Here is a 56,501-nt window from a genome sequence, read left to right as displayed (position 1 = left end):
GACCAACATCTGCGGCTCGGACCTGCACCTGTACGACCCGTTGGCACCGTTCATGGGCGTGGGGGACGTGCTCGGCCACGAGGCGATGGGCCAGGTCGTCGAGGTCGGCGCGGAGACCGGCGACCTGAAGGTGGGCGACCGGGTGTCCATCCCGTTCCAGATCTCCTGCGGGCACTGCTGGATGTGCCAGCAGCACCTGTACACGCAGTGCGAGACCACCCAGGTGCGCGACCAGGGGATGGGCGCGGCGCTCTTCGGCTTCTCCAAGCTCTACGGCGAGGTGCCGGGCGGGCAGGCGGAGTACCTGCGGGTGCCGCAGGCGCAGTTCACCCACATCAAGCTGCCCGAGGGGCCGGCCGACGACCGGTTCGCCTACCTCTCGGACATCCTGCCCACCGCCTGGCAGGGCGTGGAGTACGCCGGGGTGCCCGACGGCGGCACGCTCGTGGTCCTGGGGCTGGGCCCGATCGGTGACTTCGCCTGCCGGATCGGCCAGCACAAGGGCTACCGGGTGATCGGCGTGGACCTGGTGCCCGAGCGGCTGGCCCGGGTCGCCGCCCGCGGCATCGAGGTCCTGGACCTGCGCGAGCACTCCGACGACCTGGGCGACGCGATCCGGGACATGACCGACGGGCGTGGGCCGGACTCCGTGCTCGACGCGGTCGGCATGGAGGCCCACGGTTCGCCGGCGACCGGGTTCGTGCAGAAGGCGGCCGGGTTGCTGCCGCGGGCCGTCGCCGCCCCGGTGATGAAGGAGGCCGGCGTCGACCGGCTCAACGCCCTGTACTCGGCGATCGACATCGTCCGGCGCGGCGGGACCATCTCGATCTCCGGTGTCTACGGCGGTGCGGCCGACCCGATGCCGATGATCACGCTGTTCGACAAGCAGATCCAGCTGCGGATGGGCCAGGCGAACATCAAGCGCTGGGTCCCGGACATCATGCCGCTGCTCACCGACGCCGACCCGCTCGGCGTGGACACCTTCGCCACCCACCGGCTGCCGATGTCCCAGGCACCGGAGGCCTACAAGGCGTTCCAGGAGAAGGCCGACGGCTACGTGAAGGTCCAGCTCAAGCCTGAGCTGTGAACCCGCCCGGTGGTCGGTCCCGCGGGGCCGGCCACCGGCCGTCGGGTCACCCGTGCGAGTCGTCCCGGCCGACGAACGCTCGGTGCCCGCTCTCCCCGGACCGATGAGGTGGCATGGAGTGGACGCGCAGCGCGCCTGAGGTGGCGACCGCCCGCGTCATCGGACCGGTCATCGGGGCGCTGTACCTGGCCGGGGGGCTCGCCGTCCTCGCGGTCGTCGCGTTCGGCGGCGGGGCGCGGCCGGTCTCGCCTGCGCTGGTGGCGATCGGCCCGGTCGCCATGCTGGCCGGCGCCGCGGTGGCCCGCTGGGGCCACCACCTGCCTCGGTCGGTGTTCCACCTGCTGGTGTTCCTGGGCACCACGCTGATCAGCGTCGTCGTGTACGCCGCGCCCGATCCGGCGTCGGCCATGGCCCTGGCCAGCACCTACTCCTTCGTCGCGGTGGCGGCGTTCTTCCTCTTCGCGCTGCCGGCGGCCGCGGCACATCTGGTCCTCGCGCTCGCCGCCTGCACCGTCGTCCTGCCGATGCGCGGGGTGTCGGCCGGGCCGGTCGTCGCGCTCGCCGTCGTCATGGCGGCGATCGGGCTGGTGGTCGCCACGCTGGCCCGGCGCGCCTCCGCCGCCAGCCTGGACGGGCTCACCGGCCTGGCCAACCGGCGCGGCTTCGACGACGCGCTCGAGGAGACGGTGCGCGTCGCCGTGCGCAGCGGCGCCGACCTGTCCGTGGCACTGGTCGACATCGACCACTTCAAGTCCATCAACGACCAGCACGGGCACGCCGCCGGCGACGACCTGCTCCGGACGGTGGCCGACGAGTGGCTGCCCCGGGTGCCCCGCGGGTCCGTGCTCGCCCGGCACGGCGGGGACGAGTTCGCGCTGCTGCTGCCCGCCCACGCCGGCCCGGCCGCGCTGGCGGTGGTCGAGCAGTTGCGGCTCGCCTGCGCGGGCGTACCGCTGTCGATCGGCGTCGCCGAGCACGAGCCGGGCGAGCTGACCTCCCAGTTCATGCGCCGCGCCGACAGCGCCCTGTACCGGGCGAAGGCGGCCGGTCGTGCGCGCAGCGTCCTCGCCGAGGACCGCTGAGCGACTCGGGTCAGCGGCGGGCGGCGAGCACCGACTCGTAGACCTCGGCGGTCTGCTGGGCGATCGCCGGCCAGCCGAACTCCGCCAGCACCCGCTCCCGGCCGGCTGCGCCCATCGCGGCCGCGCGGCCGGGGTCGGCGAGCAGCTCGGCCATCCGCGCCGCCAGCCCGGCGGCGAAGGCGGTCGGGTCCTCGGCGTCGTAGGGCACCAGCAGGCCGGTGCGGCCGTCGTCGACCACCTCCGGGATGCCGCCCACGGCGCTGGCCACGACCGCGGTGCCGCAGGCCGCGGCCTCCAGGTTCACGATGCCCAGCGGCTCGTACACCGACGGGACGACGAAGACCGTCGCCCCGGTGATCAGCGGCACCAGCTGCTCGCGGGGCAGCATCTGCTCGATCCACACCACCCCGCTGCGGCGGGTCTGCAGCTCGGCCACGGCGTCGGCCACCTGCGCCCGCTCGGCCGGGGTGTCGGGCGCGCCGGCGCAGAGCACCAGGCCGGCCTCGGGGGGCAGCTGTTCGGCCGCGGCCAGCAGGTGCATCAGCCCCTTCTGCCGGGTGATCCGGCCGACGAACAGCGCGTACGGCCGGTCGGGGTCGACCCCCACCGAGCGGACGACGTCCGGCGCCTCGATCGGCCGGTAGGCCTGGGCGTCGACCCCGTTGCCGACCACGACGACCTTCGCCGGGTCCAGGTCGGGGTAGACGTCGAGGACGTCGGCGCGCATGCCCCGGCTGACCGCGATCACCGCGTCGGCGGAGGCGTAGGCGGTGCGCTCCACCCAGGAGGAGAGCCGGTAGCCCCCGCCCAGCTGGTCGGCCTTCCACGGCCGGCGGGGCTCCAGGGAGTGCGCGGTCACCACGTGTGCGGAGCCGTGCACCAGCGAGGCCAGGTGGCCGGCGTGGTTGGCGTACCAGGTGTGCGAGTGCACCAGCTCGGCGTCGGCCAGCGCGGCGGCGATCTCCACGTCGACCCCGACGGCCTGCAGTGCGCCGTTGGCGGCCTGCAGCCCGGACGGCACCCCGTGGCCGGTCGCGTCGGCGCGGGGCCCGCCGAAACAGTGGACGTCCAACTCCGGCCCCTGCTCGAGTCCACGCAGGGCGGCGACGAGGTGCTCGACGTGCACCCCGGCCCCTCCGTAGACGTCCGGCGGCCATTCCCGGGTGATCACTCCGACGCGCACGGACTCACCCTAGGTGGTTGGAGCGGACGGCAGATGGGGCGAACGCCGCGTGCACCCGTTACGGTCCGTCCATGCGTGGCGGCCCTCGAGTTCTCGGCATCGTGCTGGCAGGTGGTGAGGGCAAGCGCCTCGCCCCGCTGACCCAGGACCGGGCGAAGCCCGCGGTCCCCTTCGGGGGCAACTACCGGCTCATCGACTTCGTGCTGTCCAGCCTGGTCAACGCCGACATCCGGCGGATCGCGGTGCTCACCCAGTACAAGAGCCACTCGCTGGACCGGCACATCACCACCGTCTGGCGGATGTCGACGCTGCTGGGCAGCTACATCACCCCGGTGCCGGCGCAGCAGCGGCTCGGCCCGCGCTGGTACACCGGCAGCGCCGACGCGATCTACCAGAGCCTGAACCTGATCTACGACGACCGGCCCGAGATCGTCGTCGTCTTCGGCGCCGACCACGTGTACCGGATGGACCCGTCGCAGATGATCGACCAGCACCTGGCCACCGGCGCCGGCGTGACCGTCGCGGGCCTGCGGGTGCCCCGCAAGGAGGCGACCGCCTTCGGCGTCATCGACGCCGACGAGAACGGCAAGGTGCGCCAGTTCCTGGAGAAGCCGGCCGACCCGCCGGGGATGCCGGGCAGCCCGGACGAGACCTTCGCCTCGATGGGCAACTACGTCTTCACCACCGACGCGCTGCTCGAGGCGCTGCGGGTCGACGCCGCCGACGAGAACTCGGTGCACGACATGGGCGGGTCGATCATGCCGATGATGGCCGACGCCGGTGACGCCTACGTCTACGACTTCAGCAGCAACGTCGTGCCCGGGGAGACCGAGCGCGACCACGGCTACTGGCGGGACGTGGGGACGCTGGACGCCTACTACGACTCGCACATGGACCTGGTCTCGGTCAGCCCGATCTTCAACCTCTACAACGACCGCTGGCCCATCTACACCCTGCCGCCGATGCTGCCGCCGGCCAAGTTCGTGCTCGGCGGCCGGGCCGAGGAGTCGATGGTCAGCGCCGGGGTGATCATCGACGGCGGCTCCGTGCACGGCTCGGTGGTCGCACCGAACGTGCGCCTGGAGCGCGGTTCGCGGGTCGAGGCCAGCGTGCTGATGGACGGCGTCCACATCGGTGAGGGCGCCGTCGTGCGCCGCGCCATCCTGGACAAGAACGTCGTCGTCCCGCCCGGTGCGCAGATCGGTGTCGACCCCGAGCGGGACCGGGAGCGGTACCACGTGAGCGCGAGCGGCATCACCGTCCTGGGCAAGGGCTCCCGCGCCATCCTGTAGCCGACGGTGCCGTCACCGCTGATCGTGACGCTGCTGCTGGACGACGACGCCCAGCAGCGGTTCGACCGGCTGCGGGCGGCGCACTTCCCGCCGGAGCGCAACCACCTCGACGCACACGTGACGCTGTTCCACGCGCTGCCCGGCGACCACGTCGGTGAGGTGCGGGACGGCCTGCGGGGGACAGCCACCCGGTCACCGTTCGACGTCGCAGTCTCAGGCGTGCGGTTCCTCGGTCGCGGCGTCGCCCTGGACCTGGCGTCGTCGGATCTCACTGCGCTGCGCAAGGACCTGGCCGACGCGTTCGACCCGTGGCTGACCCGGCAGGACCGGCAGTGGTCCCGCCCGCACGTGACGGTGCAGAACAAGGTCGCCCCGGAGGTGGCCCGCGCGCTGCACGCCGAGCTGACCGCGTTGTTCGTGCCGGAGACGGTCACCGCCCGCGGGCTCGGCCTCTGGCGCTACCTCGGCGGGCCGTGGGCGGCGGAGGCGGAGTTCCCGTTCGCCCGGTGACGGCTGGTCCTCCTGCAGGGGCCTGTGCTGGTGGGCGACAGCGGCGATCTCCGTCACGTCGGGTACCTGAGCTCGCCTTCCCGGTGGCGCCGGAGCAGTGATCGGGCGACGGCGGCCGGGTCGTCGTCGGCAGTGGAGATGACGTGCCGTGGGTTCAGGGGCGCCGCGGCGAAGTCGGCGTGCATGTGCGCCGTTGCCGTCGGGTCGGTGAAGCCGTGGCCGATGCGGCCGGACACCCGGTCGAGGCACTCTGCCAGGGGTGGTAGCAGCGCGGCGTAGTGCAGCCCCGGCAGGCCGGTCGCCGCGTGGAACGCCGGCAGGAACCCGGGGTCCAGGAACCCGTCGTAGACGGCGGTGCAGCCTCCCCGCGCGAAGGTCCCACAGGCCGCCGCGGCCGCCCTCACGACCAGCTCGTTCTGCTCGCGTGCCTCCGGCAGCCACGGTTCGACGTACCCGCGGGTCCAGAAGCCGAAGAAGTCGTCCCCCGGCACGAGGACAGCGGTCTCGAAGGCGGCCGCGACGAGCTGAGCGACGGTCGACTTCCCCGCGCCGGGTGGACCGGTCACCACGATCAGGGAGGCCATACCGGCATCCTGCTGGGTCCCTGAGGCCGGTGCGCGGCTGTCAGGTGCGCTTGGTGGCGACCAGCAGGCCGGTGCCGATGGGGAGCACGGCGCAGGTCAGCGTCTCGTCCTCGCGCAGGGTCCGGGCGATCTCCCGCCACGCGACGGTCTGCGCGTCCCGGGCCGCGTGGTCGGCGATCTTGTCCTCGGCGAGCAGGCCGTGGCAGATGAGCGACCCGCTGTGCCGGATGAGCCCGAGCAGCCCGGCCAGGTTGCTGGCGTACTCCAGCGGCGGGCCGGCGCAGCTGACCAGGTCGTAGGCGCCGGGGGACAGCCGCGGCAGCACCTCGCCGGGCGTGCCGAAGATCAGCCGGGTCCGGCCGCTGGGGACGCCGGCCTCGGTGAAGGCCTGCCGGGCCGCGCGCAGCTCGGCCGGGTCGGCGTCCAGGGCGGTGAGGACGCCGTCGGGGCGCATCCCCTGCAACAGCCAGAGCCCGGCGACGCCGCCACCGCTGCCGATGGACACCACCGAGCGGGCGTCGCAGGCGGCGGCCAGGACGGAGAGGGTCGCGCCCACCGCCGGCTCGACCGGGACCTGGGTCCCGAACGCCTCGGCGGAGGTCATGGCCCGCTGGCGGGCGGCCACCTGGGCGGGGGTCTCGGCGGCGAAGCCATCGGCATAGGCCGCCGCGCCCGTCGGGGAGCCGCCGGTCGGGGGCGGTCCGGCAACGCTGGTCACCGGGCGAGGGTAGTGGCGAGGGCGGGGTCCCCGCCCGCCCGGGTGGGGGACGGGACGACGTCCGGTCGACTGCCTGGCAACTGGCTGTGTGTCTGCGCTGTACGGGAACACCGACTGCGCGCCCGGCCGTTGGACCGGACGTGCGTCTCTCGCGTACCACCAGCCAGCGCTCCGTCGAGCGGTCCACCCCCGCTGGGGAGGTGTCGTCCTCGGCCGTCTGCGATCCTGGGGCCGTGACCGAGCCCACCGCGACCGGGTCGGCGGCCCCCGCCGGCCCCGAACCCGCGGCCTCCGCGGCCGAGGGCTGGGTGGCGCCCACCTGGGAGCAGGTCGTCCGCGACCACTCGGCGCGCGTCTACCGGTTGGCCTACCGCCTCTCCGGCAACCAGCAGGACGCCGAGGACCTCACCCAGGAGACCTTCGTCCGGGTGTTCCGCTCGCTCGCCGACTTCTCCCCGGGCACGTTCGAGGGCTGGCTGCACCGGATCACCACGAACCTGTTCCTGGACATGGTGCGTCGCCGGCAGCGGATCCGCTTCGACGCCCTCCCGGAGGACACCGAGCGGCTGCCCGGCTCCGCGCCGTCCCCGGAGCAGGTCTACGCCGACACCCACCTCGACCCGCAGATCCAGGCCGCCCTCGACGCGCTCTCCCCGGAGTTCCGGGTCGCCGTCGTGCTGTGCGACATCGAGGGCCTCACCTACGAGGAGATCTCGGCGACCCTCGGCATCAAGCTCGGCACCGTCCGCAGCCGCATCCACCGCGGTCGCGTGCAGCTGCGGGAGGCGCTGGCCCACCTCGCCCCCGGCCGCCCCGTCCCCGCCGTGGAGGTGTCGTGAGCATCCCGGAGAGCCACCTCGCCCAGGAGGCGATCGCCGCCCTCGTCGACGGGGAGCTCTCCGGTGGCGCGGCGAACCGGGCGGCCCGGCACCTGACCGGCTGCGCACAGTGCCGGATGGCGGTCGCCGCCCAGCGCGAGGCGAAGGACGCGCTGCGGTACGGGGTCGACGTCGCGGTCCCCGGTGACCTCATCTCCCGGCTGCAGGCCATCCCGTTCACGGCCGCCGGCCCCGGCGCCGGGCTCGGCTCGTTGAGCGCCGGTTCCGACGGGCTCGCGGCCAGCGGCGCGGGTGGCTCCTGGGCGATCCCGCTCGCGCCCGCCGAGGCCCCGCCCCGGTCCGACGGCGGTGCCCGCTGGCTGCGGCGGGGGATGACCGGGGCGCTGGCCGGTCTCGGTCTGGGCGTCGCCGTGCTCGCCGTCAACCTGCCCACCGCCGACATGCCCGACCGGGAGCCGGTGGCCGACGCCGTCCGCTACGCGCCGACCGAGCGCACCGACATCGTCCCGCCCGTGGTGCGCACGTTCACCGTCGGTTCCACCACCGGCCTGCCCGCCGGCGGGACGCCCTGAGCGGGACGCCCGGCACCGAGCCGTCCGACGCCGGCTCCCGTCGCGCCGACGCCGACCACGCCGTCGGCCGGCCCGACGAGCAGCCGACCGCGTACGCCCGGCCCGCGGGGACGACGGGCGCCTTCGCGCCCACCGACGCCCGGCTGCAGCCCAGCACCCCGCCGGCCCCGGCTCCCCAGCCGGAGCAGCAGGCGGCCTTCGGTCGGCCCGCCGCGGTCGACGGGTCGTTCGGCGGTGACCGCCCGGTGCCGGCGCCCCGGCCAGTGCCCCCACCGCCCCCGGAGGCAGTGCTGCGGGCGTTCGCCCCCCGGGACGGCGCCACCGGTCTGGGTGAGCCCCCGGGCGGTCGCCCGGTGCGGCGGCGCACCGCCGTGGCCCCGTTCTGGAAGGCCGACGCGACCGCGGACCCGTGGCGCGACCCGCACGCCCCCGCTGCGCTGGGTGCACCCGCGCAGTACCCGCAGGAGCCACCGCAGCCCGGCCCGGTGCTGCCGGAGCCGCAGCCTCGCGGCGGCAAGGTCCGGCTGCGCGACCTCTCCGTCCGGCTGACCGTGCTGGGCCTGCTGAGCCTGCTCCTGGTCGGCATGGTCGGCGGTACGACCGCCTGGTACCTGGGCCGGACGGCCGACGAGGCGCCGTTGCTGGCCGAGGGCACCCAGCTCTCCGAGGTGTCCCCGGGGACCAGCCGGGAGCCCGGGTCGATCGCCGACATCGCCGGCCGGATCATGCCCGCCGTGGTCTCCATCGAGGTCCGGCTGGCCAGCGCAGGCGCCACCGGGTCCGGGGTCGTGGTGGACGCCGAGGGCGGCTACATCGTCACCAACAACCACGTGATCTCCGGTGCCGCCGACGTCGAGGGCGCGGAGATCCGGGCGGTCTTCAGCGACGGCAGCGGCTCGACCGCCCGCATCGTCGGCCGCGACCCGGCCAGCGACCTCGCCGTCCTCAAGGTGGAGAAGCCCGGGCTGGTCGCGGCGTCCCTCGGCAGCGTCGGCGACCTCGTCGTCGGTGACCCCGTGGTGGCGATCGGTTCGCCGCTGGGCCTGGCCGGCACGGTCACCAGCGGCATCGTCAGCGCGCTGGACCGCCCGGTGCGGCTGACCGGCGAGGGCAGCGACACCAACGCCGTGATCAGCGCCGTGCAGACCGACGCACCGATCAACCCAGGCAACTCCGGTGGCGCACTGGTCGACGCCACCGGCGCGGTCATCGGGATCAACACCGCGATCGCCTCGGTGGCGGGCGCCGGCACCACCGGCGGCTCGATCGGCCTCGGCTTCGCGATCCCGATCGACACCGTGCGCGACATCTCCGAGGAGCTGATCACCACCGGGACGGCGGTGCACGCCTCGCTCGGGGTGAACGCCCGCACGGTCACCGACGGCACCCGCGACGGGGCGCTGGTGCTCAACGTCGAGCCCGGCAGTGGTGCCGCCGAGGCCGGGGTGCAGGAGCAGGACGTGGTCATCGCGGTCGACGGTGAGCCGGTCGTCAGCTCGGAGGAGCTGGCCGTCTTGGTCGACGCCCGCGAGCCGGGTGACACGGTGACCCTCGAGCTGGTGCGCGGTGGCAGTTCCCGCGAGGTCGACGTCACCCTCGGCGTCGCCTGACACCTGCTGTTGGGCTGCGGGTCGTCCGGCAGCAAGCCGGTCCACCTACGCTGGACACGGACCGCGTTCCGCGGCGGGCGCGAGGAGGAACGGTGTTCGACTCGATCGGCTGGGGCGAGATCGTCGTCCTGGCGCTGGCGGCGCTGTTCATCTTCGGCCCCGACCGCCTGCCCACGCTGGCGAAGGACGCCGCGAACGGGCTGAAGAAGGCGCGGGAGGCGGTCACCGGGGTGCGCGGGCAGCTGCACGACACCCTGGGTGACGATTTCGACCACCTGCGCGACATCGACCTGCGGCAGTACCACCCGAAGACGTTCATCCGGTCGCAGCTGATGGGCGACGACGACGCCCCGGCGCGGACGGGGAGCACCGCCGCCAGTCCAGCTGCTGCGGGTGCGACCGCAGCCGGCTGGTCCCCGGCGGGGCAGACGGCCCGCACGCGGGACGCGAGCACCCCGCCGCCGTTCGACGTCGACGCGACCTAGGCCGCGTCACCGGAGTCCTGCAACTCACCAGGGAGGAGCCGGTGGATGGCTCACGACGCTGAGCTCGCGGCCCGCGTCCGCACGGCCCTCTCGGAGAGGGACGTCCGTGAGGTGACGATGTTCGGCGGCCTCGCGTTCATGGTCGACGAGAAGATGGTCGCCTGCGTCTCGGGCGGCGGGGGAGCCCTGCTCGTGCGCGTGTCCCGCAGCCGCGATGCCGAGTACCTGGCGGTGCGCGGCGCCCGCCGGGCAGAGATGGGGAAGGGCCGGTCGATGGGCGAGGGGTGGATCGCCGTCGACGAGGAGGCGCTCACGGAGGACGAGGACCTGCAGTTCTGGGTCGACGCCGTCCTGGAGCACCACGCCGAGTCAGCGGGGCGCTGACCGGACACGTCCACCGATGCGCGAGAGGCCGGTCACCCCGCGTGGGGGGACCGGCCTCTGTCGTGCGGGGGTGGCTACCGCTTGACCGGGGTCAGCCCCAGCGACATGCCGGACAGGCCGCGCTGGCGGACGGCCAGGGCGTCGGCGATCGCGGACAGCGACTGCGCCGCCGGTGCGTCGGGCTGGGCGAGCACGATCGGTGCCCCGGCGTCGCCGGCCTCACGAAGCCGGGTGTCCAGCGGGATCTGGCCCAGCAGCGGCACCCGAGCACCGAGGGTCTTGGTGAGCGCGTCGGAGACGGCCTGGCCGCCGCCGGAGCCGAAGACGTCCATCCGGGAGCCGTCGGGCAGCTCCAGCCAGGACATGTTCTCCACGACACCGACGACCTGCTGGTGGGTCTGGGTGGCGATCGCGCCGGCCCGCTCGGCCACCTCGGCTGCGGCGAGCTGCGGCGTCGTCACGACCAGGATCTCGGCGTTGGGCACCAGCTGGGCCACCGAGATCGCCACGTCACCGGTGCCGGGCGGGAGGTCCATGAGCAGCACGTCCAGGTCGCCCCACCACACGTCGGCGAGGAACTGCTGGAGCGCCCGGTGCAGCATCGGCCCGCGCCAGACCACCGGGGTGTTGCCCGGGGTGAACATGCCGATGGAGATGACCTTCACGCCGTAGGACTGCGGCGGCATGATCATGTTGTCGACCTGGGTGGGCTTGTCGTCCACGCCGAGCATCCGGGGCACCGAGTGGCCGTAGATGTCGGCGTCCACGACGCCCACCGACAGGCCCTTCTTGGCCAGCGCGGCGGCGAGGTTGACGGTGACGCTGGACTTGCCGACCCCGCCCTTGCCCGAGGCGACCGCGTAGACGCGGGTCAGCGAGCCGGGCTGGGCGAAGGGGATGACCGGCTCGGCGGTGTCGCTGCCGCGGACGGTCTTGCGCAGCTCGGTGCGCTGCTCGTCGCTCATGACGTCCAGGCCGACCGCCACGGAGGTGACACCGGGGACCGCGGAGACGGCCTGGGTGACGCGGTTGGTGATGGTCTCGCGCATCGGGCAGCCGGCGACGGTCAGGTAGACCTCGATGCGCACTGCGCCCGGGTCGCCGCCGACGCCGATCTGCACGTCCTTGACCATGCCCAGCTCGGGCAGCGGACGGTTGATCTCGGGGTCCTGGACGGTCGCCAGCGCCGCGTTCACGGCGTCCAGCTCCGGGGATCCGGTCAGCGTGTCGGACATGCGCGTTGTGTCTCCTTCGACGGGGAGCCTGCGGATTCCGGGCCCCTGCGGGGGCCCGCGCGCCGGCGAGCCCCACTGTACGGCGGCTGATCGACCTGCCCCGGGCCAGCGGGTGTGAACCGGCCGACCTCCGACCTGCGGGGGACGACGACCGGTGGTGGCTGATGGCCGCCCGGCGCGCCCGGCACGACCCGCCGGTGCCCGAGGGTCACCAGATGACAGCGCTGCGGTGCCTGGTCATGATGAGGCGCCCAGTGGCGCAGCTCACAGTCGAGCAGTCGGGAGACGTCCTCATGACCCAGTTCCAGCACCGCTCCACCCGGCTCTGCGCGGTCACCGCCGCTGCGACCCTGCTGGTCGGCGGGTGGGCCGGCACGGCCGGTGCCACGGACGACCGGCACGGACCCGAGGGCCCGGTCGCCCCGGGGTTCCAGGAGGTCCAGCAGTCGCCGTCGCTGCCGGCGGTGCCCGCCCGGGACATCGAGTGGACGGTCGCCGACCCGGCCTTCGACTACGACCCCGCCACCGGGCAGCCGGGTGAGGCGTTCACCCCGCTGCTGGACGCGGAGGGCCAGCCGCGGACCCGGGTCCTGACCGGCGTGGAGAAGGGCGCCGGCTACCGGATCGAGGTGCCCACCGAGGGCTGGAACGGGGACGTGGTGTTCTGGGAGCACGGCTACCGCGGCACCGGGACGGTGCTCTGGGTGGACAGCCCCTCCTTCGAGCTGCGCCAGGCCTACGTCGACGCGGGCTACGCCTGGGCGGCGTCGTCCTACTCCGCCAACCGGTACGACATCCGGGCCGGGGTCACCTCGACGGAACGGCTGGCCCGGCTCTTCGACCGGCTCGTCGCCCCGGCCGACGACCGCTACCTGCAAGGGGTGTCCATGGGCGGCCACATCATCGGTGCCCTGGTGGAGCGGGAGCGGGTGGACTGGGCCGGTGCCGCGCCGATGTGCGGCGTGATGGGCGACCTGGCCCAGTTCGACATCCGGCTGGACTACAACCTGGTGGCGCAGACGCTGGCCGAGGTCGACGCCTACCCGGTGACCTCGACCGAGGACTACCAGGCTGCGATCGCGGAGATCAAGGCGACCCTGGGGCTGCCCACCTCGCCCACCGGGCCCAACCCCGAGCTGACCGAGCGGGGGGAGACCTTCCGGGACGTCGTGATCGACCTGACCGGCGGCCCCAGGCCGGCCGACGAGGCCGCCTTCACCTACTGGGAGGGGCTGACCTTCAACCTGGGCCGGTTCGCCGACGACCCGACCGGGACGCTGGGCGGGCTCACCGCGGGCTCGGTGGCCGAGAACGCCGACCGGCTGTACCCGACCACCTTCACCTTCCCGGACGGCTCGACGCTGAACTCCCGGATCGAGCGGGTCGAGGCGGCGCCGGGCACCCGCAAGGAGACCGGGAAGGCGCCGATCATCCAGCTGGACGCCGACTTCTCCGTCCCGGTCCTGTCGGTGCACACCATCGGTGACATGTTCGTGCCGTTCGAGCACCAGCGGATCTACGCCGCCGAGGCCGCGATCCAGGGCACCGGCGGGCTGCTGGTGCAGCGGACGGTCCGGTCGGTCGGGCACTGCGAGTTCAGCCCGGAGGAGGCGGCACAGACCTTCACCGACCTGGTGACCTGGGTCGAGTCCCTCGAGGAGGGCGGCCCGGTGGTGCGGCCGGCAGGGGAGGACGTGCTGAACCGGAACGCGGTGGCCGAGGCGGACCTGGGGTGTGCGTTCACGGTGCCGCAGACCGGCGGCACCCGGGACCTCTTCCCGGCCTGCCCGGTGGCCGAGGAGCAGGCGGGCGCCGGCTCCTGACCGCCGCGCTCCGGCCGGCAGCCGACGACGCCCTCGGCGGGGATGGACTCCGGTCCCCGCCGAGGGCGTCATCGTCAGCAGGCCGCGGTCACACGGCCCACCTGCTGGTCACCCGTCCGCCGGGAGCACCTCGGAGCGGTAGAAGGGCTGCGGCCGCTCCTCCACCACCTCGAAGTTGAGCGTCTCGACGAACTCCCGGCCACTCGGGTCGACCGCCCGCACCGTCGCGGTGTGCGCGCCGACCGGCAGGTCCGCCGGCAGCGGCAGCCGCCACAGGTGGCTGGACTGGTCGGCCCACAGGTCCTGCTCGATCGGCTGGGTCGGGCCGGGACCGAACTTCTCGCCCCGGTAGGCCTCCCAGCCCTGCGCCCGCTCGTTGCCCGACGTGCTCGCCAGGGAGTAGCGCCCCACCTGCATCTGACGCACCAGCGCGTAGGGGTCACCGAACTCGGCGCCCTCCAGCACGCCCTCACCGGTGGCCGACTGGGTGCGATCGGCTGTCACCGGCTCCTGCTCGCCGATCTGCACGGTCACCTCGGTGGCCGTCTGCCCGTTCCACACGTTGGCCGTCAGATAGCTGTCCGTGGCCAGGTCGGCCGGGGTCAGCAGGTTGAGGTCCCCCAGGTCGTTGACGTTGACCGGCGGCACCGCCATCGGATCCGGCGCCTCGAGCTCGGACTGGCCGGTACGCCAGGCTGCCAGCGTGTCGTACCAGCTCCGGAAGAAGGGCGAGTTCACCGACAGCGTCATCTGCTCGTCCTCGGGACGTCCGGTGGCGCGGTAGGTCTCCTGGTAGGAGTTGCCGTCCAGTTCGAGGTTCATGTAGCCGGGAGGGCCTCCCTCGCGCTGGATGGCCTCCGGGATGATGCCGCTGTTGCTGCCCGCGGTGCTCAGGTCGCCGGTCCACCAGGAGCCGGACGCGGCGCCGACGGTCAGGTGGCGGAAGGGCGCGGCGTCGAGGTCCAGCAGCTGCGTCCAGCCCGCGTAGCTGTCCCCGGCCGAGAGGTTCTCGACGACCTGGGTGTGCCCGGAGACCGACAGGGCCTCGCGACCCTCCAGGAGCTCGTAGAGCCTCTTCACGTCGTCGGTCTGGTGCTTGATGAACTCCTGGTCCAGGTACGAGATCAGCGGGATGTGCGTCGCGATGACGACGAGCTTGTCCTTCGACACGTGGGCCAGGTCGTTGGCCAGCCAGGTCAGCTGCTCCTCGCCGATCAGCCCGGTGTAGGTGGGGTGCTCGGCGTCGTTGCAGAACTCGTGGTCGCCATCCGCGTTGTCCTCGGCGACGCACGGGTACTTGACGTTGTCGAGACCGACGAAGTGCGTGTCCCCGATGTCGTAGGAGTAGTACTCCGGGCCGATCTCCCGCTTGTAGGTGTCGAAGGAGTGCTCGTCCTCCGTGGCGTCGTAGTCGATGTCGTGGTTGCCGGGGACCGCGCGCACCGGCATGCCGGCCAGGCTCATGACCTCCTTGATCCGCGGGTAGAGGCCCAGGTCGTCCCCGGCGACGTCGCCGACGATGAGCGCACCGCACTCGCCCAGGTCGTCCCGCTGCTCGAGGTCGTTGACGACACCGTCCCGCAGGAAGCCGATCTCCTGGTTGCTGTAGGTCTGGGTGTCACCGATGACGGCGCAGTCGATGGGGTCGTCGCCGGTGTCCGCGGACTCGACGAGCGGGAAGTTGATGGCCTCCGGCAGCGGCCCGGTGGGCGGCAGCCCGTCGAAGCGCAGTGGCGGGGAGCCCTCCGGCAGGTGGTGGTAGAAGAACTGCGGGAAGTTCTGCTCGTCCAGCGGGACCTCCCAGCCGGCCGGCTTGGTGACGAAGACGGTCATCCCGTCGTAGGCGGGCAGCTCGTAGTCGCCGTCGTCGTCGGTCTCGACCACCTCCCGCCCGTTGGAGACCAGGACACCGGCGACACCGGCCTCCCGGTCGCCGCGAGTGCTGTCCCGGTCCGCGTCCTCGTAGACGGTGCCCCGGATGACCTGCGGCTCGTCGCTGCCCGCGCGGACGACCTCGACCTGTCCGACGTAGGGGGCTGTCTCCTCCCCCCCGTCACCGGTCGCGGTGTCGCTCGCCGCCGCGGTGGTCATCGCCCCGATGAGCAGCGTCGCACCCACCGTCAACGCGAGGCCGCCGGCCAGCAACGGGACGGCCTTCGTGTGTGCCTTCCGTACCAACACCATGAACCTCCTGCAGACGGGCTGATGGGGTGCCCGGCGACAGCTCTCGCCGCGCCCGGCCAGACTCCGCCGCCGGTGGTTACCAGCAGGGGTACGGCAGGCGAGGATCACGCGCACGTGCGGGGACGACGGGGCCCCGCGGGCGTGTCGCCGCCTCGGGCGCTCCCGTGCCGGCTCGTGGTCGGGCACGGCCCAGATGGACGGCTGCCGGACACCGTGCGTTCGCCGTCCGATCACGCAGGTGGGACTCCACCCGCGGTGTGATGGGTGAATGCGTCGATGGCCGTCTCGCGCGCGTGCCTCCCGCTGCCTCACGTGGGTGCTGGCGTGCCTGATCTGCACCAGCGGGCTCGTGGTCACCGCCGGGCCGGCGCTGGCCCATCCACTCGGCGACTTCACGGTCAACACCCACATCGGCGTTCGGGTGGAGCCCGCCGCAGTCGTCCTCGACGTCGTCGTGGACATCGCCGAGGTCCCGACCCTGCGGGCCTTCCCCGGGCTCGACGCGGCCTCGGCTGCCGCCGGGGACGCAGTGTCGGAGGCAGACCAGCGCGCCTACCGGGAACGCATGTGCCCGGCGCTGCGCGACGCGGTGGACCTCCAGGTCGGCGGGGCGCAGGTGGAGCTGGCGGACGACGGCAGCTCGTTGAGCTTCCCGCCGGGCAGCGCTGGGCTGGCCACTGCCCGGCTGGAGTGCACCCTCCGGAGCGTCCAGGAGCTGGACACCGTCGGGCAGGAGGTGGTGCTGATCGACCGCATGGCGGTGCAGCCGGTCGGCTGGCGCGAGATCACCGCCGTGGGTGACGGCGTCGAGCTGGCTGCGAGCGACGTGCCGGACCGCAGCGTCTCCGACGTGCTGCGGAACTACCCTGAGGACCTGCTGGACGACCCGCTGGACCAGCGCGGGGCGACGCTGAGCGTCGTGGCGGGCAGCGGGATCGTCACCGGTCCAGTGGCTGGGCCAGGCGGCGGACCGGGACCGGAGCCGTTGCGGGGGCTGGACCCCATGACGACGGCGTTCATGGACCTGGTCTCCGCCACGCAGCTCAGCGTCGGGTACGGCGCGCTCGCCATCGTCCTGGCGCTCCTCCTCGGGTCGCTGCACGCCGTGGCCCCGGGGCACGGCAAGACCCTGATGGCGGCCTACCTCGTGGGCCGGGAGGGCTCGCTGCGACAGGCGGCAGTGATCGGTGCCTCCGTCACGGTGACGCACACCGCCGGCGTGCTGGTCCTCGGGGTGCTGCTCTCGGTCGCCGCGGTGACCGCGCCCGAGCGGGTCTATCCCTGGCTGAGCCTGGCCAGCGGCCTGCTGCTCGTCATGATCGGGCTCGCGCTGCTGCGCGGGGCCTGGCGCCGCCGGTCATCCGGCACGGACGACGGTCATGCCCATGCCCATGCCCACGGCCACGGCCACGGCCATAACCACGGGCACGGGGGAGACCTGGCGACCGCGAGTGCGACCCGGGAGGGAGCGGCAGCACCTGGGCCGGTCGCCGTCGCGACCTCGGCCGGCGCGGTGGCGCGGCCCGGGGACCGCGGGTCCTCCAGCGCCCAGTCGGGCGAGGGGGTGCGCGGGGGTCACCGCAGCCTGCTGGCCGTGGGCTTCGCCGGTGGCCTGGTGCCCAGCCCGTCGGCGCTGGTGGTCCTGCTGGGGGGCATCGCGCTGGGCCGGGCCTGGTTCGGGGTGCTCCTCGTCCTGGCCTACGGGATCGGGATGGCGCTGGCGCTGATGGGTGCCGGCCTCCTCGTCGTGCGGGCCCGGGACCGGGTCGAACGCTGGTCCTCGGCGCGGCACCTCTCCGGCGGGCGCACCGGCGCGGTGCTCGCCGTCGCCCGTGCACTCCCTCTCCTCACCGCCGTGCTCGTCGTGGTGATCGGCGTCGGCCTCGCCGTGCGGGCTCTCGCGCAGGTGTGAGCGGCCGGGTCCGCACGGTCGCTGGGTGGACCCGTGCTGGCCCGTTCCGACGGGCACGGGCCGCTGACTAGGGTCGGCGCGTGCCGCCCGACGCCCGCACCGCCACGCTCCGGGACGCCGTCGGGCTCGGTGTGGCGGTGGGGCTGTACGGGGTCGCCTTCGGTGCGGCGGCGGCCGGCGCCGGGCTGGACACCTGGCAGGCGGTGGCGACGTCCGCGCTGATGTTCACCGGCGCGTCCCAGTTCGCGATGATCGGCGTGCTCGGTGCCGGCGGGGGAGCGTTCTCCGCCCTGGGCAGCGCCCTGCTGCTCGGCACCCGCAACACCGTCTACGGCGTCCGGCTGGCCCCGATGCTGGCGCCGCAGGGCTGGCTGCGCCGGGCCGGCGCGGCGCACTGGGTGATCGACGAGACGACGGCGATGGCGGTCGCCGCACCGGACCGGGAACTGGGCCGGCTGGCGTTCTGGGTCACCGGCGCCACCATCTACCTGGGTTGGAACGTCACGACCCTGGTCGGCTCGCTGGGGGCTGCGGCGCTGGGCGAGACGGCGCAGGCCGCGCTGGACGCCGTCGTGCCCGCGGCCTTCCTGGCGTTGCTGTGGCCCCGGCTGCAGCGCTCGGCGCGGGAGCCGGGCGTGCAGCGGCGGGTGGCCCTGGGCGGCGCGGTCGTCGCGCTGGCGCTCACCCCGTTCGTGCCGGCCGGGGTGCAGGTGGTGCTCGCCGTGGTCGCGGTGGCGCTGGCCGGCCGGCCGCGGACGGCGGCGTCCCCGCAGGAGGGGGCCGCGTGAGCACCGGGACGCTGTGGGCGGTGGTGCTGGCCGGCTCGCTGGGCTGCTACCTGCTGAAGCTGGCCGGGCTCTCGGTGCCGGCGGCCTGGGTGGAGCGGCCGTGGGTGACCCGGGTGGTGGAGTTCGTGCCGGCGGCGCTGCTGGCCGCGTTGGTCGCCGTCCAGGCCGCGACGTCGGGGCCGGACCTGGTCGTCGACGGGCGGCTGGTCGGTCTCGCCGTGGCCGCGGTCGCGCTGGCGCTGCGGGCACCGTTCATCGTCGTCCTGGTGCTGGCCGGTGCAGCCGGTGCGCTGGTGCACGTCGTCACCGGGTGACCGGACCGGTGGGGTCGCCGTCCCGCGCCGTGGGGACGGCGACCCATCCGGGTCAGCCGGCCGACGGGGCCTTGACCGACAGCACCGGGCACTCGGCCTCCAGCAGGATGCGCTGGGCGTCGCTGCCGAAGACGAGCTTGCCGGTGGGCGACCGCCGGCGGATCCCGATCACGATGAGCGAGGCACCCAGCCGCGCCGCCGTCGCCACCACCTCGTCCGCCCCGTTCTGGCCGCCGACGTGCTGCTCGAGCTCGAAGGTCAGGCCGGTCTCCTCGAGCAGGCCGCGGACCTCGGCGAGGTCCTCGGGACTGGCGTACGAGGGGTCGACGTAGGCGTCCCCGCGCGAGGTGTTCAGCACGTGGAGCTGCTCCCCGCGCAGGTCGGCCTCCTCCACCGCCGCCCGCAGGGCCGCGCGGCCCTCCGGCTTGGGCACGTAGCCCACCACGATCGTCACGACGAACTCCTCTCGGACTCGGCAGGCGTGGCGGCCACGGCGGCCAGCTCTGCCTCGGTACGGGCCTGGCGGCGGCGGAGCCACCAGCCCAGGAACAGGAAGACCACGAGCGCCGCGTACACGACCGCCGCGAAGGGACTGGTGACCAGGACCGTGGGGTCGCCCTGGCTGATGGCCAGGGCGCGGCGGAGCTGCTCCTCGGCGATGGGGCCCAGGATCAGCCCGACCACCGCCGGCGCGATCGGGAAGCCGAAGTTGCGCATCGCCCAGCCCAGCAGACCGAGGAGGAACAGCAGGACCAGGTCCTCGGTCGAGGCGCCGACGGAGTAGCTGCCCAGCGCGGCGAAGGTGAGGATGCCGGCGTACAGGTAGGGCCGGGGGATCTGCAGCAGCTTCACCCAGATGCCCACCAACGGCAGGTTCAGCACCAGCAGCAGGACGTTGCCGATGTAGAGGCTGGCGATCAGCGCCCAGATCAGCGCCGACTCGTCCTGGAACAGCAGGGGCCCCGGCTGGATCCCGTAGCTCTGGAAGGCGGAGATGAGGATGGCCGCCGTCGCCGAGGTGGGGAGCCCGAGGGTGAGCAGGGGCACCAGGACCCCGGCCGCCGAGGCGTTGTTGGCCGCTTCCGGGCCGGCGACGCCCTCGATGGCGCCCTTGCCGAACTCCTCGGGGTGCTTGGAGAGCTTCCGTTCCGCCGAGTAGGACAGGAAGGTCCCGACCTCGGCCCCACCGGCCGGGAGGGTGCCGATCGGGAAGCCGATGGCGGTGCCGCGCAGCCACGGCTTCCACGAGCGGCTCCAGTCCTGCTTGGTCATCCAGCCCTTGCCCGCCGGCACCAGGGGGATGGGGCCGCGGCGCATCCGGGAGGCGACGTAGAGCGCCTCCCCGACGGCGAAGACCCCGACCGCCACGACGACGACGTCGATGCCGTCGGCGAGCGCGGGCAGCCCGAGGGTGAACCGCTGCTGCCCGGTGAGCGTGTCGGTGCCGACCAGGCCGAGGAAGAGCCCGATCCCGAGCGAGGCGATCCCCCGGGGCGGGCTGGAGCCCAGCACCGCGGCCACCGTCAGGAAGGCGAGCACCAGCAGGGCGACGTAGTCGGCCGGGCCGAGCTGGACCGCCAGGCGGGCGATCGTCGGCGCCACGAGGGTCAGCGCCACGGTGGCGATCGTGCCGGCGACGAACGAGCCGATGGCCGCGGTGGCCAGCGCGGCCGAGCCCCGGCCGGCCTTGGCCATCCGGTTGCCCTCCAGGGCGGTGATGATGGAGGAGGACTCACCGGGGGCGTTGAGCAGGATGGACGTGGTCGACCCGCCGTACATGCCGCCGTAGTAGATGCCGGCGAACATGATGAAGGCCGCGGTGGGCTCCAGCGAGTAGGTCAGCGGCAGGAGCAGCGCCAAGGTCATCGCCGGGCCGATGCCGGGCAGGACGCCGACGGCGGTGCCCAAGGTGACGCCGATCAGCGCGTAGAGCAGGTACATCGGCTGCAGGGCGGTGGCGAACCCGTCGAGCAGCGCGCCGAAGTCACCCAAGGAAGCTCACTCCCTCCAGCGGTCCGGCCGGCAGGTAGAGGTCCAGCAGCTGGGTGAACAGGACCTGGGTGGTGAAGGCGAGCACGGCCCCCACGAGCACGGGCCGCCACCAGGGCCGGGCGCCCAGCGACCAGGCGGCGCCGGCGAAGAGCACGGTCGCTGCGATGGGCCAGCCGAGGGGTTCCACCAGGACGACCAGGGCGGCGAAGGACCCGGTCAGCTTGAGCACGGTGGGCCAGTCGGTGGTGGCCGTCGGATCGACGTCCTCCCCCTCCTCGGCGGCGCCACCGCGCCCGCGGGCCAGGTCGACGAAGAGCGCGAGGGAGGTGAGCACCAGCAGGACCCCGACCGCGTACGGGAAGGCCTGCGGGCCCACGGTGTTCACCGAGCTGGGCGCGACGATGGTGCTGGCGTCGACCAGGGTGAAGACCCCCAGCGCGAGCAGCCCCACGGGGAAGGCAGCCTCTGCCCAGGACCACGCCCGCCCCGGCGTACCGGTACGGGCGTGGTCCTCAGCGGCTGCAGAAGAGCTCACTCCACCAGCCCGATGTCCTGCAGGACACCGCGCACCCGCTGCTGCTCCTCCTCGAGGAAGGCGTCGAACTCGTCGCCGGACAGGTAGGTGTCCTCCCAGTCGTTGAGCTCCAGCCGCTCCTGCCAGGCGTCGGACTGCACGGCCTCGTCGACGAGGTCGATCAGGTTCTGCCGGGCCTCGTCGGACAGGTCAGGCGGTCCGACGACCCCGCGCCAGTTGCTGAGCTCGACGTCCAGCCCCGCCTCGGTCAGCGTGGGTGCGTCGATGCCCTCGACCCGCTCGGCGCCGGAGACGGCCAGCGCGCGCAGCTCGCCGGCCTCGATCTGCTCGGCGTACTCGGAGATCCCCGAGATGCCGGCGGAGACCTGGCTGCCCAGCAGTGCGGCCAGGGACTCACCGCCCCCGGAGTAGGCCACGTAGTTCAGGTCCTCGATCGGCACGTCACCGGCCTGGGCGATCAGCCCGGCCAGGATGTGGTCGGTCCCGCCGGCCGAGCCGCCGGCGATCGACACCGCCCGGCCGTTGGCCTTCATGTCGTCGACCAGGTCCTGGATGTCCTGGTACGGCGAGTCGGCGGGGACGACGACGATCTCGTCCTCGGCCGTGAGCCGCGCGATCGGGGTCGTGTCCTCCAGCGTGGCCTGGGACTGGTTGGTCTCGATGGCGCCCAGCATCACCAGGCCCATCACCATCAGGAACTCCTCGCTGCGCTCGTTGGCGAGCTCGGCCAGGCCCACGGTGCCGCCGGCGCCGCCGACGTTGGTGACCTGGGTGCTCCCGGCGAGCTCGGCCTCCTCGATGGAGGCGGCCAGCGCCCGGGCGGTCGAGTCCCAGCCGCCACCGGGATCGGCCGGGGCCATCAGCTCGAGCCGGTCGACCGCCGCCTCCGCGGTCACCTCGCCGCCACCGGAGTCGCTGCAACCGGTGAGCAGCCCCAGGAGCGCGGCGCCGGCCGCAGCGGTCAGCCGCCAGGGGCGGGCGCCGGAACGTGGTCGTGCGCTGAGGGTCAGGGACATCAGGTGGACCTCCTCGTCCGCCGGGCCGGGATCGGCTCGGTACAGGTCGGACGCTAGGAAGGCCGCAGGCCGGTGGGAACGTGACGGTCGTACTGGTTGTTTCGGTCTTTGTGGTCGGCGCCACATTTAGAGGTGCCGAGCGCACACTGGGCCGGTGCGCCGCCGGACCATGCCCCTCGGGCTCCAACTGCTGTTGTTGCAGGTGGGCATCGTGCTGGCCACCGTGTTGCTGGCGGGCGCGGTGGCCGTGCAGCACCAGCAGGAGCAGATCCGCGACGCCTACCGCCAGCAGGTGCTCACCGTCGCCAAGAGCACGGCCCGGCTGCCCAGCGTCATCGACGCGTACGGCAGCCCCGATCCCAGCGCGACCCTGCAGCCACTGGCCGAGCTGCTCCGGGAGGCATCCGGGGTGACCTTCGTCGTCCTCACCGACGCCGACGGGATCCGCTACTCCCATCCCGATCCCGACCGGATCGGCGAACCGGTGTCCACCGATCCGAGCCCCACGCTGGCCGGCGAGGTCTTCGTCGGCACCGAGCAGGGGACGCTGGGCGAGTCGCTGCGCGCCAAGGTGCCGGTCCGTGACGGCTCCGGACAGGTGATCGGCGCGGCCTCGGTGGGCATCCTGGAGGCCCAGCTCGCCGCCGAGTTCCGGCAGGAGGCGCCGGTGCTGGTCGCCTGGCTGGGCGGCGCCGCGCTCTTGGGGTCGCTCGCGTCGTGGTTCGTCGTCCGGCTCGTCCGCCGCCGCATCTTCGGGCTGGAGCCGGAGGAGATCGCGCGTCTGCTGGAGACCCGGGAGGCGATGGTGCACGGCATCCGCGAGGGCCTGGTCGCCGTCGACGACCGGGGCCGGGTGGTCCTGGTCAACGACGCGGCCTCGCGACTGCTCGGCCTGGGCGACGACGTGGTGGGCCGCCCCGCCGCCGAGGTGCTGGACGCGGCGATGCTGCCGCTGGTCGGCGGTGAGCGCGCGGTGACCGACGAGCTGGTGCTCGCCGGGGAGCGGCTGCTGGTCGCGAACCGGACCCCCGCGGTCGTCGGCGGCCGCCGGGTCGCCGAGGTGCTCACCCTCCGCGACCGCACCGAGCTGTCCAGCGCCCTGCGTGAACTGGACGGCCAGCGCAACCTGACCAACACCCTCCGCGCCCAGGCCCACGAGTTCAGCAACAAGCTGCACGTGATCCAGGGGCTGATCGAGCTCGGCCGGGAGTCCGACGCGGTGGCCTTCATCGACCGGGCCGGGGGTGGCCAGCTGCTGGACGGCCGCTCGCTGGCCGCGGTGGCCGACCCGGCGGTGACCGCGCTGGTGCTCGCCAAGGCAGCAGTGGCTCACGAGCGGGGCATCGCGCTGACCCTCGCGCCCGGGAGCTCCCTGGCTGCCGGGAGCGGGGACGACGTGGTGACCGTGCTCGGCAACCTGCTGGACAACGCGATGGACGCCACCGGGAACGGCGGGACGGTCATGGTCTTCCTCGGTTCGCAGCCGGACGGCGGGCTCGTCGTGCGGGTGGACGACGACGGACCGGGTGTGGCCGAGGCGGACCGGACCCGGGTCTTCGACGTCGGCGTCACGACCAAGCGGCCGGCCGACGCCGATCACGGCCGCGGCATCGGCCTGGCGCTGGTGGCGAGGATCGCGGCCCGTCGCGGCGGCTCGGCCACGGTCACCGCCGCACCCCTGGGCGGAGCCCGGGTCGAGGTGCACCTGGGCGCCGCCTCCCCGGCGATGGCCGAGGCGGCGGCGCCGTGACCGGCGGAGGCGCGGTGCGGGTGCTGGTCGTGGACGACGACTTCGCCGTGGCAGCGGTGCACCGCGGCTACGTCGAGTCCGTGCCCGGCCTGGAGGTGGTGGGCGAGGTGCACCGGGGCGTCGAGGCGCTGCAGGCCGTCCAGGTGCTCGCCCCCGACCTGGTGCTCCTGGACATCCACCTGCCGGACCTCTCCGGCGTCGAGGTGCTGCGGCGGCTCCGGTCGCTGGCCGGCCCCCAGCCCGACGTCATCGTCATCACCGCCGCGCGGGAGGTGGAGACCGTCCGGGCGGCGATGACCACCGGCGTCGTCGACTACCTGGTCAAGCCCTTCTCCCTGGCCGCCTTCCGGGAACGGCTGGAGGCCTACCGGGCGCACCGGGTGGAGGTCCTGCGCCGTACCGCCGAGCCGGGGCGGGGGTTGCAGCAGAGCGACGTCGACCGGCTCTTCTCGACTCGGCGGCGGGTCAGCGAACCGCTAGCGGCGACCCCGCTCCCCAAGGGGCTCTCGCCCCGGACGCTGGAGTTCGTCGCCCGGACGCTCGCCAGCAGCCCCGCCGACGACCTGTCCGCCGGTGAGGTGGGGCAGCGCTGCGGCCTGGCGCGGGTCAGCGCCCGGCGGTACCTGGAACACCTGGAGCGGTCCGGGCTGGCCGCCGTCCGTCCCCGGTACGGGGCTGCCGGGCGTCCGGAGAACGGGTACCGCTGGACCGGCTGACGGACGCCGTCGTCCCGAGGGGGGACGACGGCGTCCGGGTACGGGTCAGTGCGCCAGCGGCAGCTCGGCCTGCTCCTCGGCCAGTCGCTCCGCGCCGCTGGTGGTCTTCAGCGGCTTCTCCTTGATGAACAGCACCACCAGCAGCGCCAGCGCGGCCAGCGGGGTGGCGATCAGGAACAGCTCGGCGGTGGCGTTGCCGTAGGCGTCCTGCACCACGCGGGCGACCTCCGGCGGCAGGCTGGAGACGTCGGGGACGGTGGTCTCGCCGCCGCCGCTCTCGCCACCGCCCAGCACGGCCAGGTCACCGGCGACCCGGCTGGCGAGCACCGCGCCGAGCACGCTGACCCCGATCGTGCCGCCCAGGCTGCGGAAGAACGACAGCACCGAGGTGGCCGAGCCGAGCTCCCGGGCGGGCACGTCGTTCTGCGCCGCCAGGACCAGGTTCTGCATCAGGAGGCCGACGCCGACGCCGAGCACGACCATGAACGCGCCGAGCAGCCAGATCGAGGTCTGCGCGTCGATGGTGGACAGCAGGCCGAAGCCGAGGGTCATCAGGACGCCGCCGGCGACCAGGAACCGCTTCCAGGTGCCGGTCTTGGTGATCAGCGCACCGGCCACGGTCGAGGAGACCAGCAGGCCGCCGACCATCGGCAGCGAGAGCAGCCCGGCCTCGGTGGGGGAGTAGCCCAGCGAGATCTGGAAGTACTGGGACAGGAAGACCGTGCCGCCGAACATCGCGATGCCGACCAGGGCGCTGGCCAGCGTGGTGAGGGCGACGGTGCGGTTGCGGAAGATGCCGAGCGGGATGACCGGCTCGGCCACCCGTGACTCGACGAACAGCGCCAGCGCGAGCAGCACGGCGGCGCCGCCGACCATCAGCGCCGTGGTGCCGGAGAGCCAGTCGAAGTCGTTGCCGGCCAGGGTCACCCAGATCAGCAGGGTGCTCACCCCGGCGGTGATCAGCAGGGCGCCCAGCCAGTCGATCTGCACGCCACGGCGCTTGACCTGGGTGAGCTTGAGCGTCTTCTGCAGCAGCACGATCGCCAGCAGCGCGAACGGCACCCCCATGAAGAAGCACCAGCGCCAACCCAGCCACGCGGTGTCCACGATGACGCCGCCGATCAGCGGCCCGGCGACGGTGGCGACGGCGAAGACGGCGCCGAAGATGCCGGCGTACCGGCCCAGCTCGCGCGGCGGGATCATCGCCGCCATCACGATCTGCACCAGCGCGGTCAGACCGCCGGCGCCGATGCCCTGGACCACCCGGGCGACGATCAGCATCGTGGTGTCCTGGGAGAACCCGGCCAGCAGCGACCCGGCGACGAAGAGGGTCAGCGAGAGCTGCACCAGCAGCTTCTGGCTGACCAGGTCGGCGAGCTTGCCCCACAGCGGCACCGAGGCCGTCATGGCGAGCAGCTCGGCGGTGACCACCCAGGTGTAGATCGACTGGCTGCCGCCCAGGTCGGCGATGATCACCGGCAGGGCGTTGGAGACGACGGTCGCCGCCAGGATGGACACGAAGATGCCCACCATCAGGCCGGACAGCGCCTGGAGCACCTCCCGTCGGCTCATCCGGGCCTCGGTGCTGGCCGCGCCGGCTGCGCCGGTCTCCACGGTCGTGGACATGGTGCTCCTGTCAGTGCTGTGCATCGATGGGGGACGGGGAGGTCAGTGACCGGGCTCGGGGAGGCCGGCGGCCAGCGCGTCGAGCGACTCGTCGAGCAGGGCGGTGAGCGGGACGGCGCCGCGCTGCGCGTGCCAGCGGGAGAAGGTCACCCGGACGGCGGCGGACAGCACGGCGGCGAGCAGGCCGGGGTACAGGTCCGTGCCGGCGTCCTGGCCGGTGCGCTCGGCGATCGCCACGGCGACCTCCCGCTCGTCGGCCGCGCCGATCTCCACCAGCCGGGGGAGCAGTGCAGGGATGCCGGCGACCACGGTGATCCAGTCGCGCAGCGCCGCGGGGTCGCTCTCCAGGACGGTGACGTCCTCGTGCAGGGCGGCGCGGGCGGCGGCGAGCACCCCCGTGCCGGCCGGCTGGGCGCGCAGCCGCGCGGACAGCCGGGGCTGGTCGGCGCCGGCCGGGAAGAGCAGCGCCTCCTCCTTGGCGGAGAAGTGGTTGAAGAACGTCCGGTAGGAGACGTTCGCCGCCGCGGCGATCGCCTCGACGGTGACGTTCTCCCACCCCTGGTCGATCGCCAGCCGGAGGGTCGCCGTGACCAGCGCGGCCCGGGTGTCGGCCTTCTTCCGCTCGCGCAGCCCTCGCTCTTTCATGTGCTCAGGATGGACCTCTCGCTGCACAGTGTGCAAGCTTGCTCACTGTGCAGTGAATCACCGCGGTGCGGCGCGGCGGACGCGGGTGGGCGGACGGCGGCGGCACGATCGGTGCCGTGACGGCGACCATCGAGGCACCGGCCCGTCGGCGGGCACCCCTGGCGCTGGCCCTGCTCGCCGGGGTGCTGACCGGCGTCGCGGCGAAGGCGGGTGACGAGTCGGGCTGGCGGTGGGCCGCCGACCTGGGCAGCTACCCCGCCGCCTGGGTGCTGGTGGTCGCGCTGATCGGCTGGTCGGCACCCTCGCCGGCGGCTGCCGCGCTCCGCTCCGGGGTGTTCTTCGCGGCGATGACGGTGGCCTACTACGCGTGGGCCGCGCTGGTCCTGGACTTCGGCTGGGCCGTCCGGCTGCTGGTCGCCTGGCTGGTGCTGTCGGCCACCGCGGTGCCGGCCACCGCCGTGGCGGCGCACGTGGCGACCCGGGGATCGGGGTGGCTGACGGGTGCCCTGCTGGCGATGGCCGCCGGCATCACGCTGGGCGGTGGTGCGCTGGCCGACGCCGGCGACCACCCGGTGCAGGCGGTGGTCGACGTCGTCGTCGCCCTGGTGCTCGTCGTCGTCCTGGCCCGTGACCTGCGCACCCGGTTGTGGGCCGCGGCGCTGACGCTCCCGCTCACCGGGGTGGCCGCGGTGCTCCTCGGCCTGCTGCGCGACCTGCTGGGCTGACCGGGTGCTCATCGTGGTGGGCGGGCTGCCCGGGGTCGGCAAGACGACGGTCGCCCGGGCGGTGGCCGGCGCGCTCGGCGCGGCCCACCTGCGGGTCGACGCCTTCGAGGTCGCCCTGCTCCGGCAGGGACTGGTGCCCACCGCGGCCGAGGTCGGCGCGCACGGCTACGACCTGGCGCTGGCCGCCGCCGACACCTGCCTGACCGCCGGCACCGACGTGCTGGTCGACGCGGTCTTCGACGTCGCCGCCGCCCGCCGGCCGTTCCGGGACCTGGCCACCCGGCACGACGTCCCGGTGCACTGGCTGCGGCTGATCTGCACCGACCGGGCCGAGCACCGCCGCCGGGTCGAGGGGCGTCCCGCCGACCTCCCCGGCCACGTCGTCCCGACCTGGGAGCAGGTGCGGGGGCGGCGGGTCGACCAGTGGCACGAACGGCACACCGTGGTCGACACCGCCACCGGCGACCCGGCCGACGCCGTGCTCGCCGCGCTGCGCCGCTGACGGTCAGCCGGTGGGCTCGGCCGCGGCCTCCCGGCGCTTCTTCTTCTTCTTGCGCTCGGCGGCCTCGTCGTCGGGGTCCTCGGGCACCAGCCGGTTCAGCTCGCCGCGGATGAAGTCTCGGGTGGCCAGCTCACCGACCGACACCCGCAGCGACGCAAGCTCCCGGGCCAGGTACTCGGTGTCGGCGCGGGTCTGCGCCGCGCGGTTGCGGTCCTCCTCGGCCTGGATCCGGTCGCGGTCGGCCTGCCGGTTCTGCGCGAGCAGGATCAGCGGTGCGGCGTAGGCGGCCTGGGTGGAGAAGGCCAGGTTCAGCAGGATGAACGGGTAGGGGTCCCAGCGCAGGTCGACCGCGACGACGTTCAGCACGATCCAGACGATCACGAGGATCGTCTGGACCGCGAGGAACCGGCCGGTGCCCAGGAACCGGGCGATCCCCTCGGCGAACCGGCCGACCGCGTCGGGGTCGAGCCGCAGGAAGCTGCCGACGCCCCGGGCGGTGCGGGGCTGGTCCAGCCGCAGGTCGGCGCGCCGCTCGGCCTCAGCCACGCCGGGACCTCTCGCGCCAGTCCTCGGGCAGCAGGTGGTCCAGGACGTCGTCGACGCTGACCGCGCCCACCAGCCGGCCCTGCGGGTCGACCACCGGCGCGGCCACCAGGTTGTAGGTGGCGAAGTAGCGGGTGACCTCGGTCAGCGGCGTCTCCGGGCGGAGCGGCTCCAGGTCGTCGAGCACCCCGCTGACCAGGCCGGACGGCGGTTCGCGCAGCAGTCGCTGGATGTGCGCCAGCCCCAGGTACCGCCCGGTCGGCGTGGCCGAGGGCGGCCGGCAGACGTACACCTGGCTGGCCAGCGCCGGGGACAGCTCGGGGGTGCGCACCCGGGCCAGCGCCTCGGCGATCGTCGCGTCGGGGGCGAGGATCACCGGCTCGCTGGTCATCATCCCGCCGGCGGTGTCCTCGGAGTACTTGAGCAGCTGGCGGACCGGCTCGGCCTCGTCCGGCTCCATCAGCTCCAGCAGCCGGTCGCGGTCCAGTGTGGAGAGCTCGGCCAGCAGGTCGGCGGCGTCGTCGGGGTCCATCTCCTCCAGGACGTCGGCGGCCCGCCGCTCCTCGAGGGTGCCCAGGATGGTGATCTGCTCGGCCTCGGGGAGCTCACCGAGCACGTCGGCCAGCCGGGGGTCGTCCATCGCCTCGGCGACCTCGTGCCGCCGCTTGATCGGCAGCTCCTGCAGCGCGTGCGCCGCGTCGGCGGCGTTGAGCTCGCGGTAGGTGGCGATCAGCGTCTCGGCGCTCTGCCCGGTCTCGGGCAGGGCGAGCCCGCTGGCCTCGTCCCACGAGAGCTGGTGCAGCTGGCCGCGGCGGCCCAGCCGGCCCGGCTCCTGGACGGCGAGGCGGGCGACCACCCAGTCACCCGTGCGGGTTTGCTCAATCGCGGCGTCGACCACGACGGCCGGCCGGTCGGACTCCTGGATGGTCACCCGCCGGTCCAGCAGCTCGCCGAGCACCAGGGTCTCCCCGGCCCGCTGCTCGAAGCGCTTGAGGTTCACCGTGCCCGAGGCGAGCCGGACCGAGGCGGAGTCCAGGCCGGTGACCCGGCCCATCGGGCAGAAGATCCGGCGCCGCGGCACCACCTCGACGATGAGGCCGAGCACGCGGGGCGCGGCGCTGCCGACCCGCAGCGCGATGAGCACGTCGCGGACCTTGCCCACCCGGTCGCCGTTGGGGTCGAAGACGGTCAGCCCGGCCACCCGGGACACGTACGCCCTCGTCACCGTCGTCACTGGCCCTCCTCGATGCTGCGTCGGTCCCGGGACCAGTGGCCGGCGGTGACCTCGGGAACTCGGCCACCGGAGCGGAAGGCTACCGTCGCCGTCGTGGCGGCTCCGGGACCCGATCGACTCAGCTACGAGGTCGTGGACGTGTTCGCGCCCCGGCCCTACGCAGGCAACCCGCTGGCAGTGGTGTTCGACGCCGACGAGCTGAGCACCGAGCAGTGCCAGGCGCTGGCCTTCGAGTTCCACCTCTCGGAGACCTCGTTCCTCTGCGCACCCACCGCCGCGGACGCCGACTACCGGGTGCGGATCTTCACGCCGTTCGCCGAGCTGCCCTTCGCCGGGCACCCCAGCGTCGGGGCCGCGCACACGCTGGTGCGCGCCGGGCGGCTGCCGGCCGGGCGGGTGCGCCAGGAGTGCGGCGTCGGCGTCCTGGACCTGACGGTGGACGACGCCGGGGCGACCCTCGGCGGCGGCCGGCCGACCCTGGACCCGGGGCCGGACCCCGCCGTCCTGGCCGCTGCGCTGGGGCTGTCCGCCGGCGACCTGGCCGACTCCCCGGTGCACGTGGCCGGGTGCGGCCTGCCCTTCGCGTACCTGGCGGTGCAGCCGGGCGCGGTCGACCTGGCGCGCCCGGACCAGGGCGCGCTGGACCGGCTCGGCGTGGGGGAGGGCGTCTCGGTGCTCAGCTGGGACGCCGGCACCGCCACCGCGTACGCCCGGGTGTTCGCCGGTGACCTGCGCTGGGGCGAGGACCCGGCCACCGGTTCGGCGGCGCTGGGCACGGGGGTCTGGCTGGCCGCGGCCGGCCTGGTGCCGGCGGACGGGACGGCGGGGTACACGGTCCGCCAGGGTGAGCAGCTCGGCCGCCCCTCGGTGCTGTCCTGCACGGTCACCACCGCCGGCGGTGTGGCCACCGCGGCCACCGTGGCGGGCACCGTGCTGCCGATCGCCAGCGGCACCATCCGGGTCCCGGCGCGGTGACCGATCCCGCCGCCCCGCCCCGGTCACCGGCGCGCGGGGTGGGCGCCGCCGCCCCGTCGGTGTCGCCCTGGGCGGTGCACCGGCCGGGTGGCCGGGACGTCGCGCTGATGGCGGTGGCCGTCATCGGGGTGTCCTTCTCCGGGCCGCTCACCGCGCTCGTGACCACCTCGTTCCTGGCCATCGCCTTCTGGCGCAACGCCGCCGGCGCGGTGCTGCTGCTGCCGGTCCTGCTGCTGCGCGAACGTGCCACGCTGACCGGGCTGCGGGCCCGGCAGCTGGTGAGTTCCGTCGTCGCCGGGCTGTTCCTGGCCGCCCACTTCGCCGCCTGGCTGCCCAGCCTGTCGATGACGACGGTCGCCGCCTCCACCGCGCTGGTGACGACGACGCCGATCTGGACGGCGCTGGCCGCCCGGGTCTCCGGCGTCCGCCTGCCCCGGCAGGTGTGGTGGGGGCTGGCCCTGGCGGTGTTCGGCGCCGCGCTGATCGCCGGCGTCGACGTCACCGTGTCCTGGACGGCGCTGGCCGGTGACGGGCTCGCGCTGCTGGGCGCGATCTGCGCCGCCGGCTACATGCTCGCCGGAGCCCGGGCGCGGGAGCGGCTGACCACCTCGGCGTACGCCGTCGTCTGCTACTCGACCTGCGCCGCCGTCCTCGCCCTCGCCGCCCTGGTCGTCGGGGTGCCGCTGGCCGGGTTCAGCGCGCGGGACTGGTGGCTGATCGCGGCGATCACCGTCTGCGCGCAGCTGCTCGGGCACACGCTGCTGAACCTGGTGCTCTCCTCGGTGGGTCCGACGGTGGTCGGGCTGGCGGTGCTGCTGGAGGTGCCGGGTGCGCTGCTGGTCGCGCTGGTGCTGCTGCAGCAGGCCCCGCCGCTGCTGGCGCTGCCGGGGATGGTCGCCGTCGTGATCGGGGTGGCGCTGGTGATCCGGGCGGGGCGCCCGACGCCGGAGGCCGATCCGGTCTGACCCGGGGCGTCGCTACTCTCCGGTAACCAACGTCGACCAGCAGCGGAGGCACCGTGGCCCAGCTCCGATCCCGTCGTTCCAACCTCGCCGTCCCGGGCAGCAACCCCCGGTTCCTGGAGAAGGCCAAGAGCCTCCCCGCCGACCAGGTCTTCCTGGACCTCGAGGACGCCTGCGCCCCGCTGGCCAAGCCGGGCGCGCGGAAGAACATCGTCGCGGCGCTGAACGAGGGTGGCTGGGGCGAGAAGATCCGCACCGTCCGGGTCAACGACTGGACGACGGAGTGGACCTACCGCGACGTGGTCGAGGTCGTGGAGGGCGCCGGCGCCGAGCTCGACTGCATCATGCTGCCCAAGGTCGCCGACGCCGCCCAGGTGACGGCGCTGGACCTGCTGCTCACGCAGATCGAGAAGAGCAACGGGCTCGAGGTCGGCCGGATCGGCATCGAGGCGCAGATCGAGACGGCGCAGGGCCTGATCAACGTCAACGACATCGCCTTCGCCAGCGACCGGATCGAGACGATCATCTTCGGCCCGGCCGACTTCATGGCCAGCATCAACATGAAGTCGCTCGTCGTGGGCGCCCTGCACCCTGACTACCCGGGCGACCCCTTCCACCACATCCTGATGACGATCCTGATGGCCGCTCGTGCACGCGGCGTGCAGGCCATCGACGGCCCCTTCCTGCAGGTGCGCGACGTGCCGGCGTTCGAGGAGGTGGCCAAGCGCTCGGCGGTGCTCGGCTTCGACGGCAAGTGGGTGCTGCACCCGGGGCAGATCGACGCGGCGAACGAGATCTACGCGCCGTCCCAGGAGGACTTCGACCACGCCGAGCTCATCCTCGACGCCTACGAGTGGGCGACGTCGGAGGCCGGCGGCAAGAAGGGTTCGGCGATGCTCGGCGACGAGATGATCGACGAGGCCAGCCGGAAGATGGCGCTGGTGATCGCCGGCAAGGGCCGCGCGGCCGGGATGTCCCGCACCTCGACCTTCACCCCGCCGGAGGGCTGACCGGCGGGTCGCCGCTCAGGGGGCGAACGCGCCGTCGCTGATCGAGGCGAGCACCCAGATGTAGGCCACCAGCCCGACGACCATGAAGGTCGTGACGATGCCGCCGACGATCACGGCGACCACCGCCAGGCCGCCGCCTCTCTCGCCGGTCCGCCGGACCTGCCGGCCGGCCACCAGGCCGAGCACCAGGCCGACCGGGGCGAACACGAAGGCCGTGAACAGGGCCACGATCGCGAGCTGGTTGGTCGGCCGCTGCCAGCCGGGGCCGTAGGCAGACCGGCCGTACCCGGGAGGCCCGTACCCGGGAGGCCCGTACCCCGGGGGGCCGTACGTGGGCGGGCCGGGCGGTCCGTACGCGGGCGGTCCGTACCCCGGCGGGGCGCCGGACGGCGGCGGGTCCCCGCGGTAGAAGTCGTCCTGGCTCACGGCGTCAGTGTGCCGGTCAGGCGCCGATCGCCTCGGCAGGCAACGCGGCGATGCGGGTGGCGATCGACCGGCCGGCGGCGGCGGTGACCTCCGGGTCCTCGCCGACCAGCACCGAGAGCACCTGCCCCCGCGCCTGGACGAGGGTTACCTGGGTCGTGCCGTCGGCGAGGCGGTACTGGAAGACGACGCTGTTGGCGGCCAGGCCCTCCGCGCTCGGGCCCGGCTCGAAGGTGTACTCCTCTGCTGGGCAGCCGCCGAACGCCTGGACCAGCTCCTGCACCGCGGTCGTCGCCGCGGCCGGGGTCGCGTAGGCGATCGCCTCCGACGACAGCTGTGCGGTGCCGGCGGGGTCCAGGCCCACCACCGGCTGCTTCGCCGTCCGCTGCGACTCGGAGGTGAACGGGTAGCCGCAGATGCCGTCGAGGCTGGGGTTCCCCGCCAGGTCGGCGTCCGTGGGGACCGGGTTGGCCTGCACCGACCAGCCCTCCGGCAGGTCGGCGGCCCGCAGGGCGGTGGCCACGATCGCCTCGGCCGGGTCCTGCGCGGCGGCCGGGTCGGCCGCTGCCGCCGCTGCGGAGGCTGCGTCGGCTGGGGCGGGTTCGGCAGTGCCCTGGGTGGGTTCGGTGGTGCCCGGGGCGGCCGCACCGTCGTCGGCGTCCTCGGCCGCCCCGCACCCGGCCAGCGTCAGGAGGGCCACGGCGGCGGGGACGAGGAGGCGGCGACGGTGCTTCACCGCCGCGACGGTAACCGCCACAGCTGTGCGGCCGGGACGCCGGAGGACCGGGCCGGGCGTTCCGGTCCTCCCGCATCCACGGCGGCTACGGCTGCTCCGAGGAGTACGCCAGCAAGCGCTGACCCGTCCTCCCGGTTCCACCAAAATGGCCATCTTGGTGGGGCTGGGGGCCGGGGTGGGTGGAACAGCGGGGCGGGTGGGCGTCTTGCACCGGGCATGAGAGCTGCAGGAGTGACGGAGTTCGGTGGTCCGGAGGCCCTGCGCCTGGTCGACGTCCCCCGGGAGCCGCTGGGCCCGGGTCAGGTGCGCGTGCGGGTCACGGCGGCGGCGGTCAACCCGACCGACACCTACGCCCGCAACGGCACCTACGCCCAGCGTGACCCGGTCAAGGAGCCCCCCTACGTGCCGGGGATGGACGTCGCCGGCACGCTGTCCGAGATCGGCGACGGCGCGGACACCGACATCCACGCCGGCGAGCACGTGATGGGCATCGTCGTCCCGTCCGGTGCGCACGGAGGCTACCGCGAGGACGTCGTGCTGCCCGCCGGCTCGATCGCCCGCGTCCCCGAGGGCGTCGGCGACGCCGCGGCGGCCACGCTGCCGATGAACGGGCTCACCGCCCGGCTCGCGCTGGACCGGATGGCGCTGCAGCCGGGCCAGGTGCTCGCGGTGACCGGCGCGGCCGGGGCGTTCGGCGGCTACGTCGTCCAGCTGGCCAAGACCGAGGGGCTGACCGTGGTGGCCGACGCCAAGGCCGAGGACGAGCAGCTGGTGCGCGACCTGGGTGCCGACGTCGTCGTCCGGCGGGGGGACGACGTCGCCGACCGGATCCGCGAGCAGTTCCCCGACGGCGTCGACGGGCTGGCCGACGGCTCGGTGCAGGACGCCGCCGTGCTGCCCGCGGTCAAGGACGGCGGGGCCGTCGCGACCGTCCGCGGCTACCGCGGCGACGGGCAGCGGGACCTGCGGGTGTTCCCGGTGATGGTGCGCGACTACGCCGAGGAGCACGCCAAGCTGGACCGGCTGCGCGAGCAGGTGGAGAAGGGCGAGATCACCCTCCGGGTGGCGCAGACCTTCCCGGCGGCGAAGGCTGCGGAGGCGCACCGGCGGCTCGAGGCCGGCGGCGTGCGGGGACGTCTGGTCCTCACCTTCTGATCGCGATAGGAAGGCCCGCATGAGACGCAGGCGCTCGTGGGGCTCGCTCTGGTCGAAGCACTCGGTGCTGTCGATCGGCTCGACCGGGTCGGTGCTGTCCATCGGCAGCGTCGGCTCGGTGCTGTCGATCGGCAGCATCGGCTCGTCCTGCTCGCTGTTCAGCATCGGGTCGAGCACGTCGATCGGGTCGGCGGCGTCCTGGCTGTCGATCGGGTCGTTGCTGTCGGCGGAGTCCCGGTGGTCGGTGCTGTCCTGGCGGTCGGTGAGGTCCAGGCGGTCGGCAGGGGAGTGCGCCGGGGAGTGCGACTGCTGCGGGTCGGCCGGCTGATCAGCCCAGGTGCTTGGCCGCCTCCCGCCGGGAGAGCGGGCTGAGCTCGTGCTCGGCGAGGAACCGGCGCACCCAGTCGGGGTCGGTCTTGGTGTGCTCGCGCAGCGCCCAGCCGATCGCCTTGCGCACGAAGAACTCCGGGTCGGCGGCGTTGACCTCGATCACCTCGGCGAGCAGCGCGGTGTCGGTGCGCTGCCTGGCGCCGAGCTGGGCGATCAGGGCGCTGCGCCGCAGCCACCGGTCCGGGTCCCGCGCCCAGCCCTGCAGCACCGGTCGCAGCTGCGCGGGGTGGGCGAGCAGCAGGTCGCGGACCCGGGGCTGGACCCCGTCGACCAGGTCCCACCACGCGCCGGTGGTGATCATCTCCTCGTACAGCGGCAGCAGCTCCAGCGCGCCGCGGGCGACGGGCAGGCCGGTCAGCGCGATGGCGGCGTGGCGCTCCTCCCGCACGGTCGCCTCCCGCCACAGCGCACCGGCGGCCCGTTCGACGTCCGGTGGGTGCACGGCCGCGGCGGCCCGGACGATCCGGCGGACGTCGGGCAGCCGCACCCCGAGGCAGGGCTCCGCCGTCTTCAGGTAGGCCTGCATGCCGCGGCCCCGCTCGGGGTCGGCCGCCGCCCGCAGCGCGGCGCGTACCTCCGGGACCAGGTCAGCGGCCATGCCGGCGATCCTGCCGCAGTCGGATCGCCTCCCGGGAGTCCTCGTGCGAGGCTGCCGGGGAGGTCGCCCGCCGGTGCGCGGCCCTGGTCGGGAGGTCCCGTGAACGGCGCGCAGGCAGTCATCCGCACCCTGGTCGACGGCGGGGTGGACGTCTGCTTCGCCAACCCCGGCACCTCGGAGATGCACTTCGTGGCGGCCCTGGACGACGTCCCGGAGATGCGCGCCGTGCTCACCCTGTTCGAGGGGGTCGCCACCGGTGCCGCCGACGGGTACGCGCGGATGACCGGTTCGCCGGCGGCCACGCTGCTGCACCTGGGACCGGGGCTGGGCAACGGGATCGCGAACCTGCACAACGCCCGCCGGGCACGGACGCCGCTGGTCAACGTCATCGGCGACCACGCGCTGACCCACAAGCGGCTGGACGCGCCGCTGGAGTCCGACATCGACGCGCTGGCCGGCACGGTGTCCGGGTGGGTGCGCCGGTCGCTGGCCACCAGCGAGGTGGGTGCGGACACCGCCGACGCGATCGCCGCGGCCGCCCGCGGTCAAGTGGCCAGCCTGGTGCTGCCGGCCGACGTCTCCTGGAGCGAGGGCGCCGCGGTGGCTGCCGTCCCGGCCCGGCGCCCGGCCCCGCAGGTGCCGGCCTCCGTGGTGGCGGAGGTGGCCGGCGTGCTCGGCGGTTCGACGGTGCTCTTCCTCGGCGGCGACGCGGTGCTCGAGCCCGGGCTGCGGGCCGCTGCCCAGGTCGCCGCGGGCACCGGTACCCGGCTGCTGTCCCAGCGGTCCCCCGCGCGGATGCAGCGCGGGGCCGGGCTGCCCGACGTGCTCAAGCTGCCCTATCCGCCGGAGGGCGCCCGCAAGCAGCTGGACGGCGTCCAGCACCTGGTGCTGGTCGGCGCCGCGGAGCCGGTGGCGTTCTTCGGCTACCCCGGCATGGACGGCCGGCTGCTGCCCGAGGGCTGCACGGTGCACGTGCTCGCTGAGCCGGGGGAGGACGCCGTCGCGGCGCTGCAGGCCCTGGCCGAGGCCACTGCACCGGACGCCGTCCCGGAGCTGGCCGAGGCCCGCCGTCCGGACCTGCCCACCGGCGAGCTGGACACCAAGGCCCTGGCCGAGGTGGTCGGCGCGTTGCTGCCCGAACGGGCGATCGTCGTCGACGAGGCGCTGACCAGCGGCTACTTCCTCCCCATGGCGACCGTCGGGGCGCCGGCGCACGACTGGCTGACCCTCACCGGCGGGGCGATCGGGCAGGGGATGCCGGTGGCCACCGGCGCCGCGGTGGCCTGCCCGGACCGGCCGGTGGTCTCGCTGCAGGCCGACGGCAGCGCGATGTACACGATCCAGGCGCTGTGGACCCAGGCCCGCGAGGGGCTCGACGTCACCACGGTCATCTGCGACAACAGCGCCTACGCGATCCTCGCCAGCGAGCTGGAGAACGTCGGGGCGGCCGGCGGGGGAGAGCGCGCCGGGAAGCTGCTGGACCTGGGCGGTCCGGCGCTGGACTTCGTCGCGCTGGCCACCGGGATGGGCGTGCCGGCGACCCGGGCCACCACCGCCGAGGAGCTGGCCGAGCAGTTCCGCGCCGCGCTGGCCGAGCCCGGGCCGCACCTGATCGACGCCGTCCTCCCGCGCGGCTGATCAGGTGTCCGCGACCCGGGCCTCCTCCTCGGCCGGGGAGCGACGGCCGAAGTAGAAGATGCCGATCCCCAGCGACACGGCGAGCAGCACGGCCATGAAGACCAGCAGCGGCACCGCGCCGAACTGGGCGATCAGCGGCAGCGACGCCGCGGTGACCAGGCCGCCGCCGAAGAAGGGCTCGAAGGCCAGCTGTTTGTAGCCGAACGCCTCCATGGCCGGGGTCGCCGCGTTGGGGTCGGCCACCCGGATCAGGATCAGCCCGGTGGCCGTGACGCCGAGGGACTGCCCGAGGTCGCCGATGCCGCGCTCGAACCAGAACCGCGGGATCATCCGGCGGGCCAGGAAGACGAAGACCCCGACGTTCCAGGCGAGCCCGGCGATGGCGAGCAGCAGGAACGTCACCCAGTTGTTCGCGATCGCCTGGATGGACAGCGTGGCCAGCGCGCTGATGATCAGCAGGTCGAGGGCGATGCCCTGGATCCGCAACATCATCTGCCGGTCGACGATGCCGGTGTAGTCGAAGCGGTCGACCAGCTTCTGCACCGCGACGCCGCCGATCATCGCCAGCGGGAACAGCGGCACGTACTCGAAGAGCTCGACGGTGTCGGCCCACAGCAGCCGCTCCAGCGCCTGCAGCGCCTCCAGCAGGGCGAGCCCGAGCAGGATCGCCACGGCGACGACGGCGAAGTGGATCGCCAGCGGCTCGACCGAGGCGGTGCGCACCGTCAGCATCGCGGCCGGCTTCTGCTCCTCCTTCTCGTAGAGCCCGCGCTGCTCGGCCAGTGAGGTCTTCGCATCGCTCTCCAGCACCTCGGCGCGGCCGGTGTGCACCCCCCAGTTGATCAGCGCGATGCCGACGACGACACCGGCGACGACGCCCACCGTGGCCAGGCCGAGCGCCAGGTCCTGCCCCTCGGGGAAGCCGAGCTCGGCGAAGGTGTCGCCCAGCCCGGCCGCGGTGCCGTGCCCGCCCTCGAAGCCGACCTCGATCAGTGCGCCGACCATCGGGTCCTGGTCGAGGAAGGGCACCAGCAGGAGGACGGCGAGCAGCAGCCCGATCACGTACTGGCCGGACGCCATGGTGACGCCGAGCGCCAGCTGCGGGCCGGCCAGCTCGGCGGCCTCCTTCACCTTGGGGATGCGCTCGCCGAGGAACAGCGTCGCGAAGACCACCGAGATGAGCAGGCCGGGGAGCGACGCCCAGACGTCGAGGAACTCCTCCGGCCACAGCCCGCCGGTCAGCGGCGCGTCCGGCCCGCCGATCGCCTCGGCGATCGAGCCGACCACCTCCGGGCCGATCAGCAGGGCCAGGAAGCCGCCGATGATCGAACTGGGGAGGAAGAGCTTCTGGGCGATCCGCGACCGGATCCGGACGAGCTTGGCGACCAGGAGCAGGACGCCCAGCACGAGCAGGCTGAGTCCGATGACGTCGGCGGACACGGTGCCTCCCTCGGGGAGATCCGAGTCGGGGACCGGTCGCGCAGGGTGGTCCCTGACGGGTGCGTACACCCTGGCGGCTCACGGGCTCGCCGACAACCCCCGGTCGGCCGTGCGGTCGGCGATCAGTCCGCCGACAGCACCTCGGTGCTGCCCGTGGCCCGGTCCCACACGATGGACCCGCCCTGGAAGTCGCTGCGGCGCCCGCCCTCGACGTCGTACTCCCCGCTCACCGGGTAGCCCAGCGGGCCCTGTTCCCAGTCCAGCTTGGCCCAGCGGTTGCGGATGGCGCCGTAGACCTCGTGGGCTCCGGTGCTGGGGGTCCAGTAGATGGAGGCGCCGCTCGGCCGGCTGAAGTGGTTGTAGCGGCCGACGCCGTCGGGGGTGGCCCGTTCGCCGGTGATCGGGTAGCCCATCGGGCCCTGTTCCCAGTCCAGCTCGGCCCAGCGGTTGCGGATGGCGCCGTAGACCTCGTGGGCTCCGGTGCCGGGGGTCCAGTAGATCGAGGCCCCGCCCTGACCGGCGTAGTGCTGGTACCGGCCGACCTCGTCCGGGGTCGACAGCTCCCAGGTCACCGGGGGCCCGAGCAGCCCGCCGGCCTGGCCCAACGCCCGGTACACCTGCTCGATGGCCGACCAGTTCACCGACACGCCCTGAGTGCGCGCGGCCTGCTCCCGTTCGGCGATAAGCGGCCAGACGTTGGCCAGGCAACCCTGCAGCGAGATGGACTGCTGCTGCATCACCGGGGCCGTCTGGCCCCCGGTCGGGCAGTCCCGGTGCCCGAGGCCGAGCCAGTGCCCGACCTCGTGCAGGATCACGTACTGCTGGTACAGCGGGAGCCCGAAGCTCCAGGAGCTCGTGGCCAGGCGCCACCGCTCGTCGTTGATGTAGACGGTGCGCTCGACCCGGCAGCTCCACGTGCTGCTGCACCCGGGTGCGGCGTTCCCGACCACGGCGGGCGAGGCGAGGACGAGGTCGAAGTCGGCGCCGGAAGGGACCTGCTGGAAGGCGAGCGTGCCGCCGAGGCTCCAGCCGCGGTTGTCGGTCAGCGTGTCAGCCGCCACGGCGGAGAAGTGCCCGAGGTCGCCGGCGACCGAGCCGCGCGTGGACACGGTGTAGGTGATCGTCCGTTCTGCAGCCTGGGCGGTGCTGGCCCCCGGGACCAGCACCGTCGCGATCGCGATCAGTGCGGCCAGGACGGTCGTCGCGTACCGGTTCATCTGCCACCTCATCCCTGCGCAGGGACCACGGTGGCGCTCCTGCGCGTGTCCTCCCGCGCGGAGTCGGTCCGGACCGAGGGTGTGCAGCGCCGGCCCCGCCGACCTTCCCTTCGCACCGTAGCGAGCCGACCGGGTGGTCCGCGAGCCCTGCGGTGTGCCGAGAGGAGCGCGTTGCCACAGAGCGCGCCGCTGACCTGCGGGAACGCCAGAAGGTCGTCGGTACAGCGACGGTAACCACCGTGGCTAACAGGAGTCGGGGATCGCTCGTGGCGATCGCGAGCACGGCCGTCCCCCCTGTGCGGCCGGGTTTCCCGTTGATCACCACGGGGCATCTGCGCTCCACCGTTCGAGGAGGACCCTGTGGACACCTGGCTGATCATCGTCATCGTCATCGCCGTGCTGATCGTGCTGGCGCTCGTCGCGTTGGCGATCACCAAGCGCGGCGGGGTGAGCAAGGAGCGCAAGCGCGAGCAGGCCCTCGAGCACCTGCGGGAGGCGGAGCTGCTCGCCGCTCGCGCGGACAAGGAGCAAGCGCTCGCCGACGAGCAGGCCGCCCGGGCCCGGCGCGAGCGCGCGGAGGTCGAGGAGCGCACCGCGCTGGCCGAGCGGGAGGCGCACGAGCACACCGTCCACGCGCAGCAGGAACGGTCGATGGCCGCGGAGCTGAAGGCCAAGGCGGAGAAGCTCGCCCCGGGGCTGGCGCAGTCCGAGGGCGGGCACGCCCGCCTGGAGGACGGTGACCGGCGCGAGGTGGTCGAGGGCCACGAGGCCGGCCGCCAGGACGACGCGGTACGGCCGGAGGGGCCGCACGGCGCCACTCGCGCCTGATCGGCTCCGGTGCCGGGCCGCTTCCCGACTCGGGGAGGCGGCCCGGCGTTCGTTACGGGCACTGCACTCAACCGACGAGTCGGCAGGTCAGGGCGCCGACTCGCGACCTCAGGCCCGCGGGAGCAGGCCGGTGCGCCAGGCGAGGGCGGCGAGCTGCGCCCGGTCGCGGGCGCCGAGCGCGCTGAGCACCCGGCCGACGTGGGTGCGCGCGGTCGCCGGGCTCATCGCCAGCGTGCGGGTGGATGTGGGGGTCACGCCGGCGACGACGTAGAGAGCCGCGTCCAGAGACGCTGGCATCGAGTGGATGTCGACGCAGGCGTCGCTTGATCGGGTGAACCGTCCGGGTGAGCAGTCACTCCTTGTCCACAGGGCTTCCCGCGAGACCGGATCGTCCCCTTACAGTCACGGCACTCAACCGACCAAGTGGCTGCTCAACGGGGGTGTCGTGCCGGTGGCGAGCTCTGCCGTCGATCTCGTCGACGGCGAGGTCCGGGAGCTGATCCGGCGCCGGGGGCTGGACCCGTTCGGTGATCCCGGGCCGGTGCGGATGCTGGTGCGGGACGTCGTCGCCGACTACTCCGAGCGCTCGCTGTCCTCCACGCTGCCGCCGGTCGGTGACCCGGAGGGCGTCGTCCGCGACGTGTTGGACCGGGTGGCTGGCTACGGGCCGCTGCAGCGGTGGCTGGACGACCCCGAGGTCGAGGAGATCTGGGTCAACGAGCCGGGCCGGGTGTTCGTCGCCCGCCGCGGGCGCAGTGAGCTGACCACGACGATCCTGGGTGCCGGGCAGCTGGCGGACCTGGTCGAGCGGATGCTGCGCAGCTCGGGTCGGCGGATCGACATGTCCACGCCGTTCGTCGACGCGATGCTGCCCGACGGCTCTCGGCTCCACGTCGTCATCCCGGACGTGACCCGCCGGCACATGGCGGTCAACATCCGGAAGTTCGTGCTCCAGGCGCACTCGCTCGACGAGCTGGTCGCGCTGGGCACGCTGACCTCGCAGGTCGCTCGGTTCCTGGAGGCGTCGGTCGCCGCCGGGCTCAACATCCTGGTCTCCGGCGGCACCCAGGCCGGCAAGACCACGATGCTGAACTGCCTGTGCGCGGCCGTGCCGGCCCGCGAGCGGGTGGTCACCTGCGAAGAGGTCTTCGAACTGCGGGTGCCGCTGCCCGACGTCGTGGCGATGCAGACCCGGCAGGCCAACCTCGAGGGCGCCGGAGAGATCCCGCTGCGCCGACTGGTCAAGGAAGCGCTGCGGATGCGGCCCTCCCGGCTGGTCGTCGGCGAGGTGCGCCAGGAGGAGTGCCTGGACCTGCTGATCGCGTTGAACAGCGGCCTGCCCGGGATGTGCACCCTGCACGCCAACAGTGCTCGGGAGGCCGTGGTCAAGATGTGCACCCTGCCGCTGCTGGCCGGGGAGAACATCGGGCACGCCTTCGTCGTCCCGACCGTGGCCTCCAGCGTCGACCTCGTGGTGCATGTGGGCACCGAGCCCAGCGGTGCGCGGCGGCTGCGCGAGGTCGTGGCGCTGCCCGGCCGGACCGAGGGCAGCGTCGTCGAGACCGCCGACGTCTTCACCACCCGCGACGGACGGCTGGTCCGCGCCGACGGCTACCCGCCGCACGCCGACCGGTACGCCGCCCACGGCTTCGACCTGGCCGCGTTGCTGGGTGACCCGGACGAGCGGCGGACCGCGTGAGCGTGCCCGGCGGCCTGCTCGGGCTGGCCCTCGGCGTCGGTCTGCTGCTGATCTCGCGCAGCGGCGCCCGGGCGCCGGTCCGGCGGGCGGGCACGTCCCGGCCGGGACGGCGTCAGCAGCTGCTGGCCGCCGCCGGGCTCACCGGGATCAACTCCGCCCAGCTGCTCGCCCTGCAGGTCGCCCTGGGGATCGCCTGTCTCCTGCTGGTGCTGCTGACCACGCAGACGGTGACGATCAGCCTGGCGTTCGGCGTCTTCGGCTCGGCGGTGCCGTACCTGCTGGTGCGCCGGCTGGCCGCCAAGCGCCGGGCCGACCTGCGCGAGGTGTGGCCGGAGGTCGTGGACAACCTGGCGTCGGCGGTGCGCGCCGGGCTCTCGTTGCCCGAGGCCTTGTCCGCGCTCGCCGTCCGTGGCCCGGAGGTGCTGCGGGGCTCCTTCGCCCGGTTCGCCGCCGACCACCGCTCCAGCGGCCGGTTCAGTGACGCCCTCGACCGACTGAAGGACGACCTGGCCGATCCGGTGGGCGATCGGATCGTGGAGACGCTGCGGGTGGCCCGCGAGGTGGGCGGCAGTGACCTGGGTCGGGTGCTGCGCACCCTGGCCGCGTTCCTCCGCGAGGACGCCCGGGCCCGTGCCGAGTTGGAGACCCGGCAGGGCTGGGTGATCCAGGCCGCCCGGCTGGCCGTGGCCGCGCCGTGGGTGGTGCTGCTCCTGCTCGCCACCCAGCAGCAGACGTTGACCGCCTACGACAGCCCGGTCGGGACGGCGCTGCTGCTCATCGGCGGCGGGGTGTGCCTGCTGGCCTACCGGCTGATGCTGAAGATCGGGCGGTTGCCCGAGGACGTGCGGGTGCTCCAGTGAGCGCCGGGCTGACCGGCATGCTGCTGGGGCTGGTCGCGGCCACCGGCGTGCTGCTGGCGGTGAGCTTCGCGCCGCCGTTCCGGCAGGTGCGGCTGGTCGACCGGCTGGCGCCCTACGTGCACGACAGCCCGGCGCCGTCCCGACTTCTGGGCACCGCCACCCAGCCGGGGGTGCTCAGCGCCGCCCGGCGGGTGTTCGGCCCGGTGCTGGCCGACGGCGGGCGCCACGTCGATCGGCTGCTCGGTGGCCGGGTGGCGGTGCGGCGGCGCCTCGACGCGCTGAACGCCGACGCGACCGTGGAGGACTTCCGGATCGAGCAGGTGGTGTGGGGCGGGCTCGGGCTGCTGGGCGCCGCCGTCCTGGCCGTGCTGGGGTCGGCGCTGGCCGGGACGGTGAACCTGCTGTCGGTCGTGCTGCTGTGCGTGGCCGGGCTGGTCGGCGGCGTGCTGGGCCGGGACTGGTGGCTGACCCAGCAGGTACAGCGGCGCGAGGAGCTGCTGCTGGCCGAGTTCCCGGTGGTCGCCGAGCTGCTGGCGCTGGCCGTGACCGCCGGGGAGAGCCCGACCGCGGCGATCGCCCGGGTCACCCGGCTCTCCGGCGGCGAGCTGGCCCGGGAGCTGGGCGCGACCCTGGCCCGGGCCCGCGCCGGGGTGCCGCTGGTCGATGCGCTGCAGCAGCTGGCCGACCGCACCTCACTGGACCCGCTGGCCCGGTTCGTCGACGGACTGATCGTGGCCATCGAGCGCGGCACCCCGCTGGCCGAGGTGCTGCGGGCCCAGGCCGCCGACGTCCGAGAGGCCGGCAAGCGCCGGCTGCTCGAAGCAGGCGGGCGCAAGGAGATCGCGATGATGGTCCCGGTCGTGTTCCTGGTGCTGCCCGTCACCGTCCTGTTCGCCCTGTACCCGGGGTTGATCAGCATCGTCTCGCTGGCGCAGTGACGCCGGTGACCGACAGAGAGGACCACGGATGCGTGCCTACGCGTTCCTTCTGACCGCGCTGGCTGCGCTGGCGGCCCGGCTGCGGGAGGACGATCCCGAGCGGGGCGACGTCCCGGGCTGGGTGATGATCACGGTGATGACCGCCGCGCTGGTGCTGGCGATCCTCGTGCCGTTCCGCGCGGCGATCGTGGAGGCGGTGTCGAACGCGCTGGAGTCCGTGACGAGTGCGCCGTAAGCGGCTGACGGACGACGGCGAGCGGGGGAGCGCGGTCGTCGACTTCGTGCTGGTCGGCGTGCTGGTCGTGGCGCTGTTGCTGGCGGTGTTGCAGGTGGCGGTCTACGTGCACCTGCGCAACGTGGTGGTGGCCAGTGCGCAGCAGGGTGCCCGGTACGCGGCCAACGTCGACGTGCCCACCGAGGCGGGTGCGGCCCGGACGCTGGAGATCGTCGGCCAGGCGACCTCGCCGGGGACGGCGGCCGGGTTGGCGTGCGAGTCGGTGCAGGAGGTCGACGACAGCGGGCTGACGCTGGTCGTCGTCCGGTGCGTCGGCGCCGTGCCGAGTCTGTTCGCCCCGCTGGGTGACTTGCTGCCGCTGACGGCGACCGGGCGCTCGGTGGCGGAGTTGCCGTGACCTGGTTCCGTGCGCGGCTGGGTGTCGGTGGCTCTGAGCGGGGGTCGGCGATCGTGGAGTTCGTGTTCATCGCGCTGGTGGTGGGTTTGCCGCTGGTCTACATCGTGGCCGGGTTCTCGGCGGTGCAGCGCGGGGTGTTCGCGGCGAACGCGGCAGCCCGGGAGGCAGGGCGGGCGATCGCGACCGCGCCGGACGTGTCGACCGGGCAGGCGCGGGCGGAGGCGGCGGTTGGGATCGCGGTGGCCGACCAGTCGGTGGAGGCGACCGACGTCGTCCTGGCCTACGCGCCGGCCGGCGCCGGGTGCGAGGCGGCGGGCAGCTATGCGCCGTCGCTGGTGCCGGGGGAGGAGTTCTCGGTGTGCGTGACGGTGACCGTGCGGATCCCGCTGCTGCCGGAGTTCATCGACGCCAACACCGCCACCGGCCAGTTCCTCGTCGAACGCGACCGCTACGTCGACGGCTGACCGGACCTGGTCGGGCCGTGCCTGGTGCGGCCCATCCCGCGTGTACCGCAGCCCTTGAGGTGCGGGCCACGAGGGAGGATGCTCCGCGGCGTCGCCGACTCGGGGTGTCGCGAATCGGACGGCACACCGAGCGTGGAGGCGCCGCGTGATCACGACAGCCGACCGGTTGGATGCCAACCTCGATCGAGTCGCCACGACGCTCATCGGTGCGGTCGCCGCTGTCGGAGGCCTGCTCGCGGCCCTGGGTGTCAACAGCGAGCGGATCAACCTGCTGTTTGACGACGACTCGGCGCAGGAGCTGCTGCTGGCCGCCGGGGCCCTGGCCATCCTCGCCGTTCTCGCGAGCCTGACGGCGCTGATGGTGCAGGTGGCCGCACTCGAGGTCGCAGCCCTCGGAGCGGGCGCCGCCTGCTACGTCGGGGGGCTGCTGTGCGCCCTCTTCGCGGCGGCTGGCGCCGCCGACTACGCCGCGCACCCCGCCGTCACCTCGCTCTCCCTCGTGCCGGGGGAGACGAGGACGGTCCTGTCTTTCACGGTGGGAGCCGGGAGCCTCGACGAGGCGCAGTCGGTGGTGGTGCTCGTCATGGGGGCACGGACGGACGGCCAGCTCTACGAGAGCGTCATGAGGCCGGATGAGACCGGGCGCGTCGAGCAGGTGCTGGACGTGCTCTTGCCTCCGGGCACGCCCGAGGTGACGGTCATGGCCTGGCGAGGTGACCAGAGTGTTCAGCCGCCGTCGTGTGGCAGTGGTCGGGCGAACGTCGTCTGTGCCAGCGTCGTCGTCCCGTGACGGCATCTGATGGCTCGGGTCAGCCCGCGGGCGGGCCGTCGACAGCGGTGGTGGACGGCGGGGCGCTGCCGCCTTGCGGTGCCTCGCCGGTCATCAGCCGCACGATCTGCTCGCGGTCGGCCGCCGAGGGCAGTCCCCAGGTCGGCTCGTACTCGTAGACCTCGGAGAGCGGGCGCGAGGCAGTGCGGCCGGTGAGGATCTCGACCGCCGAGGTGTCGATGAGGCTGGGATGCTCCACGCCGCAGGCCTCGGCGACCCTGATCAGGTCGCGCCGGAGCGTCTGGATGTAGGTACTCGCCCGGACCGACTTCAGCGCCGGGTCGAGGCCGTGGGCGAGCCAGGTGTTCTGGGTGGCGACGCCGGTGGGGCAGGTGTCGGTGTGGCACTTCTGGGCCTGGATGCAGCCGATCGCCAGCATCGCCTCGCGGGCGACGTTGACCAGGTCGCAGCCGAGGGCGAAGGCGATGGTCGCGTTGTCGGGCAGGCCGAGCTTGCCGCCGCCGATGAAGGTGACCTGCTCGTGCAGCCCGGCCCGGGCGAAGGTCGAGTAGACCCGGGCGAAGCCCAGCTGGAAGGGCAGCGAGACCGAGTCGGTGAAGATCAACGGCGCGGCGCCGGTGCCGCCCTCGCCGCCGTCGATGGTCACGAAGTCCACGCCCCGGCCGGCGTTGGACATCAGCTCGGTGAGCTCGTGCCAGAAGCCCATGTCGCCGACGGCGGACTTGATGCCGACCGGCAGCCCGGTCTCGGTGGCGAGCAGCTCGACCCAGTCGAGCAGGCTGTCGGTGTCGGAGAACTCGGCGTGCCGGGACGGGCTGATGCAGTCGACGCCCTCCGGGACTCCGCGGGTGGCGGCGATCTCGGCGGAGACCTTGGCCGCGGGCAGCACGCCGCCGAGGCCGGGCTTGGCGCCCTGGCTGAGCTTGATCTCCAGGGCGCGGACGGGGGCGGAGGCGACCAGGTCCTTGAGCCGGGCGAGGTCGAAGCGGCCGTGCTCGTCGCGGCAGCCGAAGTACGCCGTCCCGAGCTGGAACACCAGCTCACCGCCGTGCCGGTGGTGCGGGGACACCCCGCCCTCGCCGCTGTTGTGCAGGCAACCGGCCAGCGCGGCACCGCGGTTCAGCGCCTCCACCGCCTGACCCGACAGCGAGCCGAAGCTCATCGCGGAGATGTTCACGACCGACTGCGGCCGGAACGCGTGCGCCCGCCCGCGGGCGGCGCCGAGCACCTTGGCGCTGGGCAGCGGCGTCTCCTGCCCGGCCTGCGCGGTGGTGGCCGGGACGGCGTGGCCGAAGGTGCGGTGGTTGATCACCGGGTAGCCGGCGGTGAACTCGAGGTCGTTGTCGGTGCCGAAGCCGAAGTAGTTGTTCTGCTTCTTCGCCGAGGCGTACACCCAGCGCCGCTGGTCGCGGGTGAACGGCCGCTCCTCGTTGTTGCCGGCCACCAGGTACTGCCGCATCTCCGGTCCGATGGACTCCAGCAGGTAGCGGGCCCGGCCGAGCACCGGGAAGTTGCGCAGCAGGGTGTGCTCGCGTTGCAGGAGGTCGCGGGCGGCGACCCCGGCGAGGGCGGAGAGTCCGGCGGCCGCGGCGCGGGTGGCCCAGGTCATGGACCACTATGACGCGCCGGCGGCTGGTTCGGGGCCGGTTCAGGCCCGACCCTGCTGCGGTGGGACCAGCCGCACACGCGCGAGGGGGCGGTCCCGGCTGACCGGGACCGCCCCCTGCGGGATGGTGCTGCCTCAGTAGGTCACGGAGGTGAGGTAGTCCAAGCCCACCTGTGCGGCCTCGAAGGGGTCGAACGTCGGGTCGCCGAAGCGCGGGTCGTGCTCGACGACGTAGTAGCGGACGCGGTGGGCGGCATCGAAGATCGCCGGGAAGTCGAGGGACCCGCGGCCCACGATCTCGATCCGGTTGTCCAGCTCCGGGTTGAGGTCCTTGACGTGGAGCAGCTGGATCCGCTTGCCGTACTCCTCGACGACGTCGACCGGGTCGAGGCCGGCGTAGGCGACCCAGTACAGGTCGAGCTGGGAGACCACGTTCTTCTTCTGGGTGTGCTGCATCAGGATGTCGAAGGCGGTGCGGTCGCCGAAGACGGTCGTGAACTCGAAGTCGTGGTTGTGGATGAACAGCGTCTGGCCGGCCTTGCGCGCCTGCTCACCGACGGCGTCGAGGTACTCGGCGTAGGCGATCCAGTCGGCCTCGGTGGTGAGCTCGCCGATCCACGGCGCGCCCGCGGTGCTGCCCGAGCCGAAGTACTTGATGCCGAGGACGCGGTTGTCCTCGATGATCTGCTCGATGTCCGCGGGGTTCGCGGGGGAGCCCACGTCGACGTGCCGGGCTGACGCCTTCAGGCCGTACTCGTCCAAGAGGGCGGCGTACTCCTCGGCGGTCCAGCCGCTGAGCGTGTACGGCTCGACGTTCCGGTAGCCCATCTCGGCCAGCCGGCGCAGGACCTCCTCGTGGCGCGCCTGCTCGTCGGTGCCACTGCTGAGGTAGTCGGCGAACGTGTAGAGCTGGATCGAGATCTTGCTGAGCGGCACGCCACGCTCGGCGCACTCCGCGGCCGCTGCTCCCTTCGACGGTGGGGCGGCGCTCGCCGTACCGGCGACGCCGACGAACAGCAACGCGGACAGGACGGCGACGAGCACGGCCCGCAGGCCGATCGGCAACTTCACGGTTTCCCCCTTGGCTGGTCACGTGGGCACACGACACCGCCGCTGGGAGGCCGCCCGCTGGCTGGGGCGGAGCACACACGACTGTGGCGTGCGCCACAACCTAGGGCCACTTACGTCAGATGCAAAGCAGAAGTCCGACGAATCCGGGGCGGAACGACACGGTCGCGCCCCGGGGCGTCAGTCCAGCACCTCCTTCGCGCTGGCAGCCTCCCAGCGCCGCATGCGTTCCACCGCGGTCGGGCCGAGCCGGTCGAGGACGGCGTCCACCAGGAGCTCGGTGAGGACGAAGGCTGCCGCCGCGGAGTCGAAGGCGCCGGACGAGCGCACGGAGGTGGGCAGGACGACCTCCGCCACCTGAGCGATGGGGGAGAGCCACTCGTCGGTGACGCAGATGATGTGCGCCCCGGCCTCGGCGAGCAGTGCGGCTCGGGCCACCGTCCTGGACTGGTAGCGCCGGAAGTCGTAGACGACGAAGACGTCCCTGCTGTCGGCGTCGAGCACGTCGGCCGCACCGATCTGCTGGTCCTCGTCCGGCAGTCGGACGTTCGGCCGGATCTGTCGCAGGTGCAGGGAGAGGTAGCCGGCGATGTGTCCGGAGAACCGGCCACCCACGACGGTGATCCGCATCCTGGGGTGGGCGAGCAGGTCCACGGCAGCGTCCAGCTCCGTCCGCGGGATCGCGCCCAGTGACTGGGTGATCGATCCGGTCGCGATCTGGACGCCTCGTTCCAGCCAGTGCCCCTCACCACGGGTCGCCCGCGTGCTGTCGTACAGCGACAGCGGAGAGGCCACGCGCTCGGACAGCTCTTCGAGCAGCGCCTGCTGGAGAGCGGGGAAGCCGGTGTGCCCGAGGCTGCGGGCGAAGCGGACGACGGTCGGGGGGCTGACCCCCGCCGTGGCGGCGAGTTCGGCGCTGGTGCCCAGCGCTGCGCGCGGGTAGTCCGCCAGCAGGACCCGGGCCACCCGCCGTTCCTGCGGGCTGAAGGACGACAGGTCCGCCGTCAACGCATCCCTGATCGACACCGGCTCACTGTGCAGGTTCGGCCGGAACGGGATCAAGCACGTCGATGACCCGGGTGGTCAGGTCGATTGCCAGGACGCTGTCGGGCGGCACCGGTGTCCAGCCCTCGTCGGGCAGGCCGCTGGAGATGACGTGCACGGCGGTCGCGGAGACCTTGTAGGCCATGTCGAAGTAGGCGGTGGCGTGCCCGCGCGGCATCGCGTCGTCGGACCCGAAGACCTGTCGCAGGTCGTCCAGCGGCGTGGCCGCCCGACTGTTCACGTGCACCGCGTAGAGCCGCGCCGGGGTGAGGAACAGTGCGTTCAGGCTGGACTGCGGGAAGTGGCTGCGCAGCATGCCGACGGCGCGGGCGACCCCCGCCCGCTCGTCCGCGGTCTCCTCGATGCACTGCAGCACCAGGCGGAAGTAGCGCTCGCTGTCGGTGTCGCCCACCAGCTGGGCTCGGGCGTCCTCCCCCAGGAGCGCCTCGAGCTCGTCGATGGGGGAGATGCTGCCGTTGTGGGCGAGGGCGTGGTCGCCGTCCGTGAACGGATGGGTGTTCTCGGCACCCACGGCCAGTCCGTCGGTGGCCCAGCGGAGGTGCACCAACCCGGCGGTGCCGAGGGCCCGGTCGGCCAGCGCCGTGTAGGTGGGGTCGGCCGCGGCCGAGATCGGCGAGGTGGCCGCCCGTGTGGTGTGGCTCGCCTGGTCTCGCCAGGCCATCCCCCACCCGTCGCCGTGCACGGCGGACAGCGAGGTGAAGGTGTCGAAGTCCGTCCGGCCGAGTCCGTCGACCGCCGAGACAGGTGTCTCGGCGACGTATCCCAGCAGTCGGCACATGGTCGCCAGGCCTCTTCCTAACAGCTCAGCAGGACGGTATAAACAGCGCCTGACCTGTAATGCGCATTACAAGCACGTTAAGCATCGCCCTCACGAAACGGATGCGTCAAGTGCTCCCGACCTCAACGACGAGCGATCACGATGTGCAGCAGCTCGCCGAGCGCCTCCGCCATGCCGGTGCCCGCACGCTCACCGGGGTCGTCAGCGACTCCGGCGGCGTCATCCGGGCGAAGACCGTCCCGGCTCGCCGCATCGAGTCCTTCGCCCGCTCGGGGATGGGCGCCTCGTTGACGTGGCCGGTCTTCTGCGTGGACAACGGGATCGCCATGACCCCGGAGGTCAACGTGGTCGGCGACCTGCGACTCACCACCGATCTCGAGCGTGCGGTGGTGCTCGACCACGGGTTCGGCTGGGCTCCCGCCGACGTCCGTGACCAGCAGGGCGAGCTGTCCCCGTACTGCTGGCGCAGCGTGACGCGCCGTCAGGTCGCCCGGCTGGCGTCGCTGGGCATCGAGGCCCTGGTAGGCAGTGAACTGGAGTTCGGGCTGCTCGGCGCCGACGGCCGGCTGCTCGGCGAGAGCGACGGGTGGCCCTGCTACGGGGCTGCGGTCTACAGCGGGTTGAGCGACTTCGCGGCGGACCTCTGCGAACGGCTGGACGCGGCGGGTGTCCCGGTCGAGCAGGTGCACGCGGAGTACGGGACAGGCCAGTTCGAGATCTCGTTGCCCCCTCGCACACCGCTGGCCGCGGCCGACGACGTGCTGCTCGCCCGCGCGGTGATCGGCCGGGTCGCCCGGGCGCACGGGCTGCGCGACACCTTCTCCCCGGTGCCGTTCGCCGGCGGGTCCGGCAACGGCGCCCACATGCACCTGTCCCTGACCAAGGACGGCGTTCCGCTCTTCAGCGGCGGGTCCCTCGCCGAGGATCTCACCACCGAGGGTGCCCGGGCGGTGGCCGGCATCGTGCGCGAGCTGCCGGGCAGCATCGCCGTGCTGGCCGGGACGGTCGTCTCGGACGAACGCATGCAGCCCGGGCACTGGTCCGGCGCCACCGCCTGCTGGGGAGTCGAGAACCGCGAGGCCGCCGTCCGCCTGCTGCGGGCCAACAACGGCAACCCGCACGGGGCCAACGTCGAGGTCAAGTGCGTCGACTCCGGAGCCAACACCTATCTGGCCACCGGGCTGCTCCTCGGGTTCGCCGCATCGGGGATCGAACGCGAGCTGGCCCTGCCGGCCCCCGTCGAGGTCGATCCCCGGGAGCTCACCCCGCAGCAGGCAGAGGCCGCGGCCGTGGTGCCGCTCCCCAGCGATGCCGCTGGCCGCATCGCGATGTTCGAGGAGAGCCAGGAGGTGCGCGCGGTCCTCGGACCGGAACTGCACGCAGCGGTCCTCGCGGTGCGCCGGTACGAGGCCTCGCTGGACGCCGGCCCCGACCTCCATGCGCGCACCCGGTCCGCCTGGTCCTCCTGAGTCCGGCACCACCTCACCCACCTGCACCGACACCGAGGAGTGACATGGCCAAGCGCAAGCTCAAACTGTGGGAGGCCCTGGCGCTCTCGCTCGGCCTGATGGGGCCGACGCTGGCCATGGCCGGCAACGGCCAGGGCATCATCGGCACGGTCGGCAAGGCGGTGCCCCTGGTCTTCGCCCTGGGGTTCGTCGGGGTGGCCCTGGTCGCCTACGGGTTCATCCGGCTGACCCAGCGCTACAACCACGCGGGCAGCGCCTACGCCCTCGTCGGGGCGACGCTGGGTCCCCGCGCGGGGTTCGTGGCCGGGTTCGCGCTCTTCGGCACGTACCTGTTCTTCACGATCTGCACGGCGGCCGTCTTCGGGGCCTTCCTCAACGCCCTGATCGGCTCGGCCTCGGGAACGGGCACGAGCGTCGGGTTCGGCATCGCGGCCGTCGCGTGCCTGCTGGTCACCGGCTTCATGAACACCCGGGACACCCGGACGGTGTCCCAGTCGCTCCTGGTGATCGAGGGCGTCGGCATCGCCGCCATGCTGGTGCTCGTCGCCGCCGTCCTCGGTCAGGGCGGTGCGGAGCAGACCGGCGTCGACCTCACCACCTTCTCCCCGGACGGCGTCGGACTCAGCGCTGTGCTCGCTGCCGTCGTGGCGGCGTTCCTCTCCTGGGCCGGCTTCGAGGCCTGCGCCGCGCTCGGCGAGGAGACCGACGACCCGCGGCGCAACATCCCGCGTGCCCTGTTCGGCTCCGTCCTGCTCACCGGCGCGCTGTACGTGCTGGTCATGTTCGCCCAGACCATCGGCTTCGGCACCGACGAGGCGGGGCTGGCCGCGTTCCAGGGATCGGGGAACACCCTGGGCGACCTGGGGGAGGGGTACCTCGGCCACTGGTTCGCGCTGCTGCTGCTGTTCACCGCGGTGCTGTCCGCGTTCGCCTCCAACCTGTCCTCGGTGATGGCGTCGGCACGGCTGGCCATGGCCTTGGCGCGGGACGGCTTCGGCCCGCGGCAGTTCGCCCAGATCGACCCGACGCACCAGACCCCCCGGAACGCGGTGCTGGCGATGGCGGGCATCGGCATCGTCGTCAACCTCGTGTCCTGGCTGACTGGGTGGCCGGTGATGGGCACCGGGGACGCCGCCATCGACGCCTACTTCTTCTACGCCGTGGTGGGCGCCACGTGCCTGCTGTTCGTCTACCTGCTCGTCGAGGTGGCGGTATTCGCGGCCTGGCGCCGCGGTGTCATCACCGTCCGAGCCGCCGAACTGGTGCTGCCGGCCCTGGGGGGCGGCTTCATCCTGGTCGTCATCGGCTACAGCGTGAAGGACGCGACCGGCTTCTCCCCGGCCTACGTGGCCATCGGGTGGGTGCTGCTCGGGCTCCTGGTCGCCGTCCTGGCCGGTGGACTGGCCAAGCGGATCGGCGCCTCGCTGGCCCGGGAGCTGGACGAGGTCGACGAGGACCGCACCGTCGTCGACCCCGAGCCGGTCTGATGCACCCGGCTGCGGAGCGGCGGTACCCCTGGGACCACGCCGGGGCGCGGGCGTTCGGAGGTCCGCTGGCGGACACGGTGGCGGACCTGGCGCTGGTCGACCACCACGTCCATGGTGCGCTGCGCACCGGGGTGGACCGCCCGAGCTTCGAGTCGATGATCACCGAGGCGCCCAGGCCGTCGACGGTCGCGACACAGTTCGACTCGCAGATCGGCTTCGCCATCCGCCGCTGGTGCGCGCCGGTGCTCGGGCTCCAGCCGCACGCGTCGGCTGACGACTACTGGCACCACCGGTCCGAGCTGGGTGAGGAGGAGGTCAACCGGCGGCTGCTGCGGGCGAGCGGCACGGCGACCTACCTGATCGAGACGGGGTATCTCGGGGACGCCGTGCTGTCGCCGGAGGAGCACGCCGACGTGGCTGCCGCCAGCGCCCGGGAGGTGGTGCGGCTGGAGACCGTCGCGGAGTCACTCCTGGACGAGGTCGACTCCGCACGTGCCTTCGTGGCGCAGTACCCGTCCCGTCTCGCCGAGGCGACCAGCTCGGCGGTCGGCACGAAGAGCATCCTCGCCTACCGCTTCGGCTTCGACGTCGACGCCGCACGGCCCGGCGACGACGAGGTCGTCCGGGCCGTCGAGCGGGTGCTCGGCACGACCACCGGCCGGCAGCGAATCGAGGACCCGGTGCTCCTGCGCCATCTCCTCTGGTGCGGCGTGGACCGGGGGCTGCCCATCCAGCTGCACAGCGGCTACGGCGACCCGGACCTGGACCTGCACCGGGCCAATCCGCTCCTGCTGGCCCCGTGGCTGCGAGAGGTGGAGGGCTCCGGCGTCCCGGTGATGCTGCTGCACAACTACCCGTACCACCGTGAGGCCGGATACCTGGCCCAGGTCTTCGACAACGTCTACTTCGACGTCGGGCTGGGGCTCAACTACGTCGGCAGCCAGAGCCCACAGCTGATCGCCGAGTCGCTCGAGCTGGCGCCCTTCCACAAGCAGCTGTACTCGTCGGACGCCTGGGGACCCAGCGAGCTGCACTTCCTCGGCTCGCTGCTGTGGCGCCGGGGGATCAGCAGGGTCGTCGGTCAGTGGGTGCAGGACGGTGACTGGTCCCAGGGCGACGCCGAGCGGGTCCTGCGGCTCATCGCGCACGAGAACGCCGAGCGGGTCTACCGGCTCTGAGGCGCGTCGCGGAGGTCGATCGCACGGAGCATGCACCGCGGCAAATGGCGTGACGACCCGGGCCGCTGGTGACTAGCGTGCCGGGCAGCAGTCCTCGACCAGGGAGCAGCGACATGGGTGGCAGCGGCGACATCTCCGGGTGAACCCCGGGATGTGCCCGGCAGGCGCGCGTACCAGCGCAGCCGTGGCCTCCGTCGTCCTCGTCCACCGTCGGGCTGCCACGTGCGCCCGCGTCCCCGCAGAGGTCCCGCCATGCCCGACGCCTCCGTCGTCTGCTCCGCCCTGTCCTTCACCTGGCCTGACGGCACCCCCGTCTTCGCCGACCTCTCCTTCACCCTCGGCGCCGGCCGCGCCGGCCTGATCGCACCCAACGGCGCGGGCAAGAGCACCCTGCTCAAGCTGATCGCCGGCGAGCTCCGACCGACCGCCGGCACTGTCACCGTCGAGGGCCTGCTCGGGTACCTGCCCCAGTCGCTGCCGCTGGCCGGCGACCTGACCGTCGCCGAGGTGCTCGGCGTCACGCCCGTGCTCGCCGCGCTGGCCGCCATCGAGTCCGGTGACGTCGCCGACGAGCACTTCGCCGCCATCGGCACCGACTGGGACGTCGAGGAGCGCACCCTCACCCAGCTCGACCGGCTCGGTCTGGGCGACGTCACGCTCGACCGCCGGCTCGACACGCTCAGCGGCGGGCAGGTCGTGACGCTCGGCCTGGCCGCGCAGTTGCTCAAGCGCCCCGACGTCCTGTTGCTCGACGAGCCGACCAACAACCTGGACGGCGACGCCCGCCGCACCCTGTACGCCGCGCTCGACGACTTCGCCGGCTGCCTGCTGGTGGTCAGCCACGACCGGGCGCTGCTCGACCGGATGGACCGCATCGCCGAGCTCGACCGGGGCGAGCTGCGCACCTACGGCGGGGGCTTCACCGACTGGGAGGCCGCCGTCCGGGCCGAGCAGGAGGCGGTGGAGCGGGACGTCCGCACCGCCGAGCAGCAGGTCAAGCGGGAGAAGCGGGAGCGACAGCTGGCCCGGGAGCGGGCGCAGAAGAAGTCCGGCAACGCCGCTCGCTCCGTCAAGGACGCCGGGCTGCCGAAGATCCTGATCGGCAAGATGAAGCGGACCGCCCAGGAGTCGGCGGGCAAGGCCGACGACGTGCACGCCGCCCGGCTCGACGGTGCCCGCACCCGGCTGGAGGAGGCCGAGCGCGCGCTG

General features: G+C 73.5%; 58 protein-coding genes (2 of these 58 cut by a window edge). 35 read left to right on the top strand and 23 right to left on the bottom strand.

Going from position 1 to position 56,501, the window contains the following annotated elements:
* On the top strand, positions 1-1,087 hold the 3' portion of the coding sequence (locus O2W53_RS20415; RefSeq protein ID WP_269164898.1) for a zinc-dependent alcohol dehydrogenase. The gene continues 101 nt to the left of window position 1, outside the view; 1,087 of the gene's 1,188 nt are visible here — the last part of the coding sequence; the start codon falls outside the window, past its left edge; it ends in the stop codon at positions 1,085-1,087.
* Between the two features lie 113 nt (positions 1,088-1,200).
* Positions 1,201-2,169: a GGDEF domain-containing protein gene (locus tag O2W53_RS20410; RefSeq protein WP_269164897.1), complete on the top strand. Its 969-nt coding sequence runs from the start codon at positions 1,201-1,203 to the stop codon at positions 2,167-2,169.
* Positions 2,170-2,179: 10 nt separating this feature from the next.
* Here O2W53_RS20410 and glgA read toward each other — a convergent pair whose 3' ends face one another.
* Positions 2,180-3,352 carry a glycogen synthase gene (glgA, locus tag O2W53_RS20405; protein WP_269164896.1) on the bottom strand — a complete coding sequence of 391 codons (1,173 nt, stop codon included), beginning with the start codon at positions 3,350-3,352 and terminating at the stop codon, positions 2,180-2,182.
* Between the two features lie 71 nt (positions 3,353-3,423).
* Between glgA and glgC the strand changes: the two genes are divergently transcribed.
* Positions 3,424-4,644 carry a glucose-1-phosphate adenylyltransferase gene (gene glgC, locus O2W53_RS20400; protein ID WP_269164895.1) on the top strand — a complete coding sequence of 407 codons (1,221 nt, stop codon included), beginning with the start codon at positions 3,424-3,426 and terminating at the stop codon, positions 4,642-4,644.
* Between the two features lie 6 nt (positions 4,645-4,650).
* A complete protein-coding gene (locus O2W53_RS20395; RefSeq protein ID WP_269164894.1) occupies positions 4,651-5,154 on the top strand; it encodes a 2'-5' RNA ligase family protein in 504 nt (167 codons plus the stop codon).
* A gap of 53 nt (positions 5,155-5,207) precedes the next feature.
* Here O2W53_RS20395 and O2W53_RS20390 read toward each other — a convergent pair whose 3' ends face one another.
* Together O2W53_RS20390 and O2W53_RS20385 are read right to left on the bottom strand one after the other, a co-directional pair.
* Complete coding sequence (locus O2W53_RS20390) at positions 5,208-5,738, bottom strand: hypothetical protein (protein WP_269164893.1); 531 nt, start codon at positions 5,736-5,738, stop codon at positions 5,208-5,210.
* A gap of 40 nt (positions 5,739-5,778) precedes the next feature.
* Entirely contained in the window at positions 5,779-6,456 is a 678-nt protein-coding gene (locus tag O2W53_RS20385; protein ID WP_269164892.1) for an O-methyltransferase, read from the bottom strand.
* Between the two features lie 233 nt (positions 6,457-6,689).
* Between O2W53_RS20385 and sigE the strand changes: the two genes are divergently transcribed.
* From sigE to O2W53_RS20360, 5 genes are all read left to right on the top strand, one after another.
* Complete coding sequence (gene sigE / locus O2W53_RS20380; protein ID WP_269164891.1) at positions 6,690-7,295, top strand: RNA polymerase sigma factor SigE; 606 nt, start codon at positions 6,690-6,692, stop codon at positions 7,293-7,295.
* Entirely contained in the window at positions 7,292-7,867 is a 576-nt protein-coding gene (locus O2W53_RS20375; protein ID WP_269164890.1) for an anti-sigma factor family protein, read from the top strand. Before sigE ends, O2W53_RS20375 begins: the two co-directional genes overlap by 4 nt.
* A gap of 287 nt (positions 7,868-8,154) precedes the next feature.
* Positions 8,155-9,477 carry a S1C family serine protease gene (locus tag O2W53_RS20370; protein WP_269164889.1) on the top strand — a complete coding sequence of 441 codons (1,323 nt, stop codon included), beginning with the start codon at positions 8,155-8,157 and terminating at the stop codon, positions 9,475-9,477.
* A gap of 92 nt (positions 9,478-9,569) precedes the next feature.
* Entirely contained in the window at positions 9,570-9,962 is a 393-nt protein-coding gene (locus O2W53_RS20365) for a twin-arginine translocase TatA/TatE family subunit (RefSeq protein WP_269164888.1), read from the top strand.
* Between the two features lie 45 nt (positions 9,963-10,007).
* Positions 10,008-10,346: a TfoX/Sxy family protein gene (locus tag O2W53_RS20360; RefSeq protein ID WP_269164887.1), complete on the top strand. Its 339-nt coding sequence runs from the start codon at positions 10,008-10,010 to the stop codon at positions 10,344-10,346.
* Between the two features lie 74 nt (positions 10,347-10,420).
* Here the strand turns inward: O2W53_RS20360 and O2W53_RS20355 are convergent, their stop codons facing one another.
* Complete coding sequence (locus O2W53_RS20355) at positions 10,421-11,581, bottom strand: Mrp/NBP35 family ATP-binding protein (protein WP_269164886.1); 1,161 nt, start codon at positions 11,579-11,581, stop codon at positions 10,421-10,423.
* 293 nt (positions 11,582-11,874) lie between these two features.
* Between O2W53_RS20355 and O2W53_RS20350 the strand changes: the two genes are divergently transcribed.
* Complete coding sequence (locus tag O2W53_RS20350) at positions 11,875-13,404, top strand: esterase (protein ID WP_269164885.1); 1,530 nt, start codon at positions 11,875-11,877, stop codon at positions 13,402-13,404.
* A gap of 108 nt (positions 13,405-13,512) precedes the next feature.
* Here the strand turns inward: O2W53_RS20350 and O2W53_RS20345 are convergent, their stop codons facing one another.
* On the bottom strand, positions 13,513-15,588 hold the full coding sequence (locus tag O2W53_RS20345) for a calcineurin-like phosphoesterase family protein (RefSeq protein WP_269164884.1): 2,076 nt from the start codon (positions 15,586-15,588) through the stop codon (positions 13,513-13,515).
* 316 nt (positions 15,589-15,904) lie between these two features.
* Between O2W53_RS20345 and O2W53_RS20340 the strand changes: the two genes are divergently transcribed.
* The 3 genes from O2W53_RS20340 (at position 15,905) to O2W53_RS20330 (ending at position 18,602) form a co-directional block, all read left to right on the top strand.
* The gene (locus tag O2W53_RS20340; RefSeq protein ID WP_269164883.1) at positions 15,905-17,500 is read left to right on the top strand and encodes a nickel/cobalt transporter; all 1,596 of its coding nucleotides are present in this window, start codon (positions 15,905-15,907) and stop codon (positions 17,498-17,500) included.
* Positions 17,501-17,580: 80 nt separating this feature from the next.
* Entirely contained in the window at positions 17,581-18,288 is a 708-nt protein-coding gene (locus tag O2W53_RS20335) for an AzlC family ABC transporter permease (protein ID WP_269164882.1), read from the top strand.
* On the top strand, positions 18,285-18,602 hold the full coding sequence (locus O2W53_RS20330; RefSeq protein ID WP_269164881.1) for an AzlD domain-containing protein: 318 nt from the start codon (positions 18,285-18,287) through the stop codon (positions 18,600-18,602). Before O2W53_RS20335 ends, O2W53_RS20330 begins: the two co-directional genes overlap by 4 nt.
* A gap of 52 nt (positions 18,603-18,654) precedes the next feature.
* On the opposite strand, the gene O2W53_RS20325 is transcribed toward O2W53_RS20330, so the two are convergent.
* From O2W53_RS20325 to O2W53_RS20310, 4 genes are read right to left on the bottom strand one after another with little or no spacing between them, the layout of a single operon-like run.
* Positions 18,655-19,056, bottom strand: coding sequence for a universal stress protein (locus tag O2W53_RS20325; protein WP_269164880.1), 402 nt, complete (start codon positions 19,054-19,056; stop codon positions 18,655-18,657).
* The gene (locus tag O2W53_RS20320) at positions 19,053-20,594 is read right to left on the bottom strand and encodes a tripartite tricarboxylate transporter permease (RefSeq protein WP_269164879.1); all 1,542 of its coding nucleotides are present in this window, start codon (positions 20,592-20,594) and stop codon (positions 19,053-19,055) included. The genes O2W53_RS20325 and O2W53_RS20320 overlap by 4 nt, the downstream gene beginning before the upstream one ends.
* Entirely contained in the window at positions 20,587-21,129 is a 543-nt protein-coding gene (locus tag O2W53_RS20315; RefSeq protein ID WP_269164878.1) for a tripartite tricarboxylate transporter TctB family protein, read from the bottom strand. The genes O2W53_RS20320 and O2W53_RS20315 overlap by 8 nt, the downstream gene beginning before the upstream one ends.
* The gene (locus tag O2W53_RS20310; protein ID WP_269164877.1) at positions 21,126-22,145 is read right to left on the bottom strand and encodes a Bug family tripartite tricarboxylate transporter substrate binding protein; all 1,020 of its coding nucleotides are present in this window, start codon (positions 22,143-22,145) and stop codon (positions 21,126-21,128) included. Before O2W53_RS20310 ends, O2W53_RS20315 begins: the two co-directional genes overlap by 4 nt.
* Positions 22,146-22,299: 154 nt before the next feature.
* Between O2W53_RS20310 and O2W53_RS20305 the strand changes: the two genes are divergently transcribed.
* Together O2W53_RS20305 and O2W53_RS20300 are read left to right on the top strand one after the other, a co-directional pair.
* On the top strand, positions 22,300-23,895 hold the full coding sequence (locus O2W53_RS20305) for an ATP-binding protein (protein WP_269164876.1): 1,596 nt from the start codon (positions 22,300-22,302) through the stop codon (positions 23,893-23,895).
* Positions 23,892-24,611 (top strand): response regulator, encoded by a 720-nt coding sequence (locus O2W53_RS20300; protein WP_241175832.1) that lies wholly within the window; start codon positions 23,892-23,894, stop codon positions 24,609-24,611. The genes O2W53_RS20305 and O2W53_RS20300 overlap by 4 nt, the downstream gene beginning before the upstream one ends.
* A 45-nt stretch (positions 24,612-24,656) precedes the next feature.
* On the opposite strand, the gene O2W53_RS20295 is transcribed toward O2W53_RS20300, so the two are convergent.
* Positions 24,657-26,237, bottom strand: coding sequence for an MDR family MFS transporter (locus tag O2W53_RS20295; protein ID WP_269164875.1), 1,581 nt, complete (start codon positions 26,235-26,237; stop codon positions 24,657-24,659).
* A gap of 42 nt (positions 26,238-26,279) precedes the next feature.
* Complete coding sequence (locus tag O2W53_RS20290; RefSeq protein ID WP_269164874.1) at positions 26,280-26,882, bottom strand: TetR/AcrR family transcriptional regulator; 603 nt, start codon at positions 26,880-26,882, stop codon at positions 26,280-26,282.
* A 116-nt stretch (positions 26,883-26,998) separates the two neighbouring features.
* Between O2W53_RS20290 and O2W53_RS20285 the strand changes: the two genes are divergently transcribed.
* Together O2W53_RS20285 and O2W53_RS20280 are read left to right on the top strand one after the other, a co-directional pair.
* Entirely contained in the window at positions 26,999-27,607 is a 609-nt protein-coding gene (locus O2W53_RS20285) for a DUF6518 family protein (RefSeq protein ID WP_269164873.1), read from the top strand.
* A 4-nt stretch (positions 27,608-27,611) separates the two neighbouring features.
* Positions 27,612-28,109, top strand: a complete 498-nt coding sequence (locus O2W53_RS20280) for an AAA family ATPase (protein WP_269164872.1) — start codon at positions 27,612-27,614, stop codon at positions 28,107-28,109.
* Between the two features lie 3 nt (positions 28,110-28,112).
* On the opposite strand, the gene O2W53_RS20275 is transcribed toward O2W53_RS20280, so the two are convergent.
* Together O2W53_RS20275 and O2W53_RS20270 are read right to left on the bottom strand one after the other, a co-directional pair.
* Positions 28,113-28,655 (bottom strand): DUF1003 domain-containing protein, encoded by a 543-nt coding sequence (locus O2W53_RS20275; RefSeq protein ID WP_269164871.1) that lies wholly within the window; start codon positions 28,653-28,655, stop codon positions 28,113-28,115.
* Entirely contained in the window at positions 28,648-29,886 is a 1,239-nt protein-coding gene (locus O2W53_RS20270) for a magnesium transporter MgtE N-terminal domain-containing protein (protein ID WP_269164870.1), read from the bottom strand. Before O2W53_RS20270 ends, O2W53_RS20275 begins: the two co-directional genes overlap by 8 nt.
* Positions 29,887-29,979: 93 nt before the next feature.
* Here O2W53_RS20270 and O2W53_RS20265 point away from each other — a divergent pair, with 93 nt between their 5' ends.
* The 3 genes from O2W53_RS20265 to O2W53_RS20255 are packed head-to-tail and all read left to right on the top strand — an operon-like array spanning position 29,980 to position 32,833.
* On the top strand, positions 29,980-30,861 hold the full coding sequence (locus O2W53_RS20265) for a PhzF family phenazine biosynthesis protein (RefSeq protein ID WP_269164869.1): 882 nt from the start codon (positions 29,980-29,982) through the stop codon (positions 30,859-30,861).
* The gene (locus tag O2W53_RS20260; protein WP_269164868.1) at positions 30,858-31,826 is read left to right on the top strand and encodes a DMT family transporter; all 969 of its coding nucleotides are present in this window, start codon (positions 30,858-30,860) and stop codon (positions 31,824-31,826) included. The genes O2W53_RS20265 and O2W53_RS20260 overlap by 4 nt, the downstream gene beginning before the upstream one ends.
* Positions 31,827-31,879: 53 nt before the next feature.
* Entirely contained in the window at positions 31,880-32,833 is a 954-nt protein-coding gene (locus tag O2W53_RS20255; RefSeq protein WP_269164867.1) for an HpcH/HpaI aldolase/citrate lyase family protein, read from the top strand.
* A 15-nt stretch (positions 32,834-32,848) separates the two neighbouring features.
* On the opposite strand, the gene O2W53_RS20250 is transcribed toward O2W53_RS20255, so the two are convergent.
* Both O2W53_RS20250 and O2W53_RS20245 read right to left on the bottom strand, forming a co-directional pair.
* A complete protein-coding gene (locus O2W53_RS20250) occupies positions 32,849-33,259 on the bottom strand; it encodes a DUF4190 domain-containing protein (RefSeq protein WP_269164866.1) in 411 nt (136 codons plus the stop codon).
* A gap of 16 nt (positions 33,260-33,275) precedes the next feature.
* The gene (locus tag O2W53_RS20245) at positions 33,276-33,992 is read right to left on the bottom strand and encodes a hypothetical protein (RefSeq protein ID WP_269164865.1); all 717 of its coding nucleotides are present in this window, start codon (positions 33,990-33,992) and stop codon (positions 33,276-33,278) included.
* A 216-nt stretch (positions 33,993-34,208) separates the two neighbouring features.
* On the opposite strand from O2W53_RS20245, the gene O2W53_RS20240 reads away from it, so the two are divergent.
* Together O2W53_RS20240 and O2W53_RS20235 are read left to right on the top strand one after the other, a co-directional pair.
* Positions 34,209-35,147, top strand: a complete 939-nt coding sequence (locus O2W53_RS20240) for a quinone oxidoreductase family protein (RefSeq protein ID WP_269164864.1) — start codon at positions 34,209-34,211, stop codon at positions 35,145-35,147.
* 19 nt (positions 35,148-35,166) lie between these two features.
* Positions 35,167-35,475 (top strand): hypothetical protein, encoded by a 309-nt coding sequence (locus tag O2W53_RS20235; RefSeq protein ID WP_269164863.1) that lies wholly within the window; start codon positions 35,167-35,169, stop codon positions 35,473-35,475.
* Here O2W53_RS20235 and O2W53_RS20230 read toward each other — a convergent pair whose 3' ends face one another.
* Positions 35,476-36,135: a DNA alkylation repair protein gene (locus tag O2W53_RS20230; RefSeq protein ID WP_269164862.1), complete on the bottom strand. Its 660-nt coding sequence runs from the start codon at positions 36,133-36,135 to the stop codon at positions 35,476-35,478.
* Between the two features lie 99 nt (positions 36,136-36,234).
* On the opposite strand from O2W53_RS20230, the gene O2W53_RS20225 reads away from it, so the two are divergent.
* Positions 36,235-37,773 (top strand): acetolactate synthase large subunit, encoded by a 1,539-nt coding sequence (locus tag O2W53_RS20225; RefSeq protein WP_269164861.1) that lies wholly within the window; start codon positions 36,235-36,237, stop codon positions 37,771-37,773.
* Here the strand turns inward: O2W53_RS20225 and O2W53_RS20220 are convergent, their stop codons facing one another.
* A complete protein-coding gene (locus O2W53_RS20220) occupies positions 37,774-39,213 on the bottom strand; it encodes a sodium/glutamate symporter (protein ID WP_269164860.1) in 1,440 nt (479 codons plus the stop codon).
* A 122-nt stretch (positions 39,214-39,335) separates the two neighbouring features.
* Positions 39,336-40,430: a DUF3152 domain-containing protein gene (locus tag O2W53_RS20215; protein ID WP_269164859.1), complete on the bottom strand. Its 1,095-nt coding sequence runs from the start codon at positions 40,428-40,430 to the stop codon at positions 39,336-39,338.
* 360 nt (positions 40,431-40,790) lie between these two features.
* Here O2W53_RS20215 and O2W53_RS20210 point away from each other — a divergent pair, with 360 nt between their 5' ends.
* Positions 40,791-41,258, top strand: a complete 468-nt coding sequence (locus O2W53_RS20210) for a hypothetical protein (RefSeq protein ID WP_269164858.1) — start codon at positions 40,791-40,793, stop codon at positions 41,256-41,258.
* Positions 41,259-41,366: 108 nt separating this feature from the next.
* On the opposite strand, the gene O2W53_RS20205 is transcribed toward O2W53_RS20210, so the two are convergent.
* Entirely contained in the window at positions 41,367-41,513 is a 147-nt protein-coding gene (locus O2W53_RS20205; protein WP_269164857.1) for a hypothetical protein, read from the bottom strand.
* A gap of 196 nt (positions 41,514-41,709) precedes the next feature.
* On the opposite strand from O2W53_RS20205, the gene O2W53_RS20200 reads away from it, so the two are divergent.
* The 7 genes from O2W53_RS20200 (at position 41,710) to O2W53_RS20170 (ending at position 46,641) form a co-directional block, all read left to right on the top strand.
* Positions 41,710-42,957, top strand: a complete 1,248-nt coding sequence (locus O2W53_RS20200; protein WP_269164856.1) for a CpaF family protein — start codon at positions 41,710-41,712, stop codon at positions 42,955-42,957.
* Positions 42,954-43,817, top strand: a complete 864-nt coding sequence (locus O2W53_RS20195) for a type II secretion system F family protein (protein ID WP_269164855.1) — start codon at positions 42,954-42,956, stop codon at positions 43,815-43,817. Before O2W53_RS20200 ends, O2W53_RS20195 begins: the two co-directional genes overlap by 4 nt.
* On the top strand, positions 43,814-44,755 hold the full coding sequence (locus O2W53_RS20190) for a type II secretion system F family protein (RefSeq protein ID WP_269164854.1): 942 nt from the start codon (positions 43,814-43,816) through the stop codon (positions 44,753-44,755). Before O2W53_RS20195 ends, O2W53_RS20190 begins: the two co-directional genes overlap by 4 nt.
* A 28-nt stretch (positions 44,756-44,783) precedes the next feature.
* Complete coding sequence (locus tag O2W53_RS20185) at positions 44,784-44,990, top strand: hypothetical protein (protein WP_269160612.1); 207 nt, start codon at positions 44,784-44,786, stop codon at positions 44,988-44,990.
* Positions 44,980-45,387 carry a TadE/TadG family type IV pilus assembly protein gene (locus O2W53_RS20180; RefSeq protein WP_269164853.1) on the top strand — a complete coding sequence of 136 codons (408 nt, stop codon included), beginning with the start codon at positions 44,980-44,982 and terminating at the stop codon, positions 45,385-45,387. The genes O2W53_RS20185 and O2W53_RS20180 overlap by 11 nt, the downstream gene beginning before the upstream one ends.
* Positions 45,384-45,851 carry a hypothetical protein gene (locus O2W53_RS20175; protein WP_269164852.1) on the top strand — a complete coding sequence of 156 codons (468 nt, stop codon included), beginning with the start codon at positions 45,384-45,386 and terminating at the stop codon, positions 45,849-45,851. Before O2W53_RS20180 ends, O2W53_RS20175 begins: the two co-directional genes overlap by 4 nt.
* Positions 45,852-45,996: 145 nt before the next feature.
* Complete coding sequence (locus tag O2W53_RS20170; RefSeq protein WP_269164851.1) at positions 45,997-46,641, top strand: hypothetical protein; 645 nt, start codon at positions 45,997-45,999, stop codon at positions 46,639-46,641.
* A 19-nt stretch (positions 46,642-46,660) separates the two neighbouring features.
* On the opposite strand, the gene O2W53_RS20165 is transcribed toward O2W53_RS20170, so the two are convergent.
* From O2W53_RS20165 to O2W53_RS20150, 4 genes are all read right to left on the bottom strand, one after another.
* Positions 46,661-48,250, bottom strand: a complete 1,590-nt coding sequence (locus O2W53_RS20165; RefSeq protein WP_269164850.1) for an FMN-binding glutamate synthase family protein — start codon at positions 48,248-48,250, stop codon at positions 46,661-46,663.
* Positions 48,251-48,382: 132 nt separating this feature from the next.
* Entirely contained in the window at positions 48,383-49,318 is a 936-nt protein-coding gene (locus tag O2W53_RS20160) for a sugar phosphate isomerase/epimerase family protein (protein WP_269164849.1), read from the bottom strand.
* 177 nt (positions 49,319-49,495) lie between these two features.
* Positions 49,496-50,341, bottom strand: coding sequence for a MurR/RpiR family transcriptional regulator (locus O2W53_RS20155; RefSeq protein WP_269164848.1), 846 nt, complete (start codon positions 50,339-50,341; stop codon positions 49,496-49,498).
* A 4-nt stretch (positions 50,342-50,345) separates the two neighbouring features.
* Positions 50,346-51,158 carry a class II glutamine amidotransferase gene (locus tag O2W53_RS20150; protein WP_269164847.1) on the bottom strand — a complete coding sequence of 271 codons (813 nt, stop codon included), beginning with the start codon at positions 51,156-51,158 and terminating at the stop codon, positions 50,346-50,348.
* A 143-nt stretch (positions 51,159-51,301) separates the two neighbouring features.
* Between O2W53_RS20150 and O2W53_RS20145 the strand changes: the two genes are divergently transcribed.
* From O2W53_RS20145 to O2W53_RS20130, 4 genes are all read left to right on the top strand, one after another.
* Positions 51,302-52,627, top strand: coding sequence for a glutamine synthetase family protein (locus tag O2W53_RS20145; RefSeq protein ID WP_269164846.1), 1,326 nt, complete (start codon positions 51,302-51,304; stop codon positions 52,625-52,627).
* Positions 52,628-52,671: 44 nt separating this feature from the next.
* Positions 52,672-54,114 carry an APC family permease gene (locus O2W53_RS20140; RefSeq protein WP_269164845.1) on the top strand — a complete coding sequence of 481 codons (1,443 nt, stop codon included), beginning with the start codon at positions 52,672-52,674 and terminating at the stop codon, positions 54,112-54,114.
* Complete coding sequence (locus O2W53_RS20135; RefSeq protein WP_269164844.1) at positions 54,114-55,292, top strand: amidohydrolase family protein; 1,179 nt, start codon at positions 54,114-54,116, stop codon at positions 55,290-55,292. The genes O2W53_RS20140 and O2W53_RS20135 overlap by 1 nt, the downstream gene beginning before the upstream one ends.
* Positions 55,293-55,544: 252 nt before the next feature.
* Positions 55,545-56,501, top strand: the 5' portion of a protein-coding gene (locus O2W53_RS20130; protein WP_269164843.1) for an ABC-F family ATP-binding cassette domain-containing protein. 672 nt of this gene lie beyond the right edge of the window; the window shows 957 of its 1,629 coding nt (coding positions 1-957); the start codon lies at positions 55,545-55,547; its stop codon lies off the right edge, out of view.

The sequence above is a fragment of the Modestobacter sp. VKM Ac-2978 genome (assembly GCF_026968025.1).
In the GTDB taxonomy this organism is placed as follows: domain Bacteria; phylum Actinomycetota; class Actinomycetes; order Mycobacteriales; family Geodermatophilaceae; genus Modestobacter.
This window is presented reverse-complemented; position numbering and strand designations above follow the sequence as displayed.

Coding starts and splice junctions, on each gene's coding strand:
- O2W53_RS20235 (WP_269164863.1), top strand. CDS start 35,167: ATGAGACGCAGGCGCTCGTGGGGCTCGCTCTGGTCGAAGCACTCGGTG.
- O2W53_RS20185 (WP_269160612.1), top strand. CDS start 44,784: ATGCGTGCCTACGCGTTCCTTCTGACCGCGCTGGCTGCGCTGGCGGCC.
- O2W53_RS20310 (WP_269164877.1), bottom strand. CDS start 22,145: ATGTCCCTGACCCTCAGCGCACGACCACGTTCCGGCGCCCGCCCCTGG.
- O2W53_RS20215 (WP_269164859.1), bottom strand. CDS start 40,430: ATGAACCGGTACGCGACGACCGTCCTGGCCGCACTGATCGCGATCGCG.
- O2W53_RS20350 (WP_269164885.1), top strand. CDS start 11,875: ATGACCCAGTTCCAGCACCGCTCCACCCGGCTCTGCGCGGTCACCGCC.
- O2W53_RS20410 (WP_269164897.1), top strand. CDS start 1,201: ATGGAGTGGACGCGCAGCGCGCCTGAGGTGGCGACCGCCCGCGTCATC.
- O2W53_RS20345 (WP_269164884.1), bottom strand. CDS start 15,588: ATGGTGTTGGTACGGAAGGCACACACGAAGGCCGTCCCGTTGCTGGCC.
- O2W53_RS20240 (WP_269164864.1), top strand. CDS start 34,209: ATGAGAGCTGCAGGAGTGACGGAGTTCGGTGGTCCGGAGGCCCTGCGC.
- O2W53_RS20295 (WP_269164875.1), bottom strand. CDS start 26,237: ATGTCCACGACCGTGGAGACCGGCGCAGCCGGCGCGGCCAGCACCGAG.
- O2W53_RS20230 (WP_269164862.1), bottom strand. CDS start 36,135: ATGGCCGCTGACCTGGTCCCGGAGGTACGCGCCGCGCTGCGGGCGGCG.
- O2W53_RS20165 (WP_269164850.1), bottom strand. CDS start 48,250: ATGACCTGGGCCACCCGCGCCGCGGCCGCCGGACTCTCCGCCCTCGCC.
- O2W53_RS20360 (WP_269164887.1), top strand. CDS start 10,008: ATGGCTCACGACGCTGAGCTCGCGGCCCGCGTCCGCACGGCCCTCTCG.
- O2W53_RS20290 (WP_269164874.1), bottom strand. CDS start 26,882: ATGAAAGAGCGAGGGCTGCGCGAGCGGAAGAAGGCCGACACCCGGGCC.
- O2W53_RS20135 (WP_269164844.1), top strand. CDS start 54,114: ATGCACCCGGCTGCGGAGCGGCGGTACCCCTGGGACCACGCCGGGGCG.
- O2W53_RS20150 (WP_269164847.1), bottom strand. CDS start 51,158: ATGTGCCGACTGCTGGGATACGTCGCCGAGACACCTGTCTCGGCGGTC.
- glgC (WP_269164895.1), top strand. CDS start 3,424: ATGCGTGGCGGCCCTCGAGTTCTCGGCATCGTGCTGGCAGGTGGTGAG.
- O2W53_RS20355 (WP_269164886.1), bottom strand. CDS start 11,581: ATGTCCGACACGCTGACCGGATCCCCGGAGCTGGACGCCGTGAACGCG.
- O2W53_RS20390 (WP_269164893.1), bottom strand. CDS start 5,738: ATGGCCTCCCTGATCGTGGTGACCGGTCCACCCGGCGCGGGGAAGTCG.
- O2W53_RS20140 (WP_269164845.1), top strand. CDS start 52,672: ATGGCCAAGCGCAAGCTCAAACTGTGGGAGGCCCTGGCGCTCTCGCTC.